Source organism: Sphaerochaeta sp. (assembly GCF_050256055.1).
Lineage (GTDB): Bacteria > Spirochaetota > Spirochaetia > Sphaerochaetales > Sphaerochaetaceae > Sphaerochaeta.
In genome coordinates this window covers 1-47,660 of record NZ_JBFWIJ010000024.1, presented here as the reverse complement: position 1 = coordinate 47,660, position 47,660 = coordinate 1, and the positions used below count along the sequence as shown (strand labels likewise).

The window sequence follows — 47,660 nt, the reverse complement described above, 5'->3', positions numbered from 1 at the left end:
GTTCAACCCCACTGCAGGCATTTAGGAAGGCTTTCAATCTCACTGATCGCTACATCACATTGCTGGAGGCTTGCTGATGAAGAAAACCAGGAAACAAATAAACGGACAAAGCTCTTTACAGGAGACCAGAAAAGCCGAGGGCAATCAACTTGTCTCTGCTTGACATTCATTTGGTCAATAGGTATATTGGACCACGGCTGTAAAGCAAACGGGTAGTAGCGCAGGGGCTAGCGCACCTGGTTCGGGACCAGGGGGTCGGAGGTTCAAATCCTCTCTGCCCGAGTATAACAATAGAGGTAACTCCTTGTTTCGAAATAAGAAATGAGGGGTTATTTTTTTATGGAGAGGAGAGCCCATGTACCATGTATTAGCCCTTGATCTCGATGGAACATTGACCACCAGCACCAAGGAGATTACCCTGCGCACGAAGAATGCCATCGATGAGGCCCGTAAAAGAGGGGTGCATATCGTTTTGGCCAGTGGGCGTCCGGTACTCGGCATCGAGCATGTTGCCCGTACATTGGGGCTTTTGGGTAATGATGCAACCATCCTTGCCTATAACGGAGGCCAGTTGGTGTCCACCAAGGACTTGTCGGTATTGTGGGAGCGGACCGTCGATGTACCGACTATACATACTTGTTTTTCGTATGCCAAGCAACATGGATTGGCCGCACTAAGCTATGACGACAAGGGTGTCATTACTGAAATGCCTGACGACCGGTATGTGCACCTGGAGGCATACAACAATGCCATTCCCATCCGGCGGGTGCACAACCTCATCGAACAGACGTCCACACCCCAACCGAAGGTCATGATCGTCGGAGAACCGCAGAGGCTGCTTGAAGCGAGGACCGTTCTGCTGCCGATGGTCGCCGAGAAAGCAGACCTCGGCTTCAGCGATCCCTTCTTCATGGAAATAACCGCCAAAGGAGTCCAGAAGGCAAGCAGCTTGCTTGTCCTGCTCGCACTGTTGGGAAGAACACCTTCAGATTTGATGGTGGTCGGCGATGGATTGAACGACGTGCCGATGTTCGGCGTCGCTTCGCTAGCCGTTGCCATGGCCAATGCGAGCGATGAAGTGAAGGCACATGCCAATGCATCAACTGCTTCGAACGATGAAGATGGGGTTGCTTTGGCCATTGAACAGCATATATTGACCAAATAACATAAAAACTCTGCATTCCATCCCTCCGATAATATGGTACAATACCAGTTACTCAGTACGGACCTACCAAATAGGAGGGTAATCCATGAAAAAACTCAGTATTCTGGTACTTGTTCTGGTTCTCAGTGCAACATTGTTTGCACAAGGAGGCAAGGAACCTACCGCAAAGGCAGCTGACGGGCGGCCTACGATTCGTTTGTTGACCGATGCCACAGGCATCGATGACAAGTCCTTTAACGCAGCAGCGTGGAGAGGCATCGTCCAGTTCTATGGCGACACCGTGGAAAACCCCGCAAATCGCGGAAAGTTGTATGATGTGGTCACCGCACAGACCCAGGATATGTATATCCCGAATCTGCGCCAGGCCAGTGACGAAGGCTATGACTTGATCATGGTCACCGGTTTCACCTGGGCCGATGCGCTTGGGGAAGTCGCTCCGCAGTATCCCGATCAGAAGTACACCATCGTTGACGTCGATTGGGTGGGCAAGCCGAATGTCATGGAATTCATCTATTCTGAAGAGCAGGGATCCTATCTCGTCGGTATGGTTGCCGCTCTCCAGGCCAAGGAAGATGGAATCAAGGATCCGAAGTTCGGATTCATCGGTGGCGTTCCCGGTGCAACCATCACCAAGTTTGAGATGGGCTACGTACAGGGCATCCGCTCGGTGTACCCCAATGCCACCATCTACGACTACTATGCCAATGACTGGGGCAAGCCGGAACTGGCCAAAGCCCAGGCGAAAAACTGGTATGACATGGGCGTCTACTGCATCTTCAGTGCTGCAGGCGGAACGGGCAACGGAACCATCGCCCAAGCCAAGGAATATCGGATGCAGGGCAAGGACATCTGGGCTATCGGCGTTGACAGCGACCAGTATGCAGACGGCATCTACACCGGTACGAAGAGTGCCGTGTTGACCTCGATGCTCAAGCGTGTTGAGAACTCCTCCTTGATGGTCCTCAAGGCTGTCCAGGATGGTTCCTTCAAGGGTGGCGTCGTACAGATGGGTATGGCCGATGAAGGTGTCGGTTACTCCACTGCAAACCCCGAGCTCTCCAAGAACGTCGTGAAGCAGGTCGATGCAGCCAAGGCTGACATCATCAACGGAAAGATCAAGATCTACAAGACCTACCGTGATGCGCTTGCCGCCGGTGCAGCTCCCGCTGGACTTGCCGCACTTGATGACTGATTTCGTGTGTTCGGCCGGCAGGAAACTGCCGGCTCTCTGTATGTCCATCATGTCTGCTGGTGGGCATACAGAGAGCCTTGAGGAAGGAGCTGATGGTGAGTGAATATGCAATCGAAATGAGACAGATCACCAAGACGTTTCCCGGTGTTGTGGCAAATGACAAGGTGACGCTCCAGGTAAAGAAACAGGAAATCCATGCACTGCTTGGAGAGAATGGAGCGGGCAAGTCAACGTTGATGTCCATTCTGTTCGGGTCCTATACCGCTGACAGTGGATCCATCCATCTGGATGGTAAACAGGTGGAGATCAAAAATCCGAATGTCGCCACATCGTTGGGGATCGGGATGGTCCACCAACACTTCAAGTTGGTGCAGAATTATACGGTCACTGAGAATATCGTGCTCGGTATGGAGCCCACCAAGGGCAGACTGCTTGATCTTGGCAGTGCCCGTAAGCGGGTAGCCTCGTTGAGTGAGCAATACGGGCTTGCCGTCGACCCTGACTCCCTGATTGAACACATCACGGTGGGGCAGCAACAGCGGGTCGAGATTCTCAAAACCTTGTACCGCAATGCCAATATCATCATCTTCGACGAGCCTACGGCGGTCCTTACGCCGCAGGAAATCGACGAGTTGATGGAAATTCTGAAGAAATTGCGTTCCGAAGGCAAGACCATCCTTCTGATCACCCACAAATTGAAGGAGATCAAGGAAGTCGCCGACCGTTGCACCGTTCTGAGAAGGGGTACTTATATAGGGACGGTTGAGGTTAAGGACGTCAGCGAACAGGATCTTGCCGAGATGATGGTAGGACGCGCCGTCAAGTTCGAGATCGACAAACCTGAGCAGAAAAGCGGGGCGGTGGTCTTGAGCCTTGAGCATCTGCAGGTTGCCGACTCAGCCGGGTTGCTTCGGGTGAAGGACCTATCCTTGGAAGTGCATGCCGGGGAGATTGTCGGTGTCGCCGGTGTCGATGGCAACGGACAGAGTGAACTGTTGGGAGCCATTACCGGGCTGCTTCCCTTGTCCGGAGGGCGCATCCTGTTGGATGGGAAACCTATTGAACAGCTTTCCATCCGTGAACGGATTGAAGAAGGGATGGGGTATATCCCTGAGGATCGGCAGAAATACGGCGTGGTGGGGGAATTTTCCATTGCTGAGAATATTGCATTGAAGAATTACTACCAGAGCAAGTACCGAGGCCGATTTGGTGTCCTTGATTTCTCGGCAATGGACCAGGAAGCCCAAAAGCTGATTGATCAATTCGATATCAGAAGTGCTGAAGGGGCGAAGACCAATGCAGGCAGTCTTTCCGGAGGAAATCAGCAGAAGGTAATCGTCGCCCGGGAAATTTCCCTTTCTCCGAAGGTACTTATCGTCGCCCAACCTACCCGTGGATTGGACGTGGGGGCCATAGAGTATATACGAAAACGCATCATCGATGAACGATCGAAAGGGAGGGCGATCCTGCTGGTCTCCTTTGAACTGGATGAGATCATGAACCTGTGCGACAGAATCGCAACCATTAGCAAAGGGAGCATTGTGGCAGTGAATAAGCAACATGAGGTTACCGAGCGGCAGATCGGGATGATGATGGCCGGATCAAGGATGGAGGAAACCGTATGAAACTCTCCCGTCAACGACTGATACAATCCGATGGGGCCGTCTCCGTCCTGGTAGTTCTTTTGGGCTTTCTGGTCGGTACGATCCTGGTTGCCCTGGTGGGGAAAAACCCCCTGAACATGTACAAAGCGCTTTTCCAGGCTTTGAGTGGATACAACATCGACAATGGAAAGATGAATGTCCGCTACATCGCCGAGACCATCAACTATTCGGTTCCCTTCATCCTTTGCGGGCTTTCGATGGGATTCGCCAAGCGCGTCGGTCTGTTCAATATTGGAGGTGAAGGGCAGTATATCATGGGACTCACCATCGCCCAGAGCATTGCATTGCTTGGGCCCCAGATTCCTGTCATGCACTGGATGCTCGCCATTATTGGGGCTGTGGTAATCGGATCATTGTGGGGCGGAATTGTCGGAATCCTGAAAGCCAAATATGAAGTGAGCGAGGTTGTGTCCACGATCATGCTCAACTATGTGGCTTTATACCTTTCACGCATCATCTGTCTCCAACTGCCCGGGGCGACAACCTACAAGACGGCCAACTATCCTGCAACCGCCTTGATAGAGAACAGTTTCTTTCAGAAGATCACCAATTACTCGTTGTTGAACAACGGTATCTTCATGATGATCATCGCTGTGGTGGTTTATTGGTTCATTATGGAAAAGACCAGTCTCGGCTACGGCATGCGGGCAACCGGATTCAACAAGGAAGCTGCACGGGCAAGTGGAATACCGGTGGTCAAATCAATTGCGATTTCCATGGCGATCAGCGGTGCATTCGCAGGTTTGGGCGGGGGCATCGTGGCCTTGGGTTCTTTCAAATACGGGCGTGTACTCGCTGGTATGGACAACTACGGTTTTGACGGCATCGCTGTTGCCTTGGTGGGCAACAGCACCGCTTTGGGGACAACCTTGGCAGGATTCCTCTTCGGCATGCTCAAGAATGCCCAGGCTTTGATGCAAGGCAAACAGATTCCCAAGGAAATCACCTTCATCATCCAAGGTTTGATCGTCATATTCATTGCGCTGCGCTCGGCGCTCAAGCTGTATCAGGAGTACTTGGATAAGAAGCAATTGCAGAAGGAGGTAGGGGTCAAATGAGTATGATTTTTGGAATGCTTCCTTCAGTCTTGATGATAGTTTCCCCGATTCTGATCACGGCAATCGGAGGAATGATCTGTGAAAAGGCCGGTGTGGTCAACATCGCCTTGGAAGGATTGATGGCAATCGGAGCCTGCACGGCGGCCGCCGCGCATGTGCTGATGGAAGGTGCGGGGGTGAACCACACCCTTTCCCTCTTCTTGGCATTGTTGATGGGGTTTGTGGCAGGCGGTTTGTTCTCCTTGGTCCACGCGGTGGCTTCGATCAACCTCAATGCCGACCAAACCATCAGTGGAACCGGCATCAACCTGTTGGCCAACGGGGTGACCATTTTCGCCAGCCAGATTCTATTCAGCGCCGACCGAACCAAGGAGTTTCGGATGGGCATGCAGACTGATGCACTGGGCATCTATCCTACCGCCTATATCGCTATCGCCGTGGTGATCCTCTCTTGGTTCATTCTCTACAAGCTTCCCTTCGGCATGCATCTTCGGGCGTGCGGGGAACATCCCGGAGCTGCCGAGAGTGTAGGTATCAGTGTGAAGAAGATACGGTATTTCGCCGTTATTGCCAGCGGGGTGCTTGCAGGCCTTGCCGGAGGATGCGTCGTCCTGACCCAGACCATCCAATACACTTCCAATACCATAAACGGCCGGGGATTCATCGCCCTTGCCGCCGTTTCCTTCGGCCGCTGGAGGCCGCTGGGGGTGACCGGGGCTGCCTTCCTGTTCGGTACTGCCCAGGCTTTCGCCATCATCGCCAACAATATTCCCGCTCTTCGGGTGCTTCCCACTGAAGTATTCAACATCCTGCCCTATGTGGTCACCTTGGCTGCATTGGTGTTGTTCAGCGGTAAGAACTATGCACCGAGTGCAGCCGGAAAACCGTATGAGAAGGGGGCGAGCTGATGACGCCCCATAATCGGGCAGCCAAGGGGGAGATCGCCCCTGTAGTGCTTGCTCCAGGCGATCCAATCCGAGCCAAACTGGTTGCCGAACATTTCCTTACCGATGCCCGCTTGGTTACCGATGTGCGGAACATTCTCGGCTATACCGGAACCTTCCAGGGCAAACCGGTTTCCGTGTTGGCCACCGGCATGGGAGGGGCTTCGATCGGAATCTACAGTTATGAGTTGTTCACCGAATATGATGTACAGGCAATCATCCGAATCGGAACGTGCGGAGGCCTGCAACCTCAAATTGCAGTGGGTGATCTGGTTTTGGCTATGACCGCCAGCACCGATTCCGCCTGGGCTCACCAATACAATCTGTACGGAACGCTCAGTCCTTGTGCAGACAGCAATCTCCTGTTCAAGGCGGTGGAAATAAGCCGGAAGAGGGGAATCACCACCCATGCGGGGATGGTGTTTTCCAGCGACCTGTTCTCCTCGTACAACGCCTTGGGCCCGGATAGCTGGAAAGCATGGGCGAGAATGGGCGCATTGGCCCAGGATATGGAAACCTATGCGCTGTACAGCACCTCCGCATGGACCGGCAGAAAGGCGCTTTCGATCCTGACCATGACCGACAGTTGTGTCAGCGGGGAAGGGTTTGGTTCTGAAATGCGGATGCTGGGCTTATATCCAATGATCGAGCTGGCACTCGCTGTCGCCGTTGAGGTCTGATATGGAATGCATCGACGCCATGCGCCGCCGGTTTGCGTGTAAAGTGTATGATGTCAAACGCCTGCTCGATGATGAGCAGATCCGTCAAATCCTTGAATTCGGACGGCTTACCCCCACTTCCTTCGGTCTGGAGCTTTGGTCATTCCATGTGGTGACCACTGCAGCGTTGAAAGCGCGTTTGCAGAAAGCCTGTTTTGATCAGGAAGGGGTGGGTACCAGTGCAATGACGGTGGCCGTTTTGGTTCGTACGGCAGCCTATGCCGATCCCGACGGGAATCTGGTCCGACAGCGCTCCAGCAGATTCCCTGATCCTCTGGATCAGTTCATCGAGGATTATCGTCCCTATCATGCCTTTCTCAAACAGGAAGGGCGTTTGGATTGCTGGTTATGCAGCCAAGGATATCTGGCCATCGCCAATATGATGACTGGAGCAGCTTCGCTGGGAATCCAAAGTTGTGCAATCGAGGGTTTTGACGAAGCAAAAGTTCTTGAGGTCCTCGGCATCGACGACTCATCCTGGCAGGTTTCCCTGCTCGCAACATTCGGGTATCCCGGTGAGGCGGAACGTCCGAAGATCCGACAATCGCAAGAAGACTTGGTCGTCTACCACTGATCAGGGCAGGGCAGCCAGTGCACGATCGATGAGGGACCAGAACCAAGGGATGTCGAGTGTCGTGGCTATCCATACTCCGTCATCCTCACCGGCAGGCAGTTGGGTCGTCTTGCCGTAGGAAGGTCCGCCTGTAATGTCCACGTTCACCTTCCGGAGGATGGTTTTTACCTTGGAGGGGTCGACCAAGTAGGCAACGCACAACGGGTCATGGATTTGGGGCCAACCGATGGCATGTTTTTCGTAATTCGCCATGTAGGTGTCCATGCATGCTGCAAATACCTCGGTACTTCGGCCCGGTTTGGCATGATAGAGAGACAGCCGCTCAGGTGAGAGCGTCACCTGTCGGGTGCAATCCAAGGGAAAGAGTACCAGCTTGGCTTTGCAGGAAAACACGATGCGTGCAGCTTCAGGGTCGGCGAATGTGTTGAATTCCGCTTCCTTCGTCACATTGCCCTCGCTGAACGATCCTCCCATGATGATGATCTGCTTGACCAGCGTCGGAAGATTCGGTTCCCGCTCCAAAGCGATGGCAAGGTCGGTCAACGGTCCTACGCTGACGATGCTGATCTCCTTCGGATTCTCGTAAAGCAACCGTATCATCTCGGTGATACCGTCCCCTTCTTGGAGATGCTGGAGTTTCCGTTTTCCGAATACCGGGCCGTCGAGACCCGATTCCCCATGGAATTCCCCTGCAATCACATGCTTTCGCACCAACGGTTTGTCAGATCCTTTGTAGACAGGGCAACTGCAGCCTGCAGTTTCCATGATGTTCAGGGTGTTTTCCACCGTCTTGCTCAGGGCGACGTTTCCATTGGTGGCAATGACCGCTTCCACCTGAATTTCTTCCAGTCCGGCAGCAAGAAACAGGGCGACTGCATCATCGAGACCGGTGTCCACATCCAAAATGACTCGTTCCATCTCATCCCTCTTTGCATACATGCTATGCAAGGCGGCCTGCGATGGGATAAAGGCTCCGAGGGACGGAGATTAGGCACATCGCATCCGTGCATGCTCTTCGATACTACCAGTATCATCCCGGTCATGGCAATCCCGGCCTTTTCCATCGAGTAGTGGGTGAACATACACGATTCATTGCACCAGATCCCACAAAACACTGGTTGTATGATACCATGCATTCATGAGAATCATACAAATTGCAGTGGGACCGAATCAGGTCCCCTTGACCGGGTATCTGCAGGACATTACCAATGACGGGGGAATTCGCAATATCAGACCGACGGTGGTCATCTGTCCGGGAGGTGCCTATCGATTGCTCTCGGAACGTGAACGTGACCCAGTGGCTTTGCACTTTCTGAACATGAGTTACAACGTATTCATCCTCGATTATTCGGTACAGGAGCAGGCGAAGGAACTCAACCCACTGTTGGAAGCCAGTGATGCCTTGATCAAGATACGTGAGCATGCACTGACTTGGATGTGCGACCCTACGCGCATCGCCATTATCGGCTTCAGTGCAGGGGGGCATCTGGCGGCTTCCCTCGCCTTGTTGCATGATCATCCGCTTCTCAAGCAGCGGCTGACCATTGTTGACGAGAACAACCGGCCGGATGCAGCTATCTTGTGCTACCCGGTCATCACCTCCGGTGCATTTTCCCATACAGAAAGTCTGGATTGGGTCAGCGGGGGTGATACGCAGCTGCGTAGTCTCTTCAGCTTGGAGAACCAAGTCAAACCTTCGACCAGCCCGATGTTCATCTGGCACACCGTCACGGATGCCACCGTCCCGGTAGAGAACAGCCTGTTGTTGGCTGCATCGCTCAGAAAGATCGGCGTCCCCTTTGAGCTTCATCTGTTTGAGAGCGGGGACCATGGTCTTTCTCTATGCACCGAAGAGGTGGGGACTCCCCATCCGCTCTGCCGCCAATGGGTGGATCTTGCTTCACACTGGTTGAACGCACGGTTCAACCATACCTTATAAGGTTTCCAGCATTCCTTCTGCGGATCTGATTCCGCTGGCCCAGGCCCCGGTGATACCGCGGCTTGTGCCGGCTCCGTCTCCTGCAAACCAAATGTCTTCGGTTACCCGGAAATGTTCATCCAGGTACGCCGGCTTGTTGGCGTACAGCTTGATCTCAGGATAGTACATGATGGTTGATGGATGGAGTACTCCCGGAACAATGGTATCCAGGTTTTTCATTGCCTTCCAAATTGCACGGAGGATTTTTGCAGGCATCGCCAGAGAAATGTCCCCGGGGCAGCAGGTTTTCAGCGTGGGTTCGAAATCATACAAATCACCACTGAAGCTTGCTTCTTTGCTTCTCGATCCAAGACGGAAGTCCCCCACGCGTTGCATCAACGGTTGACCGCCACCCATAAGCGCTGCCTGGAGTCCCAAATTTTCGGCAAAAGCCTGTCCGCTGGCCAGGGGTGCGGTAAACCTGACGGTCTTCAGGATTGCGAAGTTCACCAATCCGTTGTCATGGCGCGGGTCGGGGGCGAACGCATGACCGTTGACCGAGTACCATTGATCCCCTCGGTTGGTTGCATACCGCTCCCTCACCACATGGGCGTTGCCGCTGTTGGTGCAGAACGTTCTCACCTTTTCTGGAAAATAGAATTTCGGGTCATAGTAATCGCGGACGATGGGGTAGTGTTCGATGCGTGTCTCCACCCGGAGTCCGATGTCGACGATGTTATCGATAAACGGAACCGAAAGCGAACGCATCAGGTCCTGGAGGAAATGGAAACCCTTGCGGCCGGGAGCCACCAACAGTTTCTTGTAGCCGATCTCCCGTTTTTCGGTGATGATGAACCGTTGTTGCGCATTGACGCTTTCCATTGCCTCCCCGAGCGCGAGGGTAACCCCATGCGCTGCCAGTTTCGCCAACAGTTGCTTGATCAAAACCAAGCCGCCGTCGGTGCCCAGATGGGTCTGCTTGATCTCCAAAAGCGTGCAGCCAAGTCGTTCGGCCCTTTTCTGGTAGATGTCGATATTTGTCTTTTCCATGAAGGACGGCTCCAGGAAATCAATGACTTCCTTCAGATAGTACTGAGCCGCTTCTTCCGTCCAGTACTCAACCGGAAACCCGATCGGGTAGGTGAAGTTCATCTTGCAGTCATTGCGCATCCCGCCGGTAGAGACTTTCTCCCGGTCGAGCATGAGAATGTTCAAGTCCGGTCGGTGTTTGAGAAGCGTGAATGCAGTGCCCATGCCAGCCGGCCCGCTTCCTACAATGATGACATCGTATTGATCCATGGAGTACCCTCCCAATGATGATCGGAAAGGTCTCCCTTTCCAATCAATTATCCCCATTCCGTCAGGTTTGGTAAAGCCCTCCCAGAATCAAGGAGCCTTGCAGAGGCGAAGCATTCATGGTATTACACCAATATAGGAACAGTGTGTGCGAGGTGGACAATGTATATCAGTGCCAAGGAAGCTGCAAGGAAATGGGGAATATCCGAGCGTCGGGTACGCATTCTTTGTGAAGAAGGAAGGGTCGACGGGGTACTTCGTTCCTCCTGGGCGTGGAATATCCCTTCGGATGCACCCAAACCCAGTGATGGAAGACAGCTCAGGCATATCAAGAATCATGACCTGAGAATCGGGGGAATGGATTTTTCCCGTCTTGAGGAGGGAAAACAGGCTTTGGAGTCGTATTCCAACGCCGTCTTGTTCCTGCATTCCTACCGCCATCAAGTCATCCGATTCATTCTCTCGGTGTTTGCCGGCGAAGACTTGATGATCACAGCACAACAGCTTGCCGTACTGTTCAACCAGTGTTTTGTCCCTGAATTGCAGTTTGAGGTACAGGTACTGGCATTGAACCTACGCACGTTGCTCAATCGATTGCTCTCCCAATATGGGCTGGGTCCGGTGCCGCCCAAGAACCGTCCGCCGATGAGTGAGCAACGGCTCAAGGAGCTGTACCAGCTCCTTACGCAAGGCTTGGATGACCAAGGTGAGTATCCTTACCGGACGGAAGCACACGCCGACTACACCATTGACAAGCAGATGCAGACACTCTTTATCCAATATGAACGCGATTGGATGCTTTTACACCCTGTGGTCCGTTCGCTGTTTCTCTATGGGGAACTCTTGCGAATCAAGCCGTATGGACGGTATGATGGGTTGCTTGCCGCCCTTGCTTTGGCCCAGGAATTACTGGCGAACGGATATCCTCCTGCGTTTGTTGATATTGAGCATATCGATGAATTCAAAGCTGCCATGATTCTTACCCGAAGCCGGGGAAATTACCAGAACGCCCTGCGTATGCTGGAGCAGCAATTGCTCTTTGAATGCACGTTGTTGACCAGCGAGGAGTGATTTCGTGTTTGTGTTTTCCAATGCCACAGTCGTGGACGGCACCGGTGGTGCACCGTTTACAGCAGATATACAGATAGAGAATGACCAGATCACGGCCATCCTTCCTCCCGAAACTTCCCGCTTTCCCGTTGATTATGACTGCACGGGAAAGGTCCTGTGTCCGGGGTTCATCGATATGCATGGGCACAGTGAATTGGAAGTGTTGCGCAATCCATCGATGCGACCGAAGATCGGGCAGGGAATCACCACCGAGGTTACAGGAAACTGCGGCATCGGGGTGTTTCCGGCTGAGAAGGACAGTGCATTCCTCAAGGAATTGTGTACTGATGTCCTGGGGCCCTATGAAGCCATCGGTTGGAATGATTTTTCTTCCTATTGTGCAACCTGGAAGCAGCAGGGAAGCGGCACCAATATGGCGTTCCTGCAGGCACATGCAACCTTACGCAGTTTTGCCATGGAAGGGAGTCCAAACCGGATAGCCACCTTGGAGGAAGTACAAACGATGTGCTCGCTTCTCCAAGTCAGCTTGGAGAGCGGCTGCCTGGGCATGTCCACCGGTTTGTATTATGCACCCTGCCTGTTTGCCGACCGCAAGGAACTGCTCTCTTTGCTTGCGTTGCTTCAGCGCAATGACCGGTTGTTCACCGTGCATATCCGCTGTGAGGGGGACGGGGTGCTGACCAGTCTGCAAGAGGTGTTGGAGCTTGCCCGAGAGACGGGAGTACGGCTGCAGATCAGCCACCTGAAGGCGATCGGGAGGGAGAACCAGCAGTTGGTCGGCCAAATGCTCTCGATGATTGAAGAAGCCCGGTTGGAGGGGCTTGATGTCCATTTCGACCAATATCCCTATGCGTATGGCTCCACCAGTTTGTTCAGTCTGCTGCCACCGCCGTATCTTCGTCTCTCCCGCTCGGATCTTCAACAGATGCTCAGTAGCGAGAAGGAGCGGCAACGGATCAAGCAACATATGGAGGAAGCCCGTGGATGGGACAGCATCGCAGTATTGTGCGGCTGGGACGCCATCAAGGTTCTTACCTTGGAGACGAATCCACGCTATGAAGGCATGAGTATTGCAGAAGTGGCAAGCGAGCGGGGGCAGGGGCCGTATGATGCATTCTTCGATCTGCTGAAGGAGGAAAAGGGCTCAGCGCTCATGACCGATGTCACCCAGAGCCAGGAATCGATCAAGCGGATTCTCTCCCATCCCTTGATGTGTTTCGGGACCGACGCCCTCTATGCCGGCAGGAAAACCCATCCTCGATCCTATCAGGCGGCCATTCATCTCCTTGATCGGTATTGGAAACAACAACATGTGCTACCCTTGGAGCAGCTGATCGCCAAAATGACCGGAGCCTGTGCCTTACGCTTGAACATACCGGACAGGGGGACCATCAAACCCGGCTGCAAAGCTGATATCGTGGTCTTCGATCCCAAGACCCTGCAAGATTGCAGTTCAGACCAAGTTCCTGATGCTAAGGCCAAGGGGCTGGACCTTGTCATGGTCAACGGAAACGTGGCGTATCGGGAAGGCAGCTACACCGATGCAACCGCCGGAGACCTGCTTCTGTACTAGTCAGTCCTGTTCGTACCTGTTGAGGAATCGCTGGGTTCGAGGATTCTGTGGATTGTTGAACACCTGCTCCGGTGTGCCCTCCTCGACGATGACCCCGTCATCCATGAAAATGACACGGTCGGAGATATCGCGGGCGAAGGCCATCTCGTGGGTGACGACGACCATGGTCATCTTCTCCTTTGCCAGATCCTTGATGACTTTCAAGATCTCCCCGGTCAATTCGGGGTCGAGAGCGCTGGTCGGTTCATCGAAGCAGAGTACCGCCGGATTCAATGCCAAGGCGCGTGCAATGGAGACCCGTTGCTGCTGCCCGCCGGAGAGCTGGGAAGGGTAGGCTTTTTCTTTTTCTTCCAATCCCATTTTGGCAAGCAGGGAGCGGGCGATCGCCTGGGCTTCCTCCTTGTTTTTGTTCAGCACATGCATCGGGGCTTCGGTGATGTTGCGCAACACGTTCATATGGGGAAACAGATTGAAGTTCTGAAAGACCAAACCAAGATTCAAGCGAACAGAGCGCAGCGTCTGCTTGTCGGCATACAAGACCGTCCCGTGTTCATCGGTATCGACCATGTTCTGGTCACAGACCACGATGCTGCCGCCGTCGATCGGTTCGAGTTGGGTCAAGCATCTGAGGAGCGTGCTTTTCCCGCTGCCCGAAGGTCCGATGATCGAAAGCACCTCCCCTTTGTTCAGGGTGAAGGAAATCCCCTTGAGCACCCCAAGGCCGTCGAAGGCTTTGGTCAGGTTTTCTACACGAATCATTTCCATGGCAGCTCTCCTAGTGGTAGTAGTTCAGCTTCTTTTCAAGCAGGTCGAACGAACGGGAGACCACCGCATTCATAATGAAGTAGAACACACCGGCGATGAAGATCGGCATGGTGGAAAATTCCCGGGCGGAAGCATTCTGGGCGACGCGGAACAGTTCGGCGACCCCGATGGTTTGTGCCAGTGCTGTATCCTTCACCAGCGTGATGACCTCGTTTCCCATGGCCGGAATGATGCGTTTGACCACCTGTGGAGCGATGACATGGGTGAAGGTGTGGGCTTTCGAGAATCCCAGCACCAGACTGGCCTCATACTGACCGACGGGAATCGACTGGATTCCCCCTCGATAGATTTCAGCAAAATAGGCGGCATAGTTGATGACGAACCCGACGATAACCGCTGTAAAACGGTCATAGGAAGAGCCGAAGATGTAATACGGGGCGAAATAGACGAAGAGGAGCTGAAGGATCAAAGGGGTCCCGCGCATGATCATGATATAGCCGTTGACCAGATTGGAGATGACTGGATTCTTTGCCATTCTGCCCTTGGCGACAAGCATGCCGAGTGGGAGAGCGAACAGCAATGTCAGGGCGAATATCTTGAGGCTGGTCAGAGAACCGACTGCCATCTGCAGCAATAAGTTTCCCATGCATATCTCCTTGAGAGAGGATTGTGTGCGTTTCGTCAAAAAAAAAGAAACGGGGAGGCAAGCTCCCCGTCATCATACCGTTTTCGTTACTTTCCGACAACGGTAATATCGGCTGCGAACCACTTGGTGGAAATTTGTGCCAAGGTCCCGTCCGCTTTCATGGCAAGCAGCTGTTGCCAGACTGCATCGGCAAGCTTTTGGTCGCCTTTGCGGAATCCAATGCCGTAATCCTCGGGTGCCAGTTCCTCGCTGAGGATCCTGAATGCCTTGCCGCTGCGGTTGATGTTGTCGTTCGCCACCATCAGGTCGACGACCAATGCATCAATGCCTCCGATCTCCAGATCCATCAGGCCGGTGAGGTTTTCCTTGAATTCAACAAATTCCTTGACGGATTTCTGGAAGGAGGGAGTGGCTTCAATGGCGCTGAGGGCGGAAGATCCCGCTTGGTATCCCACCGTCTTTCCGGCAAGGGATGCAAGATCGGTGAAGGCGCTGTCCTGACGGACGACGACCACCTGGGCATTGCGCAGGTATGCAGGGGTGAAGGTCATCGCCTGCTTGCGTTCCTCGGTAATGGTGAACCCGTTCCAGATACAGTCGATGTTTCCGGTGTTCAGTTCCTGCTCTTTCGCATTCCAGTCGATCGGTTGCAGCTTCAGCTTCACTCCCATGCGCTTGGCGACTTCCTTGGCAAGATCTACGTCGAAGCCTACGATCTCCCCTTTCTCATCCCTGAACCCCATCGGGGGGAACGTATCATCAAGACCCATGACCAGCTGACCCTTGTCCAGGATTTTCTGCAGGGAATTGTCTACACCAGAGGCTTGCTCCTTGGTGCCTTGGGCGAACAGTGCCGAAGCGACCAGCAGCAACGCCGAAAGAAGAACAGTGCATCGTTTCATTGGTATATCTCCTCATTCACAAATACCCCGGGAGGGGTTTGTGTGTGAGTGTACCTGTTATGCAGGAAAATATCCAGTCTTACTGCATAATTATTCATATGATGAATATTAGGAATGGCACTGATTTGCGAATTGGCATCCTGCACATCCGCTTCCCTTCTTGGTTGAACAGGAAGCGCAACTGCCTTGCTTGCCTTGTTTTACCAAGACCCTGATCGACAAGATGAGGAGGGCGAGGATCAAGCATGCCACAAAAACATTGGCTAGTATGGTAGTAAGCATAGGTACCTCACGAAAGAATCATGGCGATGAAACGTACTGCCATCGCCATGAGATAGGCGAATCCTGTTTGCCAGAGAATGGCAAAGAGGAGCTTGCGTTTGCTTCCCAATTCCTTGAACATCGCACTGATAGCGGCGATGCAGGGGGAAGAGAGAAGGATGAACGTCATATAAGAGAGTGCCGAGGCAGGTGTGAAGAAATCGGAGAGAGCAGCAGTCCCGACGGTGACGCTCAGGGTGCTGACGATCGATTCCTTGGCGGCGATACCGGTAAGCAAGGCGACGCTGGCCTGCCAGAACCCGAAACCAAGAGGGACGAAGAGAACCGATATCACCCGTCCCAGGCTTGCAAGCATGCTTTTGTCCGCTCCCACCATCTGCAATTTGAAGGAGTAGGAAGAAAGTAAATAGATGACCACTGAGGAGAGCAGGATGATCGTTCCTGCTTTCTGGATGAACCCCATGATGCGTTCCTTGGTCTGCAACCATACGTTGCGTCCGCCCGGCTTCTGGTACCTTGGCAGTTCCAGGATGAAGGCGTTGGTTTCCTTGTGGCGATCCAGCGCACGGGCCAAGAGGCCGGTGACGATGACTGCAAGAATTCCCAGAAGGTAGATCAAAGGAGCGATATACCACCGGCCGGGAAAGAAATAGGTGAGCATCAAGGCGAAAACCGGCATCTTTGCCCCACAGGGTATGAACGGGGTGACGATGACCGTAAGTTCCCGTTGTTTCTGGTGTTCAATCGTCCGACTGCTCATGATGGCCGGAACCGAACAGCCTGTTCCGATGACCAGCGGGATGATCGATTTCCCCGAAAGTCCCATCGAACGCATCAACCGATCCATGATGAAGGCAATACGGGCCATATATCCGCAATCCTCCAGGATGGAAAGCAAGAAGAAGAGAACGAAAAGTTGCGGTACGAAAGTAAGCACTGCACCGACCCCTGCAATGATCCCATCGGCAAGGATTCCTGAGAGCAGGGGGTGCACCCCCGCTTGGTCGGAGAGCACATGCACCTGGTCTGCGAGAAACGCGAACAATGATTCCAGGATACCGGTCGTAAATCCTCCGACCAATCCGATCGAAAGATAGAAGACCGCCCCCATGATCAGGGCAAACAAAGGAAGCGCTGTGTATTTGCCGGTGGCAAGCGTATCGAAGTTGAATTGTTTGGCGGTCATCTCACGTATCTGGCAGTCTTTCGCAATATGTTCGGCGATCTTATAGCGTTGGTCTATGATGATGGCCTCGACATCATCGTCGAAATGCACCATCAGTTCCTTGCGGGAAAGGTCGAGGTAGTTCTGGAATGTCTGGGGGGCGGGGGGCATGGAAGAGATGAACAGGTCGTCACCCTCCAGCAGTTTGATCGCAGCCCAGCGCATCTGCCTGCCTGAGGGGATGAGATGGAGATAATCGTCAGCGATGATATGGGAAATGTAGCGTTCGATGAAATTGGAGAACAAAGGGCACAAGGGAGCCTTTGGTTCGGCCAATGCATGCTCGATCTCCGTCAGCAACGTATCGATGCCTGTCCCTTTGCTGGCAGAAAGCTGCACAACCGGACATCCGGTGAGCTGACCCAGACGCTTTGCATCGATGCTGATCCCTTCCTTTTGGAGCAAATCCTCCATATTCAAAGCGAGCAGCATCGGTCTTCCCAACTCGGCAAGCTGGGTGGTCAGATACAGGCTTCGTTCCAGGTTGGTCGCATCGATCACGTCGATGATCAGATCCGGTTGTTGATCCAGCAGGTACCTGCGTGAAAGCTTCTCCTCAGGGGAGTAGGGGGAGAGCGAATAGATGCCCGGAAGGTCGAGGATGCGGTTGCCTCCCACCATGCCTTCCTTCTTCTCTACGGTCACCCCCGGCCAGTTGCCAACATAGGCGGTGGTTCCGGTAAGCATATTGAACAGCGTGGTCTTCCCGCAGTTGGGATTCCCAATGAGTGCAATTGTTTGCATAGACTATCTTAATTCTATGGATTTAGCCTCAGCTTTTCTGAGACAAAGATGGTAGCCACGGATGGATACTTCCATAGGGTCTCCCATCGGTGCAAGCTTGATAATCTCGACGCCAACCCCTTTGGTGAAGCCCATATCCATCAGCCTTCGTTTGAGCTGCTTCGGCGCATGAATCGCTTTCACAGCTCCTCTCTGCCCGATACTCAATTCATCCATCGTCATTTGCATTGTGTTCATCCTTATCTATAAGTTAGCTTAAACAAACATTTATGTCAAGGTTTTCCAATCTTCCTCCGTGACAAAGGTATAGATGCATGCTACCATCAGAGCCATGCAGAAATCAGGGGAAGATTATCTGGAGGCCGTATTGGCTCTCAATGAAGCAAACCAGAAGGTACGGACGACCGATGTGGCCGCCCGTCTGGGTGTCTCCAAGCCGAGTGTGAATCGTGCCATGAAGGTACTTGCCAATGATGGATATATACACCAGGAAACCTATGGGGATATCCATCTGACGGAGAAGGGCAGGCTCAAGGCTTCCCAAGTATATTTCCGTCACAAGACCTTGACCAGTTTCCTGATTGAGGTACTGGGAGTCGACGCGGTGGTCGCCGAGAAGGACGCCTGTTTGATAGAACACGACATTTCCAGCGAAACCATGGAGAAGTTGGCTTCCTATCTTGGTTCGATCCAAAAGGATTCCCGCTGATACTTGTATACAAGGTTGTGGTTGTTTGCACACTCTTGCGGTTGCCTCGCAAAATTACTCCCATAACCACAAAAGCTTTGTCTTGTGCATTTCCCAAAGCCTTTTACACTGAAAGTATAGAAGACTTTAGGAGGTCGCCATATGAAAAAATCATTGGTTTTCGTGTTGCTGATTGCCCTTCTCCTGCCTCTTTCCCTGGTTGCCCAAGGCACCAAGGAAGCTGCAGTGGATGAGACAAAACCCGTTACGGTGCAGTATTGGACCCATGAGGATCCAGCCAGAACGCAACTGGAGAACGAGTTGATCGCCCAGTTCATGGAGCAGAATCCGAACATCACCGTCGTTCGCACCACACAAAGCTCAGCCAAACAGATCGAGCTGGTGCAGACTGCCTTTGCAGCCAACCAAGGCCCGGATATGTTCAATCTGCCGATTGAGAACCAGTATGCCTACATCACCAATGCCCGTGTGGCTCCGGTGGACTACAAAGCTGCCGGGTATGCTAGCAAGGAAGACCTGCTCAACAAGTATGTCGACGGGGTGCTTGATACGGTAACCGTCGATGGCGAAGTGTATGGACTTCCGCTCGAACTGACCAACTGGGCAATCTATTTGAACAAGAAAGTGTTCCGCTCCGCTGGCCTCGATCCTGAGAAGGATTATCCCAAGACTTGGGAAGAGATGGCCGACATCTCTGAGAAGCTGGTCATCCGTGACGGCGACATTCTCATCCGCCGTGGCTTCGATTTCCGGTATCCGTATTACCTGACCTTCTTCGTGCCGATGGTAGAGCAACTTGGTGGAGATCTGCTCAGTGCCGACGGCAAGAAAGCCATCATCGGCGACGATGCATGGATCAAGGCCCTGACTTTCATGCAGCAGTGGGGACCGTCGGGCCGCAACCTTGGTTCTCCTACCTACAAGAATGCCCGCAACTTGTTCAACCAGGACAACAACGACATCGCCATGGCACATACCGGGCTCTATCAGGAAGGCCGTATCGAAAAGGATAACCCAGCCTTCTTCAAGAGTGGAGAGTGGATGGTAATCCCGTATCCGACCTTCAAGAATGCGGTACGTAATGTGGCAGCCTGTTATTACGGTCACTTCTTCATGGTCAATGCCGACAGTGATCCTGCCGTACAGAAAGCCGCTTGGAAACTTGCCGGATTCCTCCTCAGCCATGGTGAGGATTATCTGACCCGCGGCGGCAACATCATTCAGCCGACCAAGGCGCTCTTCGCCTCGGATACCCTGAAGAACATGCCGTACAGCCAGGTGTTCATCAACGACATGGCTCGTGCCCACATGATCTACTACGGAGAAAACTCTGCAGAAATCCAGACCCAGATCCGCTATGCAGTGGAGTCGGTCATGCTCAGTGGAGTGAGTCCGGAGAAGGCTTTGGCCACCCTCCGTTCCGCCGTTCAGGAAATCATCGACGAGCAGTAATTGTACATCAGTCGGCCTTGCCGGGTGGCAGGGCCGACCCATTTTTCTTCGAGGAGCGCTTCATGGGTAAAAAACCGTATCGGGGAATCGAGAGAAAACAGGCTCGTTGGGGGCTGTTGTTTACCGTCCCTTCCCTGCTTTTCTTCTCTCTGTTCAGTTTCTATCCTATCATCAATGCCTTTTATACCAGTTTTTTCGATAAACGGGCATTGAGCAAGGCGCCTCCGAAATTTCTGGGACTCGGCAACTATATCCGGCTGTTCGATCCCTCACGTGCCGCCAGCGAGCTCTCCTTTTTCAACAGCCTTCGTGCCACTTTGGTGTTCACGGTGGGAACCTTCATTCCCTTGTTGCTCCTCAGCCTTATGTTGGCGGTATTCATCAGCAATCTTTCAAGCAAGCACTCCAAGAAGGTGCTGCAGATCGCTTATTACAGCCCTGCAATCCTTTCCAGTGTTGTAGCCGCAACCATTTGGATGATCATCTTCGATCCCCGGGGGCTGGGCAACCAATGGCTGAATGCTCTGTTTCATACCCCCGGTGTAGACCATCGATGGTTGGTTGACCCTGTCATGGAACAAGTATCGACGATGGTTATCTATTTCTGGAAATACATCGGATACTTTGTCATCCTATTCATCACCGGTCTTGCATCCATCCCGCCGACCATCTATGAGGCGGCCACCATCGATGGGGCGAAAAAAAGCCAGGTATTCTGGCGCATTACCCTGCCGCTGCTCAAACCTACGGTAGTACTGGTTTCGGTCATGGCGATGCTGCAATGTCTGAAAACCTTCAGTACGCAATACATGATTTACACGAACGGGGCACCCCGTGCACCGATCAACGTCATCACCTTCAATATTTACATCACCGGCATCCAGCAGCAGTATCTGGGTAGGGCGAGCGCTATGAGCGTGGTCCTCTTCGTACTGATGCTGTTGTTCACCTTGTTGCAATTCAAGACCACCAAGAGTGAACAGGTGGAATACTAGGAGGCCGGTCATGCAGATAGAGCGTACATTTTCCGTTTCCAAGATCATCATCTCCCTGGCTTTGTTGGTCATGTTGATCTTCACGCTGATGCCCATCGTATTCATGGTTGCAGCTTCCATGATGACCAGTCGCCAGATCCTCAGGATGCCCTTCAACTGGATACCTGAACAGATAGCTTGGGCGAATTTTGCAAAAGCCATCCAGGGAAACGACCAAACCTATATATTCGTTCGGAATATCTCCAACTCCTTGATTGTGAGCATCACGGTGGCTGTGACCACGGTGTTGATCGCAAGCCTGACCGGGTACGGTTTGGCAAAGTTCCGGTTTCATGGACGGAACACCATTTTCATGATGATCATGGCTACGATGATGATTCCCTTCGAGGCAATCATGATTCCGTTGTACATGGTGGTCATGATGCTGCGCATCCAGAACACCTACATCGGCTTGATCCTTCCGTTCCTGGTCAGCGCTTTCGGCGTCTTCCAGATGAAACAATACCTCACCACCTTTCCCACCGAGTTTCTCGATGCGGCGAGGGTCGACGGGATGGGGGAATTCGGCATCTACTGGCGTATTGTGCTTCCCAACTGCAAACCGGTCATCGCTACGCTTGCCATCCTTTCGTTCAGGAGCCAGTGGGACAACCTGCTGTGGCCGCTGTTGGTCAGCCAGAGCGAGAAGATGAAGACAATACCCCAATACATTTCCTCGTTCGCCTTGGAGCGAAGCACCGACGAAGGGGCCATGATGGCTGCCGCCCTTTTGGCGTCGATTCCGATGTTCATCCTCTTTATGTCCCTGACCAAGTACTTCATCGGCGGAAGCGCCGTATATGAATCACGGAAGGGGTGAGTATGTACGATTATCTCTGCACTGATCTTTCGGTGGAGCATCCGGCATTTCGTTTGCTTGGGCGGTATCCCGACCGGTTGGTCTCCTATCCGATCCAATCTCTTTCGCATCACCCCGGTCGGTGTCTCTTCCTTTCGGACCATGCCCAGCATGTTGAACAAGCCCGGATGCTCGGATTCGGCACACTTCTGGTGGATGAGACGTGCAGCGAACAGACGTTGCTTCCCTACCTGTCATGGGTCGATCCTCCGGTTTGTGCATCGCATACTTTGTTCATGTTCGATCTGGGCAATGTGGTGATCAAGAACATCACCATGCTCGGTAAGATCGCGCGGCGCTACGAGTTGGACCGGGAAGCCTTCTTCCAGGATTATCTGCATTATGAATTCCCTTTGATGGAGGGTGTGGTTTCATCAGCCGTCTATTGGGATCATGTGTATCACCAATTCGGGATTCAGGTGGAAGGAGATCCGTTCTTCGATGCTTTTGATCCGATTCCCAATGAGGAGATGCTACATCTCATCAAGCGCCTTCGCTCGGAAGGGAAGCGGGTTGTATGTGCTTCCAATACGATCGACCCACATTGGAAGAAGATGGAGGCAATGGGGATTCTCTCTCTTTTTGATGCCACCTATGCTTCCCATAAGCTTGCCTTGACCAAGCCCAGTGAACGATTCTTCACCACCATCTTGGAACGGGAGCGGGTGGACCGGGAAGCGGTGTATTTCATCGATGACTATGAGCTGAATATTGAACACGCCCGCAAGCTGGGGCTTGCGAGCCTGTTGTATGCCGATGGCATCGGCCTGACGGCCAGCGAGCGGTTGGCCGAGGCCTTCGGCGAACGTTGATCAGACTGAACCCTGTTCGTCCCTAAACTGAGTCGGGGTCTTGTTCGTGAACCGTTTGAAGATTTTAGCGAAGTATCCGGGGGTGGGGAAGCCGCAGCTGATTGCGATCTCTGCAATGTTTTTCTTCGGATCCTTCATCTGTTCCACCGACTTGTTCACCCGCCAGGCGTTCAGGTATTGCAGGAAATTCAGGCCGGTCACTTCCTTGAACAGGCGTGACAGGTGGCTTTCCGACAATTCAAGATAGGCCGCAGCCTCCTGCAGCCCCACCGGTTGTGCATATGATTCGGCTATGTAGGCGATGGTGGCGTCGATGACATGGTTGTTCACGTTGCGCGGCAGCGGTATCAATTCCCCGCCGCTATTCGGGTTTTTCCGCAGCTGTTCGTAGTCGTGGTCTTCTTCCTGGATTTTCTTGACCAAGGAGGCCAGCGTTTCTTCCAACTCCTCATCATCAACCGGTTTGAGCAGGTAGTCGAATACGCCCAGTCGGATGGCTTGTTTCATATAGTTGAAATCGGTGTGGCCGGTGAGGATGATCGCATGATTGACCGGACAGTGGCTGAGCATCGTAAGCCCGTCCTGGGCGGGCAGGCGGATATCGGTGATGACGATATCGGGCTCCAGACGTTTGATCAGCTGCTCGCCTTCCAAGCCATCGCTTGCCGTTCCTACCAGATTCAATCCCAGCAGCTCCCATCTGATCGAGGAGGCGATCTCCTCCTGGACAATCTGTTCATCCTCTACAAATACTACGCTATAGCTCATTTGTCACTCCCTTTGCATCAGATGCGTCGTCCGGGAAGGAAATTCTGACTGTTGTTCCTTCTCCGGTCTTGCTGTCGATGGACAGATGCATCTTCCTCCCATATTTGAGAAGCAGACGCCGATAGATATTGTATACACCAACGTGTGTTGAGTTGGCAAGTTCGTCAAGGTTGTCAGGGAGTGTTCCGGGGGGGAATCCCACTCCGTTGTCCTGGACCGTAATGAAAATTCGCCCTTCATGTCGTTCCACCCGGACGGTCACCCGCCATTCACCCCGCTTGGGTTCCAACCCGTGGATGATGGCGTTCTCCACCAAGGGTTGGATGATCAACTTGGGGGTTTTGACCGAGGCGCATGAGGGATCGAGGAAGACGTCGGTCACCAGTTTATCTCCGAACCGGAGTTTTTGGATGGTAAGATAGGAGTCGATGAGGTTCATGCTTTCTTCAAGGGTGCTTTCACTCTCATGGTTGTCGATCGTGGACCTAAGGAGTTTTCCGAGCTTTACGGTGATGGTGTAGATTTCCTGCTCTCCATGCAGTTTTGCCAGGGCTTTGATCGTGTTCAGTGTATTGAACAGGAAGTGGGGATTCATCTGGCTTTCCAGGGCCTTGCGTTCCGCCTCGCTGAGTTTCTGCTGTTCCTCACGGGTCAATTCCAGCAGGCTTGCAATTTGACGCACCATCAGGTTGAAGGAATGTTCCAGCTTGGCGAATTCACTGATGGCACTGGTGACTTCCTTGCTTTGGAGCTTGCCGTCCTCCACTTCGCCCATACGGTGGGCAAGGTCCCGGATAGGCCGGGAGATCGACCGCGAGAAGAGCAGGGAAAGCACCAATGCCAGAAAGGTTCCGATGAGCATCGTTATGCTGAAGGCGAAGAACCAACGGTCCAGGCTTTCTTCAAAAGGTACTGCATTGACGCTTCCTGCCAGATACAGGCTTGTTCCCGGGATTTGGCTGATCGCCGTGATCGAGGTTCCGGTGCGTAGGGCTGCTTGGCGGTAGTTGCCTTTCAATTCGGAGAGAAAGGGGAATTTATCGAATGTACCGTAGTCATCGCTTTGCAACAGGCTGGTAGCGTAGAATTCCTTGGTGTCGACGAGCAGCAGATCGTCAAGCAACTGGTCTTGGTTTACCTGCCCGGAGAGTGCTTCTGCATAGAGGTCGAGTACCAGATACCCGAGGTTGGTGCCGTCTTCGTCGTACACCCGTCTGAGAATGGAAGCCACCACCTGTTTCCCGTTGTCTGCGGTTCGGTGACCGCGGATGCTGATCAGTGAAGCGGTGGGGGAGACATCCTCGTTCTGGCTGATGATGGAGTTCATGTCCCAGGTATTTCCGTGGTAACGCAAGTCATACACTTCGGGGAAGGTGTGGGTGGAGATGCGGACCTTTCCTGAATTGCTGACCAGATTCGCACTGGCAAGGTAGGTATCTCCGCGCATGGTGCTGAACAAGAGCTGGTAGAGAAACCTGCTCTCGGGCGAATCGCTCGACAGTCGGTCGGTCCGAAGGATGCTTACAACCAAGGGGTCGGTAGAGAGTTGATATGCTTTGTGTCGATAGGTTTCCAGAACAGTAGAGACCTGGTCTGCATCGTTGAGCACCAGGTTCAAGGTCTGATTTTTCAAGTACCGCTCTTGGTTTCTTCCGCCGATCAGTGCATAATATGCGGAGAAGAGACCGAGGGGGACGATCAGCACCACCAAAAAGTACAAGAGCAGCCGTCCAAACAGGGTTGTTCGAGACTTGAAGACGGGACGAGCATTCATGGTTTGAGTGTACCGGCAAAGGGGTGCGGATGCAATATATCTTTACAGGGGGAATTTTTTCTGCATAAACATACTGATTTATGTATATGAGGGTTGACAGACTTCCCCAAAGAGCGTTACAAACAAGAAACGGCGGTCAGCCGTTCATTGAGGAGAGTATCGTGAACGCGTTCACCAAGCAGGTGCAGGCAATGCACCGGACATTCACAAGCAAATGGAAGATGCAGGGCTCGGCGCAGTCCTGGTATAGCACGTCTCAATCTTGTACTGCAGTTCTTCCCTTGCTTCTTGGACGCACCCTTCTTCTTTCCACCCTCCTCCTCCTTTCTGTCATTACCCTTCTCATCGTAGTAAGCCTAATTATTCTCTGACCACGGCTGCAGCATCACTGCATGGACCGTGGAAGAAAGCCCCCCACCAAGCGGGGAGCAGTTGCTTATACCCTAGCACCATTACGAAGGAGAGAAACCATACCATGAATATCAACGAAAAACGCTACACACTGGCCATTCTGGTCAACAACCATCCCGGTGTCCTGATGCGTGTCGTCTCCCTGTTCAGTCGTCGGGGATACAACATCGACAGTCTCTCGGTAGGGGAGACCGAACAGGAAATGATCAGCCGCATCACCATCGTGGTGACCGGAGACCGTCCTGTGGTGGAGCAGATCAAGAAGCAGGTGGGCAAACTCATCGATGTCAAGCGCGTCTATGAAATGACCCAGAACAAGAGCCTGCAGCGCGAGTTGATTATGGTCAAGGTTTCCACCAAGAACGAGAATCGTTCGGAGGTCGTTGAACTTGCCCAGATCTTCAAGGCGAAGATCATCGATGTGACAAGTGGTACCGTTACCCTGGAGATGACCGGAAGCCTGGACAAGATCCAATCCTTCTTGGATCTGATGATGCCCTTTGGGATTGTCGAGATGGCACGTACCGGTATTACGGCCCTCGAACGGGGTGGACGTGCCTTGAGCTCGATCAGCTTGAGTGAGGATGAACAATGAACACAACGCCCATGTGGCGCTTATGATACTACTAAGGCCGATGGGCCGGAGGAAAACGGAATGAGCACAATGTATTACGATTCACAGGCGGATCTCTCGAAGCTTGACGGGAAGAAGGTGGCCATCATCGGATATGGCAGCCAGGGGCATGCACATGCACTGAACCTGCATGAAAGTGGCGTTGATGTCATCGTCGGTCTGTACAAAGGCTCCAAGAGCTGGGCCATCGCCGAGGAAGCTGGACTGCAGGTCGCCACCGTCGAGGAGGCCAGTGCCGCCGCCCAGGTCATCATGTTGCTGCTGCCCGATGAGAAACAGGCCAAGATCTACCATGAGAGTGTCGAAGCGAACCTGAGCGCCGGCAAATACCTTGCCTTCGCCCACGGCTTCAACATCCATTTCGGCCAGATCAAGCCGCCGGCCGATGTGAACGTCATCATGATTGCTCCCAAGGGCCCGGGCCATACGGTCCGTTCCCAGTTCCAGGAAGGCAAGGGGGTTCCCTCGTTGATCGCCATCCATCAGGATCCCAGCGGGGACAGCCGTGACATCGCGCTTGCCTACGCAAAAGGCCTTGGTGCAGGACGCGCCGGCATTTTCGAGACTTCCTTCAAGGAAGAGACGGAAACCGACCTCTTCGGCGAGCAGGCGGTGCTCTGCGGTGGTGTGACCGCCTTGATCAAGGCAGGATTCGACACCCTCGTTGAGGCGGGGTATCAGCCGGAAATGGCATATTTCGAATGCTGCCATGAGATGAAGCTCATCGTCGACCTCATCAACCAGGGCGGCCTTTCCTACATGCGCTATTCCATCAGCGATACCGCTGAGTACGGCGATTACATCACCGGCAGCAAGATCATCACCGACGACACCAAGCAGGCCATGAAGGGCGTGCTCAAGGACATCCAGGAAGGCACCTTCGCCCGCAACTGGTTGCTTGAGAACCAGGTAAACAGGCCCTACTTCAATGCCAAGAAGCGCATCGAGAGTGAGAGCCTGTTGGAGAAGACCGGACAGAAGCTGCGCTCCTTGATGAGCTGGCTGAAGAAATAACCAATACTTGACGAAACCGGGAAGGACACTATGGAAAAGGAAAGGATCTACATCTTCGATACCACACTCAGAGACGGCGAACAGGCTCCTGGCTACAGCATGAACCTGGACGAGAAAATTCGCATGGCACTCCAACTGGAGGCTCTAGGCGTGGATATCCTGGAGGCAGGGTTCGCCATAGCGTCCCCCGGCGATTTCGCCAGTGTGGAGGCCATCAGCAAGGAAGTGAAGGATGTAGTCGTCGCTTCCCTCTCCCGTGCATTGGAAAAGGATATCGATGCTGCCTGGGCGGCGGTGAAGCACGCCAGACGTCCCCGAATCCACACATTCCTGGCTACCAGTGACCTCCATCTGCAGTATAAACTGAAAATGAGCCGTGCCGATGCACGAGCCAAGGCCATCGCGATGGTCGGCTATGCCCGCAATCTCAACGACGATGTGGAATTCTCCCTGGAAGACGCCACCCGTACCGATCTCGATTATCTGTGTTCGGTGGTCGAGGCGGTGATCAAGGCGGGGGCGACGACCGTCAACCTTCCCGACACCGTCGGGTATGCCACCCCGGATGATATGACGCGGATGGTGTCAACGGTAATGAACAAGGTTCCCAATGTGGACAAGGCAGTAATTGCCGTACATTGCCACAACGATCTGGGACTTGCCGTTGCCAACAGTCTTGCAGGCCTGAAAGCCGGAGCCAGACAAGCCGAATGCACGCTCTGCGGAATAGGGGAACGGGCAGGCAATGCCGCCATGGAAGAACTGGTGATGGGAATCCGCACCCGCAGCGACGCTTATCCGTTTTCTTATCAGGTGAAAACCGAGGAGATTTCCCGTTCGAGCAGATTGTTGACCCAGATCACCGGGGTCAAGCCCAATCCCTCGAAAGCCATCGTCGGTGCGAACGCCTTCGCGCATGAGAGCGGCATTCACCAGCATGGCATGATGGCCAACAGCCTTACCTATGAGATCATGACCCCTGAAAGCGTCGGGGTGTTGAACACCTCCCTGGTACTGGGAAAACACAGTGGTCAGCATGCCTTCGAGAAACGGTTGGCTGATTTGGGGTATATCCTGGGCAAGGAAGAAGCCAAGGATTTGTTCTCTGAATTCAAGAATCTGGCGGACCGCAAGAAAACCATCACCGACCGCGATCTGATCGCCTTGGTGGAGAATTCCAGCCAGAGTTCCCCGATCATCTGGGAGCTGGACAGCTTTGTGGTCAACAGTGGCAACATGATGACCAGCACCGCCTGTGTCACCCTGAGCAAGGGAGAGAAGCGGTATCAGGAGGTTGCGTGCGGAACCGGTCCGGTCTACGCTTCACTACGTGCAGTGGAGAAGATCATCCGCCATCCCTTCAGTCTTGAGGATTACAGCCTGCAGGCGGTTACCGAGCACCGGGACGCCTTGGGCGAGGTATTTGTAAAAATCAGCGATGGAAGAGGAATCTACCGTGGCCGAGGAGTCAGTACCGACGTCATCGAGGCTTCCATCCTTTCCTGTCTTGCAGCAGTGAACCGTATGTTGGATGAAACCGTTTCCCCTTTGGGGAGCAATCTCAAGCCGACCAGTCCTCCGAACTTCGAGAACGACATGCTCAGTTCGCATTCGGACAAACAGAAGGAAGATGGTGATGCGTAAGATAGCACTCTTCGATTCCACCCTTCGCGATGGAAGCCAAGCCGAAGGCATCAGTTTCACGGTTGAGGATAAACTGAAGATCGTCCATGCGTTGGACTCGCTGGGAATCGCCTACATCGAGGCGGGTATTCCCGGATCGAATCCCAAGGATGTGGAATTCTTCGAACGTGCCAAAAACCTACAGCTCAAGCACGCCGTGTTGGTTTCCTTCGGTTCGACGAGAAGACGAGATTCCCTTGCTTCAGAGGATGCGAATCTAAAGGCCTTGGTTGCCAGCGGAACCCCGGTCGTTTCCATCTTCGGCAAGAGTTGGGATTTCCATGCAACCAAAATCCTTCGTACCACATTGGAAGAGAATCTGCTGATGATCGAGGACAGCGTACGGTTTGTCGTCGATAAGGGGCGACAGGTGTTTTTCGATGCCGAGCATTACTATGACGGATATCGTGCCAACCCGGAATATGCGATGGAGACCTTGCGCGCTGCCCTCAGGGGAGGCGCTTCGACTCTGGTGTTGTGTGAGACCCGCGGTGGTATGATCCCTTCCGAAGTGGAACGCATCACCAAGGAAACAGCCCGGGCTTTCGCCGGGATTCCGCTTGCCATCCACGCTCATGACGATATCGGTTGCGCAGCAGCATCCTCGCTTGTTGCCGTGGAGCAAGGAGCGGTGCAGGTACAGGGAACCCTGCTTGGATTCGGAGAACGGTGCGGCAATGCAAATCTTGCGACGGTCGCCGGTATCCTGGGGACGAAGCTTGGTTGCGATTGTTTGTGCGGGGAGAGCCTTGAGCAATTGACCGGTACCTGTCGTGCTGTTGCCGAAATTGCCAACGTACGCATCCCCGGCGGACTGCCGTTCATCGGCAAGAGTGCATTCGCCCATAAAGGCGGCATGCATATCGACGGAGTGCAGAAGAATCCGCTTTCCTTCGAACATATCGACCCCATGCAGGTTGGTAATGAACGCAGGCTTTTGATGAGCGAAGTGGCCGGACGTGCGATGATGCTCAAGCGCATCGCCCGCGTAGCTCCCAACTTGGATAAGGATGATCCGGTCACCATCTCCCTGATGGACGAGCTCAAGTGTCTGGAGGCCGAAGGGTACCAATTCGAAGGGGCGGAAAGTTCCTTTGATCTGGTCATCCGTAGGCATCTGAAGATGTACCGGCCGTATTTCAGCTTGGTGCATTATCAGACGATCGGAAGCAGCCCCTATGCCGACCCGCTCAGCGATGCCACCCACGCAGCGGTGGTGAAGGTGAAGGTAAACGGGGAGAGTGCGATCACGGCGGCCGAAGGGGAAGGCCCGGTCAATGCCTTGGACCGGGCGCTGCGCAAGGTGTTGGAACAATTCTATCCAACGTTGAAGCGTGTGCACCTGACCGACTACAAGGTCCGCGTCCTGGACACCGCCGGGGCCACTGCCTCCAAGGTCCGGGTATTGATCGAGTCAACCGATGGCAAGGAAAGCTGGTCCACCATCGGGGTAAGCAAGGATATCATCGAGGCAAGCTGGTTTGCCCTCAGTGACAGTATTGAATATAAACTAATTGCCGATGGTATCGAACCCTCGGTTGAATGAGAGGAAGGAGAAAGCCCTATGGGTATGACAATGACGCAGAAAATCCTGGCACACCATGCCAACCTGGATTCCGTACGAGCGGGCCAGTTGATCATGGCGGACCTGGATCTGGTGCTGGGCAACGATATTACCGCCCCGGTGGCCATCAACGAGTTCGGCAAATTCGGCCGTCCGACGGTTTTCGACAAGGATAAGGTCGCCCTCGTTCCCGACCACTTCAGTCCCAACAAGGACATCAAGGCGGCTGAACAGTGCAAATGCCTGCGTTCCTTCGCGCGGGAACACGAGATAACCAACTATTTCGATGTCGGGCAGATGGGCATCGAGCATGCCCTGCTTCCCGAGAAAGGCTTGGTCGGAGCCGGGGACTTGGTCATCGGCGCGGACAGCCATACCTGCACGTATGGTGCACTGGGCGCATTTTCCACCGGAGTTGGCTCGACCGACATGGCCTGCGGCATGGCAACCGGACAGGCTTGGTTCAAGGTTCCCTCCGCCATCAAATTCAACCTTACCGGCTCGTTCGCTGAACATGTGAGCGGCAAGGACCTGATTCTGCACATCATCGGTATGATCGGTGTCGACGGAGCTCTGTACGAGAGTATGGAGTTTGTCGGACCGGGGGTGGCCAATCTGACCATCGACGACCGTTTCACCATCGCCAACATGGCCATCGAGGCCGGTGCCAAAAACGGCATTTTCCCGGTGGACGATGTCACCTTGGCTTATCTGAAGGAACATTGTGCCAAACAGCCGGTGATCTACCAGGCTGATGAGGATGCCGTATATGAGAAGGTATACAACATCGACCTTTCAACGGTGAAGAGTACCGTTTCCTTCCCCCATCTTCCGTCAAACACCCGGACGATCGACGAAGTCGGTGAGGTAAAAATCGACCAGGTGGTCATCGGATCCTGCACCAACGGGCATATCAGTGATTTGCGTCAGGCGGCTGCGATCCTCAAGGGCAAGAAGATCGCCCCATGGGTCCGCACCCTGATTTTCCCCGCCACCCAGGAAATCTGGAAGCAGGCGATGCATGAAGGTCTCTTTGATATTTTCGTGGACAGCGGCTGCGCCGTCTCGACGCCGACCTGCGGTCCCTGTCTCGGCGGTCATATGGGAATCCTTGCAGAAGGGGAGCGGGCGGTCAGCACGACCAACCGCAATTTCGTAGGACGGATGGGACACGTGAAGAGTGAAGTGTATCTTGCCAGTCCGGCTGTAGCCGCGGCGAGCGCAGTGAAGGGATATATTGCAGACCCGAACAAGGTTATGGAGGAGTAAGATGCAGGCAAGAGGAACTGTATTCAGATATAAGGACAATGTCGATACCGACGTCATCATCCCGGCAAGGTACCTCAATACCTCGAATCACAAGGAACTGGCCCTGCATTGCATGGAGGATATCGACCAGAATTTCGTCAAGCAGGTGAAGCAGGGTGACATCATGGTGGCCGATAAGAATTTCGGATGCGGCTCCAGCCGTGAGCACGCCCCGATCGCCATCAAGGAAAGCGGCATTTCCTGCGTCATCGCCCGGACCTTCGCCCGCATCTTCTATCGGAATGCCATCAATATCGGCTTGCCGATCCTCGAATGTCCCGAGGCTTGCGATGGGATCAAGGCGGGGGATGTCGTTTCCGTCGATTTCTCCACCGGTACCATCACCAATGAGACCACCGGCTCGGTGTTTCACAGCGAACCGTTTCCTCCGTTCATGCAGGATCTGATCGCCGCAGGCGGACTTGCCGGGTACATCGCCAAGAAAGGGGGCAGGGCATGAAGAAACATATCGCAGTGGTTGCCGGTGACGGCATCGGACCGGATATCGTCGGAGAAGCGCTCAAGGTCCTTGCGAAGGTGGGCGAGAAATTCGGTCACAGCTTCACCACCAGTTCCTATCTGGCCGGTGGGGCTGCATTGGACAGCGTGGGCGTCCCCCTTCCCGAGGAGACCCTCAAGGGATGTCAGGCCAGTGATTCCGTTCTGCTTGGTGCGGTGGGCGGGCCGAAATGGGATACGCTGGCAAGCAACCTCCGCCCGGAGAAGGCACTTCTGGGATTGCGCGGCGGCATGGGATTGTTCTGCAATCTTCGTCCTGCAATCCTGTACAAGCAACTTGCCGGTGCCTGTCCGTTGAAGAACGAGATCGTCGGAGAAGGCCTGGACCTCATGGTGGTCCGTGAGCTTACCGGAGGCATCTATTTCGGACAGCGCGGTCGCGAGGATGACAGCGCCTATGATACCATGGCGTATTCCAGGGCGGAAATCGAGCGCATCGTGCGTAAAGGTTTCGAGATCGCCCAAAAGCGCTCCAAGAGGCTGTGCAGCGTAGACAAAGCCAATATCCTGAATACCAGCCAACTGTGGCGTGAGGTGGTCAAGCAAGTTGAAGTCGACTATCCTGATGTACAGGTGAGCCACCTCTATGTCGACAACGCTGCAATGCAGCTGGTGCGCAATCCCCGCCAGTTCGATGTCATCGTGACGGAGAACATGTTCGGGGACATTCTCAGCGATGAGGCCAGCCAGATTACCGGTTCCATCGGAATGCTGCCCTCCGCTTCGCTGAGGGAAGACAGTTTCGGAATGTACGAGCCGATCCACGGGAGTGCACCGGACATTGCCGGTAAGAACATTGCGAATCCGATCGCCACGATCTTGAGTGTTGCCATGATGCTCCGCTACAGCTTCGCACTGGCAACAGAGGCCGATGCCATCGAGCAGGCGGTTTCCAAGGTGTTGGACATGGGGTATCGCACTTCTGATATCTATACCGAAGGCATGAAGAAAGTCGGTACGAACGAAATGGGTGACCTGATCGCCCAGGCCCTGTAAGGGAGGAATAGGATGGACGAGAGCAAGAAGCGTTCTGCACGTATGACAGAGGGAGCCGAGCGTTCCCCGCACCGATCGTTGATGAAAGCCCTGGGTTGGACCGACCGGGAAATCCATATGCCGATCATCGGGATCGTGAACGGGGCGAATGAGATCATTCCCGGTCACATCCACCTCAACCGCATTGTGGATGCGGTGAAAGCGGGTGTCCGTGAAGCAGGGGGAAACCCGGTGTCTTTCCCGGTCATCGGTGTTTGCGACGGTATCGCCATGGGCCATACCGGGATGAAATATTCCTTGGCCAGTCGTGAGCTGATCGCTGATTCGATCGAGATCATGGCTACCGCCCATCCTTTCGACGCCTTGGTGTTCGTACCGAACTGTGACAAGATCGTTCCGGGCATGCTGATGGCCGCCGCAAGGATCAACATCCCTTCGATCTTTGTCTCGGGCGGACCGATGCTGGCCGGCAAATTGCCCGGCGAGGGGTCGTGCAATATGAGCCTCTCGATCATGTTCGAGAAGGTGGGAAGCCATGCCGCCGGTTTGCTCAGCGACGAGCAGTTGCTTGCCTATGAGGACAATGCATGCCCGACCTGTGGTTCGTGCAGTGGGATGTTCACCGCCAACAGCATGAACTGCCTGACCGAGGCAATCGGGATGGGACTCCCCGGAAACGGGACCATTCCCGCGGTCTACAGCGCCCGTGACCGGCTTGCAAAGGAAGCAGGGTATCAGATCATGGAGCTGCTCAAGAAGCAGATCCGTCCCCTGGACATCATGACCAAACAGGCATTTGCCAATGCGATGGCCGTTGATATGGCCCTTGGCTGCAGTACCAACACGATGCTTCATCTGCCCGCCATCGCTCATGAAGCGGGAGTTGACCTGGATATCTTCATGGCCAATGCGATCAGCGCAAAGGTTCCCAATCTCTGTCATCTCGCCCCTGCAGGATCCGACCACATCGAGGATCTGTATGCCGCCGGCGGGGTGCTCGCCGTCATGCATGAACTGGGTGAAGCGGGCTTGCTCGATCCCAACGTAATGACGGTAAGCGGCAAGCCGATGGGATCATTGTATGGCCAGGCTCCCGTGTACAATCATGCGGTGATTCGGCCGATCGACAATCCGTTCTCCCAGACAGGCGGGATTGCCGTGCTGCGGGGGAACCTCGCCCAGGATGGGGCGGTGGTCAAGCGTAGTGCCGTCGACCCGGCCATGTTGGTCCATACCGGTCCTGCGCGGGTCTTCGAGAGTGAGGAAGATACGATTGCAGCCATTTTCGCGGGTAGGATCAAGGCTGGGGACGTCGTGGTCATTCGTTATGAAGGGCCGAAAGGCGGGCCTGGGATGCGCGAGATGCTCAGCCCAACCAGCGCCATCGCCGGAATGGGATTGGACAAGGAGGTTGCCTTGATCACCGACGGACGCTTCAGCGGGGCGACCCGAGGTTCCTCCATCGGCCATGTCAGCCCCGAGGCGGCTGAGGGTGGTTTGATCGCCTTTGTTGAGGAAGGTGATTTGATCAGCATCGATATTCCCCAGGGAAAGCTTGAGTTGCTGGTTGATGAACAGACACTGAATCAGCGCAGACGGAACTGGGTACCCAAACAGAGCGAGATTACCACCGGATACTTGGCCCGCTATGCCAAGCAGGTCACCAGTGCCTCGACGGGTGCTGTGTTCGCCCAGAGATAAGACTACAAGGAGAACCTACCATGCAAATGACCGGAGCCCAGATTATCATAGAGTGTTTGGTGGAGCAGGGAGTGGATACCGTATTTGGTTTCCCTGGTGGAGCGGTGCTGCCGCTCTACGACGCCCTCTACCAAAATCGAACGAGAATCCGTCATATTCTTACCAGTCATGAACAAGGTGCCGCCCATGCTGCAGACGGCTATGCCCGCAGCACCGGCAGGGTGGGTGTATGCATCGCCACCAGTGGCCCGGGTGCCACCAATCTGGTGACCGGAATTGCGACGGCCTACATGGATAGTGTTCCGATGGTAGCCTTCACCGGGAATGTAACCGTACCGCTTTTGGGCAAGGATAGTTTCCAGGAGGTCGACATCACCGGCATCACGATGCCGATCACCAAGCACAACTTCATTGTGAAGGATGTGAATCAGCTGGCTCAGACCATCCGCCATGCCTTCAAGATTGCACAGGAAGGACGGCCGGGACCCGTTTTGATCGATGTTCCCAAGGATATCACTGTCTATACCGCCGACTTCGTCAGTGAGGTTCCGGATGCCCTTGCACCGCGCACCGAACGGCTGAGTGAGGCGAGCATGGAACAGGCTTTGGATCTGATCAAGAAGGCCGAGCGTCCGATGTGCTATGTGGGTGGAGGTGTCATCCGTGCCAAGGCTTCCGATCTGTTGACGACGTTCTTGGAGAACATCGACAGTCCTGCCTGCACATCCTTGATGGGGGTGGGTGCGGTCAATTCCTACAGCCCGCGCTTCACCGGCTTGGTGGGGATGCATGGAACCAAGGTTTCGAACATGTGCGTCAGCGCCTGCGACCTGTTGGTGGTCATCGGGGCGCGCTTCAGTGACCGGGTGGTAAGCAAGGCGAGTGCATTCGCCAAGAATGCGAAGATTATCCACATCGATGTCGATCCTGCGGAGATCGACAAGAACATCAAGACCTACTGCCATGTGGTGGGCGACTTGAAGGTGGTGCTTTCCGAGCTGAATAAACGCATCGAAAAGCCCATGGTCCATGCCCATTGGATGGAACAGGTCGCCGAATACAAGAAGCGGTATCCCATCCGGGTGGACAATGAAAGCGCCCGCTCGAAGGAAGTGCTCAAGGCATTGCAGCAGGTGTTACCACCCAATTTCTTTGTGGTGACCGAAGTCGGTCAGCACCAAATGTGGGCGGCACAGTTCCTCAAGCATGTGCAGCCTGGTCATTTCCTGACCAGCGGTGGACTGGGGACGATGGGCTACGGTACCGGTGCTGCGATCGGGGCGCAAGTGGGTAATCCGGAAAGCAGGGTGGTCAATGTGGCCGGTGACGGCTCGTTCCGCATGAATTGCAATGAACTGGCAACCATCGCACGGTACAAGCTTCCGGTCATCATCCTGTTGATGAACAACCAAACCCTGGGAATGGTACGACAGTGGCAGACGTTGTTCTTCGACCAGCATTACAGTGAGACAACGCTCGATACACCGATCGATTGGATCGCACTGGCTGCAGCCTTTGGGGTGAAGGGTATGAAGATCCGTCGAGAGGACGATCCCAAGCCGATTCTGCAAGCCGCGATGGACCTCGGGGAAGCTGTGGTCATCGACTGTGAGATACCGGTGGATGACAAAGTCTATCCTATGGTCGCCCCGGGAGCATCCATCGAGGAAATGCTCGGTGTGGAGGAAGTGGGAGCCTATTGATACCATTCATCCACGAATTCCTTGAACGTCAGCCCGAGTGCCATGCAGATGTTGATCATGGTGCGAAAATTCGGGAGTCGTTTTCCTGATTCTATGTAGTAGAGCTGACTTCGCGAGAGGTCAGCTCGTTCTATAAGGTCTTCCTGGGTCATTTCTTGTGCAAGTCTGATCCGTTTGATGGTGAGTCCGATTTCACTGAGTTCCATACCGATAGTATGAACTGAAGTCCAAGCATATTGATGATTTTTTGTCATGTGTCGCATAAAAACTCCGACTTTTTTCATCGGCTTTCCTCCTTGCTTTTCCGAGAAACCACAGGTACGGCTGTAGGTTTTTAAGAAATAAACGCTTACAAAGTCACTCGTATATTACTGTACAACCCTGTTTTGCCGAAAAGTTTCCAAAATTGTGTCACCACTGGTATACTTGAAGGACAGCAGAAGACAAAGGAGGCTGGGATGGAAGAGGTGATGCGTGAACTTTCAGCCGGGGAATTGGCTGCACTCTGCACCAATTTGGAAAAGGCCTGCGCCAAACAACTGCGTAGTCTGGAAGCAGGTTTGTTCGCCCAATTGAGTGCATACTACGAGCAGAAGAGACAAGGAGAGGAAGAACATCAGTATGGCGAATTGCTCGCCTTGGTCAACCAGGATTTGGCGCAATCCTATGAAAAAGCCGGCTCTGCGGCCACTTTCTCTCAGGATCGGGGAGCGCTACGTGCATTGGTCTGGGGTGAGAAGGTTTCCAAATTGCTCAAGAGCCTGCTTGCTCGGTACGAGAAGCAAGGCGATGATTTGCTGGAGCATACCAAGGTGTATGTCTGTGAAATCTGCGGGTTCATCTATGTAGGTGATGTGCCTCCTGCGATCTGCCCGATCTGCAAGGTCCCAGGGTTCAAGATTCATCCGATCGAAAAGGAGGCCGTCTGATGTATGCAGCACGAAACATATCGCTTTGTACGAAGGATTGTGTCTGTCTGTTCATCTGCCCAAGTGGGGCCACTGATACGGAAAACGGTCAGATCGACGCTGAAAAGTGCCTTGATGGGTGTCGTTTATGTGTGGATGCATGTCCCAGCCATGCCATTTACCTGGTGCCAACGTCCTATGCGAAACCGCAGCAGAAGCATGCTGAGGTAGCGCAATCCTTGATGGATCTGGCTGAAAGCAAGGTCGTGCAGGAGAGCATAGCCAAGGATCTTGCTTCGAAAAGCACTGATCCGATATTCAGGCAACTGTGCAACGCCGTCGCCCAGAGCAATCGGATCCTCGCCGAGGACTGTTATCGGGAAGCCGGATACATCCTGCCGCAAAGTGAGGAGGTACGGATGCTGCTCTCCGGTTTGCTCCAAGCCCATGGCTCGGAACCCGACTTCCCCAGTGATGCGGTCAAGACGCTTTTGGAAATGCTCTGATCACGTATTCTTGGGTTTCTTCTCTGTCAGATAGAGCAGGAACACCCCCATCGAACCGATGAAAGCGGAGATGGCGGTGGAGAGCCAGAGCATGGACATCGATGAGGTCTCGATGATCGTGCCCCCCACGATGGGGGCGATCGCATGGCCGGTTCCCATGATGATCGGCAGGATTGCCGCAAAGCGGGAACGGTGGCTGATCGGGGTGTTGTTTGCCACATAATAATGCTCATTGGTCGCTGAGATGATTTCCCCGATGGTGTAGAGGATGGTAAGCAGGAAGAATACACTCGCTTTGGTTGCGAACGCGAACAATGCGAATGCAGCTGCGTACAACAAACCGCTGAGGGTGGTGTTCGCCAAGGGATGGTAGCGCCTGAGCAGGCTGACCAGAATGGGGTTCGCCAGAACGACCACCAAACCGTTGAGTGCCATCATTTTGCCATAGATGCTTGCACCATCCTCTGCGAAGAGCTTGCTGGTCAACAGGGGCAGTGCGAATAGTGTCTGGCTGTAGGCATAGCTGAAGAAGGTGATCGAGAGGGCGAAGAAAAGAAGTCGTGGGCGGGTGAGCAGGGCTTTGAACAGTCCTCCTTCCTCGCCTTTGTCGGTCGTTTTCCATCCTTTGCTTTGTTCGATGACTTCCTGGGACGGTTTGCTTTCCTTGATGCGCGCCATCACCAGCAAGGTGGCTACGAAGCCGGCGAGTGCGTTGCCCCAAAAGATCCAACGGACGGCGCTTTGGAACAGATAGCCTGCAATCAGGGGGCCGACGGCATAGCCGATGTTGTGACCCAGATAGATCAAGGAAAAGGAAACCTGACGGTTTTCCATGGTGGTTACATCTGTTTTCAGTGCTTCGCGTGCAGGGTCCACCGCTCCATCGAAAAAGAGGGCGAACAGGACCAGGTAGGGAACAATCGTTTGGCCTTCAAAGAAGCCGGCCACCAGAAAGCAAACATCCATCAACAACTGGAAGATGACCAGAACCGGCTTGCGGCCGATGGTGTCGGCAAGTTTGCTGCCGATGAAGGAGCCGGGGACGTACAATACCGATGCTACGGTCATGAACGTACCTGCCTCCAAGGCGGTGTATCCCAACCTCCGCGTCAGATACAGCGCGAGGAACGGGTATACGAAAATACCCACTGCATTGATGATGGTGGAGAAGAAGAGGATGTATATCGGCTGGGGAAGTCCGCGGTATAGGGAAAGTGGGGTTTTCACAAGATGGCCTCGATGGCCAGTGCAAGGCCATCCTCCTTGTTGCTTTTGGTAATACTGTGTGCGTGTTGCTTCACGTCGTCGGGTGCGTTGCCCATGGCCACGGCAAACCCGGCGGAACGGAACATGCCGATGTCATTGTAATAATCTCCGACAGCCATGACCTTGCTTGCGTCAATCTGATAGGCATTGCACAGTGACCGTACGGCATGGCCCTTGTCCACTCCGCGGGCAAGGATTTCAATGTAGGCGGGTGATGAGCTGAAGATGTTCAGCTGCGTCCCGAAGTCACGCTGCAATCTTGCTTCCATTTCCCGCACATACAGAGGGTCGTGGTGCATGCACAAGAGTTTGAATGGTCGTTCACCCGGATGCAGGACTTCCTCCAGTGCCTTCAGCTCTGCAATGCGGCCTTGTGTCCGCGAGGCTTTTACCTCGATGTCGTACCATTGGCTTGTTTGCTGCATATACCAGCTTTCATTGGTGAAAACGAAGGTTTCCAACTCGGTGTCGGCCACCGCATCCAGTATAAGCTTGGTTTGGTCGGCCCTGATGGGGTGCGCCTCAAGCTCGGTACCGTCCTCATCAAGGACAAGCGAACCATTGAAGCAGCCCAAGGGACCTGAGATGCCCAGCTCCTGCTGCAGCAGTGCGAGACTGTGGGAGATGCGGCCGCTGACCAAGGCGACGATGATTCCCTTTCTCCGGGCTTTCCGTACCGCTTCCTTGGTCCGTTCAGTGATATGGTGCTGGGGATCCAGCAAGGTACCGTCAATATCGGTACAAATGAGTTTGCATTCAAACATGGGTGCATGGTAGTACAAGTGCGCATGCTTGTACAGAACCTGCGCGAGGGCTTTTCCCAGATCGTACCATGTATGGTCCGGGCGATCGGTTGGGCAGCGAGTACCTCAATGAAACAGGAACCGGGGAAAGCACAGGGTTTCTGCATACGGATCAAGCCCGTTTCGAAGCAGGATCGAAAATAACCCTTTCCCAGAGATGGGTAGTCGGATTCGGTGCAATACTATGTAAGGTCTGATTGGTGTGGTATTGTGTTGTGTACAGTATAGCAAAAAGGGGTTCACGTATTTGGAATCATATGTTGCTGGTGAATATGAACAGCAAAATGACTACAAGTCGTTTCTTCCATCTTCAATCAACCAGCAATGGGAATGGCAGAGTCATCGAGTCAATACTTTGCTTGAGAGCGCGAATATCCAACTAGGAAGTCTCAATAGCTATGCGGAATTGATCCTGAATATTAATACTACATCCGCATGCATATTCAAGTGGAGGCGAACCGATCGAGTAGAATTGAAGCTACCCGGACTACCATTGAGGAAGATATGTTGCCCCTAGGAGAGTTGGATTCTGAAAAGAAGGATGCTGTTCAGGAAATCAACAAGTACATTGCAGCCTTACAGTATGGAGTGAAACGGATCAAGGATGATGGGTTCCCACTCATCCGTGAAATCCATGGCAAACTCATGCAAGGTGTACGTGGAGCGTATAAAACTCCTGGAGAATTCCGGACGGGCAAAACTGGATCGGAGGATCCATGCCTTCCAAGGCAGCATAGGTTCCTCCAACACATCTTAGGATTCCCCCACTACTCCCCGATTTGGAGCAATTCATTCATAATGATGCGATTGATGTGCCATATTTGGTTCGAATAGCCATCATCCATTATCAATTTGAAAGCATTCATCCGTTTCTTGATGGAAACAGGCGTACCGGAAGCATGTTGATTCCGTTGTTTCTTCTTTCATCAGGTATGCTTCAAAAACCTTGTTTCTCTATTTTAGAATATTTTGATCTGCATCGGACGGAATAGTATGATGCGCTCAATCGGGTCAGAACCAATAACGACATGATAGGCTGGATCCTTTTCTTCTTGGAAGCTGCGGTTTCCACAGCTGAACAAGCTAGGATGAAATTTGGGCAAGCAGTGCAATTCGTTTCAGAATCTACGCTCCTCGTTCGACAGCTTCCAGGGAGAACTGATACTCTTATGAGTATGCTGGATGCATTTATCGAGAAACCGGTTCAGACGATTTCCCAACTTGTGGAGAAACTGGCAATCAGTCCTCTGACTGCGAATCGAGTTTTACATTCGCTTGTTTCTGCCGACTTAGTCACTGAGAATACGGGAAATGTAAGGAATCGTATCTATGTTTGTAGGAAGTATATCGATATCCGTTGGTTCCATAATCCTTGGAATTTGGAATTATAAAGGTCATGCAGTTCCACCATCTTGGGAATTTGTTCCTGTGCAGGGCAGAAGCATCTGTCGTGAAACAGAAAAGAAGGGAAATCGAACCAGTCGAAATCCCTTCTTTTCCATTCCGTTTCTTGTTTGCCCTTATGCTTCCGTATAGGCCTTTCCGTAGAAACTGTCCAAATACAGTTGCTTGATCTCACTGATCAACGGGTACCGGGGATTGGTTCCGGTGCATTGGTCGTCGAATGCTTTCACGGCAAGCTCGTCGACCACTGCAAGAAAATCCTCTTCCTTGACGCCCCATTCCTTGATGGAATTGGGAATGTCCAGTTCCTTCTTCAGCTTCTCAATTCCCTTCACCAGTTCCTCGACCCGTTGCTGTTGGGTGTCCTGCGCCTTGGTCTTGATGTACGGGGTGTTCTGCTGGTCATTGACCGCCATGGCGATGTAATCCGCTGCCCGGGCATACCTGCTCACAGCAGAGGGATACTCATACTGCGGGAAGGCCGCCTGTTTGGTCGGATTGTCCGTGGCGTTGTACCGGATGACATTGCACAACAGCAGTGCGTTGGCCATGCCGTGGGGAATATGGAACTGGGCGCCCAGCTTGTGAGCCATGGAGTGGCAGACTCCCAGAAAAGCGTTGGAGAAGGCCATTCCAGCAATTGTGGAAGCATTGTGTACCTTCTCTCGGGCTTTCTTGTCCGCTCCGTTGCGGTATGCCTGGGGTAGATACTTGAAGATCATGCGGGCGGCTTCCAAGCTCAGACCGTTTGTATAATCGGTAGACATACTTGAAGCCAGGGCTTCCAACGCATGCGTCAGAACGTCCAGTCCGCAACTTGCGGTCAGGCCTTTGGGTTGTCCCATGGCCAGTTCACTGTCCACGATCGCCATGCTCGGGGTAAGTGCATAGTCTGCGATCGCCCACTTCATGCCGGTTTTCTCATCGGTGATGATGGCGAACGGGGTGACTTCACTTCCTGTTCCGCTGGTGGTGGGAATACAGACCAATTCTGCTTTCTTGCCCATGTCAGGGAAGGCATAGATACGCTTTTGGATGTCCATGAACCGGAGGGCGAGCCCCTCGAACTTTACCTCGGGGTGTTCGTAGAGCAGCCACATGATCTTTGCCGCATCCATGGGAGATCCTCCGCCCAGACCGATGAGTACATCGGGTTTGAAGGCGTTGATCAACTTCATCCCTTCGGAGATGGTTGCCAGGGTGGGGTCGGGTTTGACTTGGTGGAAGGTTTCGGTCTCGATGCCCAGCTGTTCCAGCGTGTTGGTAATCTTGTCGACCATGCCGCTGGAGAACAAAAAGGAGTCGGTGACGATGAACGCCCGTTTCTTTCCCTTCAGTTCGCCGAGGGCGACCGGAAGACAGCCGTATTTGAAATACAGTTTGGGCGGCAGTTTGAACCAGAGCATGTTTTCCCTCCTGGATGCTTCAGTCTTGATGTTGAGCAGATGTTTCGGGCCGACGTTCTCACTGATGGAGTTGTTTCCCCATGATCCGCATCCGAGCGTCAAGGAAGGTTCAAGCCGGAAATTGTAGATGTCCCCGATTGCACCTTGGCTTGCCGGCATGTTTACCAACACCCGACTGGTTTTCACCGTTTTGCTGTAGGTATCGACTTTCTCCGTCTCCTTCTCATCGATGTAGAGCACACTGGTATGTCCGAATCCACCGAGGGCGACCAACTTGGCGGCCTTGGCTGTTCCGTCCCCGAAATTCTCGCAGCGGTACATCGCCAGGACGGGACTGAGTTTTTCGTGGGCGAAGGGTTCTCCTTGGGCGATTTCGGTCACTTCTGCGATGAGGACCTTGGTGGAGGCGGGTATGGAGAAACCGGCAATCTGTGCAACCTTTGCCGCACTTTGGCCGACAATGGCCGGATTCACCGTTCCCCGTTTCGGATCAATGATCACATTGCGCAAGGCATCAGCCTCCTGTTCGCTCAGGAAGCGGGCTCCCCGCTGGATGAATTCTTCCTTCATGACGTCATAGATATCCTGATGACAGACAACCGCCTGCTCGGAGGCGCAGACCACGCCGTTGTCGAAGGTCTTGGACATGAGAATTGAACTGACCGCCATCTTGATGTCCGCACTCTTGTCCACCAAAGCCGGCGTATTGCCAGGGCCCACTCCTATGGCGGGAATGCCGGAGGAATAGGCACTCTTGACCATGGACGGCCCTCCGGTGGCCAGAATCAGGTTCACCATGGGGTGTCGCATCAGATAGTCGGTTTTCTCCAGGGATGGTTCCTCGATCCAACCGATGATGTCCTCGGGAGCTCCCGCTTTCACCGCAGCTTCCAAAATGATTCGGGCCGCTTCACAGGTACATTCCTTGGCACGAGGGTGGGGACTGAAAATAATGGCATTGCGGGTCTTCAGGCTGATCAGACTCTTGAAGATGGCGGTACTGGTGGGGTTGGTCGTCGGGATGATCCCGCAGATGACACCTTTGGGTTCAGCAATCTTTTTGATCCCGAATCCTTCATCCACTTCTACGATACCGCAGGTTTTCTCATCCTTGTACTTATTGAAGATGTATTCTGCGGAGAAGTGGTTCTTGATGACCTTGTCTTCCAGAATGCCCATGCCGGTTTCCTTGACCGCCATGGCCGCGAGTTTAATGCGTTCGTCATTGGCTGCAATGGCTGCGGCCCGGAATATGGCGTCAACCTGTTCCTGACTGTAGGTTGAAAATTTGGTTTGTGCGCGTTTGACCCGTTCGATGAGATCTTGCAGTTCAGCTTGTCCTGCAAAGAGCTGATCGGTGTGTTCTTTTTCTGCCATGATGCACTCCTGTCTCTGTTTGATGGCCAAAATGTATAAAAAAATATCTATTAAGGTCAAGCGGATTTAAGTGAATTTGTACAATAAATTGAGAAAAGAAATGCACTCATTTTCAGATGAGTGCATATTAAAAAGATAAAACTGTAATAATAATTAATTTAATAATCTTAAATTCAAATTAATTATCCATATTGTAATTTAATTAGAAAATCTGCTGATTATCGCAATGGTAATGATGATTCCCGTAAGCAGAAGAAACAAGGATGCTTTGATGGGTTTCTTGGCAACAATAGGCGAGCAGGGGGCGGCGGCATCGACTGAAGCAGTGGTCAACAGTGCCTGATCGATCCGATGGATCAGACTGCCTGAGGTTGCTTTGAAGGAGGAGGAGAGTACACTGAAATAGGAGAGGGTGAGCATCAGGACTGCACCCGCCTTCCCTTTGATCCTCGGATTGCTCGCGGACAGGCACTGGCTGGCAGCCAGCAGGCTGACAAGTCTGAGGGCTTTGGTAAGGGCCGAAAGCAAGGCGCCTTCGGTAAAGGCGACCGATCCTATGGAAAGCAGTACCTTGCCGTTCGGTTCAAAGAGGCTGAGCACTACCAGCGAAAGGGTGAGCATCAAGGGAGGAAGGATGCGGATCCTTCTTCCGGAAACCGCCTGCATTCCATACATGAGCAGCGTCAGGACCGCCAGGTATGCCGTACCTTCTGCAAAGAGGATGGCCATGATGGCCACCAGACTTCCAACTGCCACGCTGCTATAGTGTGCTTTCTCGCTGACCAAAGGCATTCCGAGAGCAAGGGAGTCCTCCTTAAGTGCCTTGGGTATGCTTCCTTTCTGCAGATACTGGCCTGCGAGCAGCCCCAATACAAAACTGGTGACCAGCCCGAGGGTGAGCATCAGGGGGGCCGCCACCCAGATGGATGGCCCGTAGGCTACCCACGAGGCTACCTGCAATTGCGCCAGGTTGCTGACGAAAGCTCCCACCAGACTGCAACCTACCGTGGAGACATGGCCTTTGAACAGGCTTTTGACCGCCTTCATTGCCAGGCCGCTGGAAAGTGTTCCTGCGAGGGAGATGAAAAAGAGGTAGGAGAACAGCGTCCCCGATACCATGCCTTGTCCGATTGCTTTCACCACCAGGATGGCCAGGTAGGGCAGGAAGGCGATATTGTCCAGGATAACCAGCAAAGGCAGGTTCGCCAGTCCAAGTCGGAGGAAGGGCAGGGGTTTGGGAATCAGATATTCCAAAGTGGAAAGCAGAAGTGTGGACGCGCAGATGAAGGCTATCTTTCGTTCAATTCGCGACATCATCGACCTCCGCTGTAGTGTCCGAGGGCCCCACCACGGTGAGCAGGACTTGGTTGGGGAGACAGGCGATCCAAGAGCGTGCGGTGGAAATTGGCTTTTGGAAGGTGCAACTCTTGGTGGGGCAGGCCGAGTCGACGATGCGTGCCTGCCCGTCCTTGATGACGATATAGGTATCCCCGAGCGGGCCGTCCACATGGATATCCCGGTTCGTGGAAAGGCTGTAGCGGTAGGTGGCATCGTGGGTCTGTACCTGCAGATATCCGCTTCCTTGGCTGTAGGTGGCTTTGTTGACCGCCAGAATGGCAAGGATGCATGCAAGCAGGATGAGACCGTCGGCCAGCAACGTGGGGTAGCGGTGATTCATGGTGTTGAGTGTATCGAGCTGGTTGGGGCGTTGCAATACAATAGCTGTATACTGGGAGTTCATGTTGTTGCGCATTTGGTGAAGTGTTTGGTCAACATGGGTTTAATTTGACATGCAGTTCACAATATGCATATTATTGAGAGGCAATGTGAAGATACTGTGGAGTAATGTGTTGACTGACCACAAATGCTTGTCAGGTGAGCAAAGGTATGGTGATGTAGAGTATGAAAATGATTTATGTCGTTGATGGAAGTGCCGAGGACCGGGAAGGGATCAAGCAGTATCTTGAACTTTCGGGGTATGAGGTACAGTCCTATGAGGATCTGCACGGGGTGCAGTTGGCGATTTCCCGTCAGGTTCCCGACCTGATCATGATGGAGGTCCCGCTTCCCGATGGGGACGGCTTCACCTTTCTCAAGAAGTTGAAGCAGACCTATTCCTTCCCGGTTATTTTTGTGACGGGCAGGGTGGCTGAAAGCGACAGGATCTTGGGCTTCGAACTTGGTGCGGATGATTATGTTTGCAAGCCGTTCAGTTCGAAGGAATTGGTATTACGGGTCCATGCCCTCTTCAGAAGGATGGAGGTCAGTGCCTCAGCCTTCCACAGTGGGTCGAGCTGGACGCTTGGCAATTCGGTGCTGCAGTTGGATGAGGTTTCCCATATGTTTTCCGTCGATGGAAGGCAGATTCCCCTCACTGCCGCTGAATGGAGGATCATGAGTTATTTGGTGAGCAACAGTGGCATTTTGATCACCCGCTCCCAGATTTTGGAGCATTGTTTCGATTATAGTTTCGAGTCGTACGATCGGATCGTCGACACACATGTGAAGAACATGCGGGCGAAAATGGGGCCGTTGGGTTCCCAGTGGATTGAGACGGTGCGTGGGTACGGCTACCGATTTGCCGGTAGAAGTACGTCTAGCAGGGGTGCTGCAGGTGCCGAGGCACAGGAATAGCGTATGGCAGAACAGGAAAGCGAACAACAGGCCTTGATTTACATCGTGGAGGACCATGAGGTGATTCGCGAGGGTGTGCGCCAATATCTGGAACTTTCCGGGTACCGGGTCCGTACGTTCGCCAATCTCAAGACGGCCAAGGAGGCCTTCTCCCTTCAGGTTCCCTCCCTCCTGATCCAGGACGTCATGCTTCCCGATGGTGATGGGTTTGCGTTTGTGAAGCAGATGAAGGAAAGGTGTGACTGTCCGGTCATTTTCATGACCGCCCGGACGGAGGAGAGCGACAGGATCCTCGGCTTTGAGCTTGGAGCCGACGACTACATCTCCAAGCCTTTCTCGCCCAAGGAGCTGGTGCTCAGGGTGCAGGCGGTGCTCAGACGTTTTTCGAACAACCGTTACCGCCCGTCCGATGGGCTTTTGTATGCGTCCAACCATTGGATGCGCTTCGACGAGCAGGATCATCGGGTGGTTGTGGATGATCAGGATGTGGTCCTCACCGCTGCAGAGTGGAGGATTCTCGCCTACCTGATCGAGAATTCCCACCATCTGGTTTCGCGTTCACAGATTTTGGAAGAGTGTTTCGACTACAACGTAGAATCATATGAGCGGGTGGTCGACACCCATATAAAGAATATCCGGTCCAAACTGGGCGACGGCTCCTGGATAGAGACGGTGCG

Annotated in this window: 45 protein-coding genes, 1 tRNA gene and 1 pseudogene; 31 read left to right on the top strand and 16 right to left on the bottom strand. The window is 53.5% G+C overall.

The annotated features are described in order from the left end of the window. Positions 1 to 209 precede the first annotated feature (209 nt). From AB7C91_RS10240 to AB7C91_RS10205, 8 genes are all read left to right on the top strand, one after another. Positions 210 to 282 (top strand) — tRNA-Pro (locus tag AB7C91_RS10240). 73 nt (positions 283 to 355) lie between these two features. Further along, on the top strand, positions 356 to 1,165 hold the full coding sequence (locus tag AB7C91_RS10235; RefSeq protein ID WP_428591163.1) for a Cof-type HAD-IIB family hydrolase: 810 nt from the start codon (positions 356 to 358) through the stop codon (positions 1,163 to 1,165). Positions 1,166 to 1,250: 85 nt separating this feature from the next. Further along, positions 1,251 to 2,357, top strand: coding sequence for a BMP family ABC transporter substrate-binding protein (locus AB7C91_RS10230; protein WP_332448332.1), 1,107 nt, complete (start codon positions 1,251 to 1,253; stop codon positions 2,355 to 2,357). A 95-nt stretch (positions 2,358 to 2,452) separates the two neighbouring features. Then, complete coding sequence (locus tag AB7C91_RS10225; protein ID WP_332448333.1) at positions 2,453 to 3,982, top strand: ABC transporter ATP-binding protein; 1,530 nt, start codon at positions 2,453 to 2,455, stop codon at positions 3,980 to 3,982. Continuing rightward, positions 3,979 to 5,079: an ABC transporter permease gene (locus AB7C91_RS10220; protein ID WP_332448334.1), complete on the top strand. Its 1,101-nt coding sequence runs from the start codon at positions 3,979 to 3,981 to the stop codon at positions 5,077 to 5,079. The genes AB7C91_RS10225 and AB7C91_RS10220 overlap by 4 nt, the downstream gene beginning before the upstream one ends. Next, positions 5,076 to 5,987: an ABC transporter permease gene (locus AB7C91_RS10215; RefSeq protein WP_332448335.1), complete on the top strand. Its 912-nt coding sequence runs from the start codon at positions 5,076 to 5,078 to the stop codon at positions 5,985 to 5,987. Before AB7C91_RS10220 ends, AB7C91_RS10215 begins: the two co-directional genes overlap by 4 nt. Beyond that, positions 5,987 to 6,703 (top strand): purine-nucleoside phosphorylase, encoded by a 717-nt coding sequence (locus AB7C91_RS10210; protein ID WP_332448336.1) that lies wholly within the window; start codon positions 5,987 to 5,989, stop codon positions 6,701 to 6,703. The genes AB7C91_RS10215 and AB7C91_RS10210 overlap by 1 nt, the downstream gene beginning before the upstream one ends. Position 6,704: 1 nt before the next feature. Beyond that, positions 6,705 to 7,316 carry an NAD(P)H-dependent oxidoreductase gene (locus tag AB7C91_RS10205; protein ID WP_332448337.1) on the top strand — a complete coding sequence of 204 codons (612 nt, stop codon included), beginning with the start codon at positions 6,705 to 6,707 and terminating at the stop codon, positions 7,314 to 7,316. On the opposite strand, the gene AB7C91_RS10200 is transcribed toward AB7C91_RS10205, so the two are convergent. Then, a complete protein-coding gene (locus AB7C91_RS10200; RefSeq protein WP_428591157.1) occupies positions 7,317 to 8,234 on the bottom strand; it encodes a nucleoside hydrolase in 918 nt (305 codons plus the stop codon). 220 nt (positions 8,235 to 8,454) lie between these two features. Between AB7C91_RS10200 and AB7C91_RS10195 the strand changes: the two genes are divergently transcribed. Next, positions 8,455 to 9,255 (top strand): alpha/beta hydrolase, encoded by an 801-nt coding sequence (locus tag AB7C91_RS10195; RefSeq protein WP_428591154.1) that lies wholly within the window; start codon positions 8,455 to 8,457, stop codon positions 9,253 to 9,255. On the opposite strand, the gene AB7C91_RS10190 is transcribed toward AB7C91_RS10195, so the two are convergent. Further along, positions 9,250 to 10,533 carry a pyridine nucleotide-disulfide oxidoreductase gene (locus AB7C91_RS10190; RefSeq protein WP_332448340.1) on the bottom strand — a complete coding sequence of 428 codons (1,284 nt, stop codon included), beginning with the start codon at positions 10,531 to 10,533 and terminating at the stop codon, positions 9,250 to 9,252. The genes AB7C91_RS10195 and AB7C91_RS10190 overlap by 6 nt on opposite strands. Before the next feature lie 159 nt (positions 10,534 to 10,692). Between AB7C91_RS10190 and AB7C91_RS10185 the strand changes: the two genes are divergently transcribed. Then, positions 10,693 to 11,601, top strand: coding sequence for a hypothetical protein (locus AB7C91_RS10185; protein WP_332448341.1), 909 nt, complete (start codon positions 10,693 to 10,695; stop codon positions 11,599 to 11,601). Positions 11,602 to 11,605: 4 nt separating this feature from the next. Continuing rightward, complete coding sequence (locus AB7C91_RS10180; RefSeq protein WP_428591151.1) at positions 11,606 to 13,174, top strand: N-acyl-D-amino-acid deacylase family protein; 1,569 nt, start codon at positions 11,606 to 11,608, stop codon at positions 13,172 to 13,174. Here the strand turns inward: AB7C91_RS10180 and AB7C91_RS10175 are convergent, their stop codons facing one another. The 6 genes from AB7C91_RS10175 to AB7C91_RS10150 form a co-directional block, all read right to left on the bottom strand. Beyond that, positions 13,175 to 13,939 carry an amino acid ABC transporter ATP-binding protein gene (locus AB7C91_RS10175; RefSeq protein WP_428591148.1) on the bottom strand — a complete coding sequence of 255 codons (765 nt, stop codon included), beginning with the start codon at positions 13,937 to 13,939 and terminating at the stop codon, positions 13,175 to 13,177. A 10-nt stretch (positions 13,940 to 13,949) separates the two neighbouring features. Continuing rightward, positions 13,950 to 14,585, bottom strand: coding sequence for an amino acid ABC transporter permease (locus AB7C91_RS10170; protein ID WP_332448344.1), 636 nt, complete (start codon positions 14,583 to 14,585; stop codon positions 13,950 to 13,952). Between the two features lie 86 nt (positions 14,586 to 14,671). After that, positions 14,672 to 15,487: an amino acid ABC transporter substrate-binding protein gene (locus tag AB7C91_RS10165; protein ID WP_332448345.1), complete on the bottom strand. Its 816-nt coding sequence runs from the start codon at positions 15,485 to 15,487 to the stop codon at positions 14,672 to 14,674. 108 nt (positions 15,488 to 15,595) lie between these two features. Then, the gene (locus AB7C91_RS10160; protein WP_428591145.1) at positions 15,596 to 15,769 is read right to left on the bottom strand and encodes a hypothetical protein; all 174 of its coding nucleotides are present in this window, start codon (positions 15,767 to 15,769) and stop codon (positions 15,596 to 15,598) included. 7 nt (positions 15,770 to 15,776) lie between these two features. Continuing rightward, positions 15,777 to 17,738, bottom strand: a complete 1,962-nt coding sequence (feoB, locus tag AB7C91_RS10155; protein WP_428591142.1) for a ferrous iron transport protein B — start codon at positions 17,736 to 17,738, stop codon at positions 15,777 to 15,779. A 3-nt stretch (positions 17,739 to 17,741) separates the two neighbouring features. Continuing rightward, a complete protein-coding gene (locus AB7C91_RS10150; protein WP_428591139.1) occupies positions 17,742 to 17,975 on the bottom strand; it encodes a FeoA family protein in 234 nt (77 codons plus the stop codon). 94 nt (positions 17,976 to 18,069) lie between these two features. On the opposite strand from AB7C91_RS10150, the gene AB7C91_RS10145 reads away from it, so the two are divergent. The 5 genes from AB7C91_RS10145 (at position 18,070) to AB7C91_RS10125 (ending at position 22,604) form a co-directional block, all read left to right on the top strand. Continuing rightward, entirely contained in the window at positions 18,070 to 18,447 is a 378-nt protein-coding gene (locus AB7C91_RS10145; RefSeq protein ID WP_332448348.1) for a metal-dependent transcriptional regulator, read from the top strand. Between the two features lie 141 nt (positions 18,448 to 18,588). After that, positions 18,589 to 19,899 (top strand): extracellular solute-binding protein, encoded by a 1,311-nt coding sequence (locus AB7C91_RS10140; RefSeq protein WP_332448349.1) that lies wholly within the window; start codon positions 18,589 to 18,591, stop codon positions 19,897 to 19,899. Positions 19,900 to 19,961: 62 nt separating this feature from the next. After that, a complete protein-coding gene (locus AB7C91_RS10135; RefSeq protein WP_332448350.1) occupies positions 19,962 to 20,894 on the top strand; it encodes a sugar ABC transporter permease in 933 nt (310 codons plus the stop codon). Between the two features lie 10 nt (positions 20,895 to 20,904). Then, positions 20,905 to 21,753 (top strand): carbohydrate ABC transporter permease, encoded by an 849-nt coding sequence (locus AB7C91_RS10130; protein WP_332448351.1) that lies wholly within the window; start codon positions 20,905 to 20,907, stop codon positions 21,751 to 21,753. 2 nt (positions 21,754 to 21,755) lie between these two features. Continuing rightward, a complete protein-coding gene (locus tag AB7C91_RS10125; protein ID WP_332448352.1) occupies positions 21,756 to 22,604 on the top strand; it encodes an HAD-IA family hydrolase in 849 nt (282 codons plus the stop codon). Here AB7C91_RS10125 and AB7C91_RS10120 read toward each other — a convergent pair whose 3' ends face one another. Further along, a complete protein-coding gene (locus AB7C91_RS10120; RefSeq protein WP_332448353.1) occupies positions 22,605 to 23,372 on the bottom strand; it encodes a response regulator transcription factor in 768 nt (255 codons plus the stop codon). Then, positions 23,362 to 25,146 (bottom strand): cache domain-containing sensor histidine kinase, encoded by a 1,785-nt coding sequence (locus AB7C91_RS10115; RefSeq protein WP_428591132.1) that lies wholly within the window; start codon positions 25,144 to 25,146, stop codon positions 23,362 to 23,364. The genes AB7C91_RS10120 and AB7C91_RS10115 overlap by 11 nt, the downstream gene beginning before the upstream one ends. Before the next feature lie 475 nt (positions 25,147 to 25,621). Between AB7C91_RS10115 and ilvN the strand changes: the two genes are divergently transcribed. From ilvN to ilvB, 9 genes are read left to right on the top strand one after another with little or no spacing between them, the layout of a single operon-like run. Beyond that, positions 25,622 to 26,152: an acetolactate synthase small subunit gene (gene ilvN / locus AB7C91_RS10110; protein ID WP_332448355.1), complete on the top strand. Its 531-nt coding sequence runs from the start codon at positions 25,622 to 25,624 to the stop codon at positions 26,150 to 26,152. A gap of 60 nt (positions 26,153 to 26,212) precedes the next feature. Next, a complete protein-coding gene (ilvC, locus tag AB7C91_RS10105) occupies positions 26,213 to 27,205 on the top strand; it encodes a ketol-acid reductoisomerase (protein WP_332448356.1) in 993 nt (330 codons plus the stop codon). 30 nt (positions 27,206 to 27,235) lie between these two features. Continuing rightward, positions 27,236 to 28,849, top strand: coding sequence for a 2-isopropylmalate synthase (locus AB7C91_RS10100; protein WP_332448357.1), 1,614 nt, complete (start codon positions 27,236 to 27,238; stop codon positions 28,847 to 28,849). Further along, positions 28,842 to 30,434: a citramalate synthase gene (gene cimA, locus AB7C91_RS10095; protein ID WP_332448358.1), complete on the top strand. Its 1,593-nt coding sequence runs from the start codon at positions 28,842 to 28,844 to the stop codon at positions 30,432 to 30,434. Before AB7C91_RS10100 ends, cimA begins: the two co-directional genes overlap by 8 nt. Positions 30,435 to 30,452: 18 nt before the next feature. Beyond that, positions 30,453 to 31,721 carry a 3-isopropylmalate dehydratase large subunit gene (gene leuC, locus AB7C91_RS10090; RefSeq protein WP_332448359.1) on the top strand — a complete coding sequence of 423 codons (1,269 nt, stop codon included), beginning with the start codon at positions 30,453 to 30,455 and terminating at the stop codon, positions 31,719 to 31,721. Between the two features lies 1 nt (position 31,722). Next, positions 31,723 to 32,220 carry a 3-isopropylmalate dehydratase small subunit gene (gene leuD, locus AB7C91_RS10085; RefSeq protein ID WP_428591127.1) on the top strand — a complete coding sequence of 166 codons (498 nt, stop codon included), beginning with the start codon at positions 31,723 to 31,725 and terminating at the stop codon, positions 32,218 to 32,220. Continuing rightward, positions 32,217 to 33,275, top strand: a complete 1,059-nt coding sequence (gene leuB / locus AB7C91_RS10080) for a 3-isopropylmalate dehydrogenase (RefSeq protein ID WP_332448361.1) — start codon at positions 32,217 to 32,219, stop codon at positions 33,273 to 33,275. The genes leuD and leuB overlap by 4 nt, the downstream gene beginning before the upstream one ends. 12 nt (positions 33,276 to 33,287) lie before the next feature. Beyond that, positions 33,288 to 34,976, top strand: a complete 1,689-nt coding sequence (gene ilvD, locus AB7C91_RS10075; protein ID WP_332448362.1) for a dihydroxy-acid dehydratase — start codon at positions 33,288 to 33,290, stop codon at positions 34,974 to 34,976. Positions 34,977 to 34,996: 20 nt separating this feature from the next. Further along, positions 34,997 to 36,679, top strand: a complete 1,683-nt coding sequence (gene ilvB, locus AB7C91_RS10070; RefSeq protein WP_428591123.1) for a biosynthetic-type acetolactate synthase large subunit — start codon at positions 34,997 to 34,999, stop codon at positions 36,677 to 36,679. On the opposite strand, the gene AB7C91_RS10065 is transcribed toward ilvB, so the two are convergent. Next, positions 36,673 to 36,885 carry a helix-turn-helix transcriptional regulator gene (locus AB7C91_RS10065; RefSeq protein ID WP_332448364.1) on the bottom strand — a complete coding sequence of 71 codons (213 nt, stop codon included), beginning with the start codon at positions 36,883 to 36,885 and terminating at the stop codon, positions 36,673 to 36,675. The genes ilvB and AB7C91_RS10065 overlap by 7 nt on opposite strands. A gap of 252 nt (positions 36,886 to 37,137) precedes the next feature. Between AB7C91_RS10065 and AB7C91_RS10060 the strand changes: the two genes are divergently transcribed. Together AB7C91_RS10060 and AB7C91_RS10055 are read left to right on the top strand one after the other, a co-directional pair. Further along, the gene (locus tag AB7C91_RS10060) at positions 37,138 to 37,608 is read left to right on the top strand and encodes a rubredoxin-like domain-containing protein (protein ID WP_428591119.1); all 471 of its coding nucleotides are present in this window, start codon (positions 37,138 to 37,140) and stop codon (positions 37,606 to 37,608) included. After that, positions 37,608 to 38,093, top strand: a complete 486-nt coding sequence (locus AB7C91_RS10055; protein ID WP_332448367.1) for a 4Fe-4S ferredoxin — start codon at positions 37,608 to 37,610, stop codon at positions 38,091 to 38,093. The genes AB7C91_RS10060 and AB7C91_RS10055 overlap by 1 nt, the downstream gene beginning before the upstream one ends. Here AB7C91_RS10055 and AB7C91_RS10050 read toward each other — a convergent pair whose 3' ends face one another. Together AB7C91_RS10050 and AB7C91_RS10045 are read right to left on the bottom strand one after the other, a co-directional pair. Next, complete coding sequence (locus AB7C91_RS10050) at positions 38,094 to 39,320, bottom strand: MFS transporter (protein ID WP_428591116.1); 1,227 nt, start codon at positions 39,318 to 39,320, stop codon at positions 38,094 to 38,096. It abuts the gene before it with no gap. Beyond that, positions 39,317 to 40,123, bottom strand: a complete 807-nt coding sequence (locus tag AB7C91_RS10045) for a Cof-type HAD-IIB family hydrolase (RefSeq protein WP_332448369.1) — start codon at positions 40,121 to 40,123, stop codon at positions 39,317 to 39,319. Before AB7C91_RS10045 ends, AB7C91_RS10050 begins: the two co-directional genes overlap by 4 nt. A gap of 474 nt (positions 40,124 to 40,597) precedes the next feature. Between AB7C91_RS10045 and AB7C91_RS10040 the strand changes: the two genes are divergently transcribed. Then, the gene (locus AB7C91_RS10040; protein ID WP_428591113.1) at positions 40,598 to 40,996 is read left to right on the top strand and encodes a Fic/DOC family N-terminal domain-containing protein; all 399 of its coding nucleotides are present in this window, start codon (positions 40,598 to 40,600) and stop codon (positions 40,994 to 40,996) included. After that, a pseudogene (locus tag AB7C91_RS10035) lies at positions 40,915 to 41,154 on the top strand (Fic family protein); the annotation flags it as partial. The gene AB7C91_RS10040 and the pseudogene AB7C91_RS10035, both read left to right, overlap by 82 nt. A 528-nt stretch (positions 41,155 to 41,682) precedes the next feature. On the opposite strand, the gene adhE reads toward AB7C91_RS10035, so the two are convergent. The 3 genes from adhE to AB7C91_RS10020 form a co-directional block, all read right to left on the bottom strand. Next, on the bottom strand, positions 41,683 to 44,349 hold the full coding sequence (adhE, locus tag AB7C91_RS10030) for a bifunctional acetaldehyde-CoA/alcohol dehydrogenase (protein ID WP_332448370.1): 2,667 nt from the start codon (positions 44,347 to 44,349) through the stop codon (positions 41,683 to 41,685). A 198-nt stretch (positions 44,350 to 44,547) separates the two neighbouring features. After that, complete coding sequence (locus tag AB7C91_RS10025) at positions 44,548 to 45,663, bottom strand: Gx transporter family protein (protein ID WP_332448371.1); 1,116 nt, start codon at positions 45,661 to 45,663, stop codon at positions 44,548 to 44,550. Beyond that, entirely contained in the window at positions 45,650 to 46,102 is a 453-nt protein-coding gene (locus tag AB7C91_RS10020) for a NusG domain II-containing protein (protein WP_428591108.1), read from the bottom strand. Before AB7C91_RS10020 ends, AB7C91_RS10025 begins: the two co-directional genes overlap by 14 nt. Before the next feature lie 149 nt (positions 46,103 to 46,251). On the opposite strand from AB7C91_RS10020, the gene AB7C91_RS10015 reads away from it, so the two are divergent. Then, positions 46,252 to 46,983: a response regulator transcription factor gene (locus AB7C91_RS10015; RefSeq protein ID WP_332448373.1), complete on the top strand. Its 732-nt coding sequence runs from the start codon at positions 46,252 to 46,254 to the stop codon at positions 46,981 to 46,983. Between the two features lie 3 nt (positions 46,984 to 46,986). After that, a partial coding sequence (locus AB7C91_RS10010) for a response regulator transcription factor (protein WP_428591105.1) occupies positions 46,987 to 47,660 on the top strand: 674 nt, incomplete at its 3' end.

Excerpts from the sequence above, each read along its gene's own strand:
- AB7C91_RS10235 (WP_428591163.1), top strand. The coding sequence starts at position 356 with ATGTACCATGTATTAGCCCTTGATCTCGATGGAACATTGACCACCAGC.
- AB7C91_RS10230 (WP_332448332.1), top strand. The coding sequence starts at position 1,251 with ATGAAAAAACTCAGTATTCTGGTACTTGTTCTGGTTCTCAGTGCAACA.
- AB7C91_RS10220 (WP_332448334.1), top strand. The coding sequence starts at position 3,979 with ATGAAACTCTCCCGTCAACGACTGATACAATCCGATGGGGCCGTCTCC.
- AB7C91_RS10215 (WP_332448335.1), top strand. The coding sequence starts at position 5,076 with ATGAGTATGATTTTTGGAATGCTTCCTTCAGTCTTGATGATAGTTTCC.
- AB7C91_RS10210 (WP_332448336.1), top strand. The coding sequence starts at position 5,987 with ATGACGCCCCATAATCGGGCAGCCAAGGGGGAGATCGCCCCTGTAGTG.
- AB7C91_RS10205 (WP_332448337.1), top strand. The coding sequence starts at position 6,705 with ATGGAATGCATCGACGCCATGCGCCGCCGGTTTGCGTGTAAAGTGTAT.
- AB7C91_RS10200 (WP_428591157.1), bottom strand. The coding sequence starts at position 8,234 with ATGGAACGAGTCATTTTGGATGTGGACACCGGTCTCGATGATGCAGTC.
- AB7C91_RS10195 (WP_428591154.1), top strand. The coding sequence starts at position 8,455 with ATGAGAATCATACAAATTGCAGTGGGACCGAATCAGGTCCCCTTGACC.
- AB7C91_RS10190 (WP_332448340.1), bottom strand. The coding sequence starts at position 10,533 with ATGGATCAATACGATGTCATCATTGTAGGAAGCGGGCCGGCTGGCATG.
- AB7C91_RS10185 (WP_332448341.1), top strand. The coding sequence starts at position 10,693 with ATGTATATCAGTGCCAAGGAAGCTGCAAGGAAATGGGGAATATCCGAG.
- AB7C91_RS10175 (WP_428591148.1), bottom strand. The coding sequence starts at position 13,939 with ATGGAAATGATTCGTGTAGAAAACCTGACCAAAGCCTTCGACGGCCTT.
- AB7C91_RS10170 (WP_332448344.1), bottom strand. The coding sequence starts at position 14,585 with ATGGGAAACTTATTGCTGCAGATGGCAGTCGGTTCTCTGACCAGCCTC.
- AB7C91_RS10165 (WP_332448345.1), bottom strand. The coding sequence starts at position 15,487 with ATGAAACGATGCACTGTTCTTCTTTCGGCGTTGCTGCTGGTCGCTTCG.
- AB7C91_RS10160 (WP_428591145.1), bottom strand. The coding sequence starts at position 15,769 with ATGCTTACTACCATACTAGCCAATGTTTTTGTGGCATGCTTGATCCTC.
- feoB (WP_428591142.1), bottom strand. The coding sequence starts at position 17,738 with ATGCAAACAATTGCACTCATTGGGAATCCCAACTGCGGGAAGACCACG.
- AB7C91_RS10150 (WP_428591139.1), bottom strand. The coding sequence starts at position 17,975 with ATGAACACAATGCAAATGACGATGGATGAATTGAGTATCGGGCAGAGA.
- AB7C91_RS10145 (WP_332448348.1), top strand. The coding sequence starts at position 18,070 with ATGCAGAAATCAGGGGAAGATTATCTGGAGGCCGTATTGGCTCTCAAT.
- AB7C91_RS10140 (WP_332448349.1), top strand. The coding sequence starts at position 18,589 with ATGAAAAAATCATTGGTTTTCGTGTTGCTGATTGCCCTTCTCCTGCCT.
- AB7C91_RS10135 (WP_332448350.1), top strand. The coding sequence starts at position 19,962 with ATGGGTAAAAAACCGTATCGGGGAATCGAGAGAAAACAGGCTCGTTGG.
- AB7C91_RS10130 (WP_332448351.1), top strand. The coding sequence starts at position 20,905 with ATGCAGATAGAGCGTACATTTTCCGTTTCCAAGATCATCATCTCCCTG.
- AB7C91_RS10125 (WP_332448352.1), top strand. The coding sequence starts at position 21,756 with ATGTACGATTATCTCTGCACTGATCTTTCGGTGGAGCATCCGGCATTT.
- AB7C91_RS10120 (WP_332448353.1), bottom strand. The coding sequence starts at position 23,372 with ATGAGCTATAGCGTAGTATTTGTAGAGGATGAACAGATTGTCCAGGAG.
- AB7C91_RS10115 (WP_428591132.1), bottom strand. The coding sequence starts at position 25,146 with ATGAATGCTCGTCCCGTCTTCAAGTCTCGAACAACCCTGTTTGGACGG.
- ilvN (WP_332448355.1), top strand. The coding sequence starts at position 25,622 with ATGAATATCAACGAAAAACGCTACACACTGGCCATTCTGGTCAACAAC.
- ilvC (WP_332448356.1), top strand. The coding sequence starts at position 26,213 with ATGAGCACAATGTATTACGATTCACAGGCGGATCTCTCGAAGCTTGAC.
- AB7C91_RS10100 (WP_332448357.1), top strand. The coding sequence starts at position 27,236 with ATGGAAAAGGAAAGGATCTACATCTTCGATACCACACTCAGAGACGGC.
- cimA (WP_332448358.1), top strand. The coding sequence starts at position 28,842 with ATGCGTAAGATAGCACTCTTCGATTCCACCCTTCGCGATGGAAGCCAA.
- leuC (WP_332448359.1), top strand. The coding sequence starts at position 30,453 with ATGGGTATGACAATGACGCAGAAAATCCTGGCACACCATGCCAACCTG.
- leuD (WP_428591127.1), top strand. The coding sequence starts at position 31,723 with ATGCAGGCAAGAGGAACTGTATTCAGATATAAGGACAATGTCGATACC.
- leuB (WP_332448361.1), top strand. The coding sequence starts at position 32,217 with ATGAAGAAACATATCGCAGTGGTTGCCGGTGACGGCATCGGACCGGAT.
- ilvD (WP_332448362.1), top strand. The coding sequence starts at position 33,288 with ATGGACGAGAGCAAGAAGCGTTCTGCACGTATGACAGAGGGAGCCGAG.
- ilvB (WP_428591123.1), top strand. The coding sequence starts at position 34,997 with ATGCAAATGACCGGAGCCCAGATTATCATAGAGTGTTTGGTGGAGCAG.
- AB7C91_RS10065 (WP_332448364.1), bottom strand. The coding sequence starts at position 36,885 with ATGGAACTCAGTGAAATCGGACTCACCATCAAACGGATCAGACTTGCA.
- AB7C91_RS10060 (WP_428591119.1), top strand. The coding sequence starts at position 37,138 with ATGGAAGAGGTGATGCGTGAACTTTCAGCCGGGGAATTGGCTGCACTC.
- AB7C91_RS10055 (WP_332448367.1), top strand. The coding sequence starts at position 37,608 with ATGTATGCAGCACGAAACATATCGCTTTGTACGAAGGATTGTGTCTGT.
- AB7C91_RS10045 (WP_332448369.1), bottom strand. The coding sequence starts at position 40,123 with ATGTTTGAATGCAAACTCATTTGTACCGATATTGACGGTACCTTGCTG.
- AB7C91_RS10040 (WP_428591113.1), top strand. The coding sequence starts at position 40,598 with ATGCATATTCAAGTGGAGGCGAACCGATCGAGTAGAATTGAAGCTACC.
- adhE (WP_332448370.1), bottom strand. The coding sequence starts at position 44,349 with ATGGCAGAAAAAGAACACACCGATCAGCTCTTTGCAGGACAAGCTGAA.
- AB7C91_RS10025 (WP_332448371.1), bottom strand. The coding sequence starts at position 45,663 with ATGTCGCGAATTGAACGAAAGATAGCCTTCATCTGCGCGTCCACACTT.
- AB7C91_RS10020 (WP_428591108.1), bottom strand. The coding sequence starts at position 46,102 with ATGCGCAACAACATGAACTCCCAGTATACAGCTATTGTATTGCAACGC.
- AB7C91_RS10015 (WP_332448373.1), top strand. The coding sequence starts at position 46,252 with ATGAAAATGATTTATGTCGTTGATGGAAGTGCCGAGGACCGGGAAGGG.